Origin of the sequence: Rhodococcus sp. OK302 (assembly GCF_002245895.1) — a bacterium.
GTDB lineage: Bacteria > Actinomycetota > Actinomycetes > Mycobacteriales > Mycobacteriaceae > Rhodococcus_F.
In genome coordinates this window covers 619,814-677,131 of the sequence record NZ_NPJZ01000002.1, presented here as the reverse complement: position 1 = coordinate 677,131, position 57,318 = coordinate 619,814, and the positions used below count along the sequence as shown (strand labels likewise).

The window sequence follows — 57,318 nt, the reverse complement described above, 5'->3', positions numbered from 1 at the left end:
AACCCCCTCAGTCCGCCCGAACTGGTGAATGCCTACTCCGACGATCGCAACCTTCATTTGGTCTCCTCATGACTGCTCGGACCGAACGCATAGGTCAGGACTTCGGAACCATCAGTGTCGCAGTGGTTTATCACCGTGGTCAGTGTCATGGAATCACCGATCTCGAGTTGGTCCGGGTCGTTGACCGTTAGTCGGGCCTCGACGATAACCGAGCCCAGGTCGATGTAACCCACACCGAATGGGACGAACTCCTCCGGGCCCAGGAATGGACGTTTCGGTCGAAACGCCTGCACGGTGTACGACCACAACGTGCCAAAGTTCGGAAGGTCGACGGTTACCGTCGTCCCGCCACTGCATCGTGGACACGAGCCCTGCAAGGGGAAGGTGACGGTCCCGCAATCACTACACCTGCCACCGAGCAAAACAGCACCTCCCCCGTCGATGCGAAAGACGTCCCCGTCGATAGACCTGCTCGATGACGTTGCCTGCGTTGAGAGCACTCTCGAACTCCTGCTTCGTATTTGTTCCGTGCGCTTGCACGTGGACTGTCTGCGTGGACTTTTCAGCCTCGACGCGCCTCTGCTTGTCTTTGACTGGCCACGGCCAGCTAGATCACTAACCGGCCAATCTTGTGCGGCAGATCACTTGCAGTCGCCCAAGCATAATTATCATGAGGAAATTTGGCAACTAGGTGCCTATCTGAAAATGTTCGGCATGCGCAACCGTTGAAACACCGCGCTGGTTCGTTGAGTTCGAGGGACAACGAAGTTGTTGGCGACCACGGGCTTCAGGTGAACCGGCTTGTGCTCTGACAGCGGTCGACTCAGCCGAAGTCGCTCCACTCGGTGATCTTTCCATCGCTAATCGACAGGAACGTGAACGTATCGAGGTATGCCTTCTCCCCGGCCGTTGCAAATCCGGGGGACATCAGTCGCGGCCACAAAGGTACGCAAGATCCCCGTTTCGGCGAAGAGGATAGATACCTACTCAGCCCATTCCCCTACGCGTGGCCCTACCCGTTGTCCGTCGCGATTCTCCAGGTAGGCAGAACTGTGGCGTTGCCATTTCTGTCTGGACCCAAATCTTCGAAATCGACCACAAATTCGGTCGACTCGTCAACAGCCACCCGTCCGGGCAAGTGCCCGACCATCCGGATGTTCTCTTCATCGTCGAGTTCAATCAGCACCACTGTGTACGGCACCGGAAACAGCGGATGAACCTGATGCTCCACCACGGTCCACGACTTCGCTCGCCCACTGCCCACGACAGCGGCCCATTCGAGATTCTTTCCGCCGCATCCGACGCATCGGGGCCGGGGCAGATGAGTCCGAGTGCTGCACTGCGCGCAGGTGAGTACGCCGAGCTCGCCGTTCGCCGCCAACTCGAAGAAACCGCGACTCGCCGGGTCGTCGACCCGCGGCGCCAGCCGGGCACTCATGCCGATACCAGGATCAGCGCAGCGGTGGACGGCGGTGGCGCCGACGTCACGAGGGATACCGACGCCCCCGCCACTTGGTTCGACGAGTGTCCGCGAATCTGGCGGACGCCTTCGACGACGTGGTTCATTCCGTGGATATATCCCTCCGACATATGGCCTCCACTCGTGTTGAACGGCATCGCTCCGTCGACTTCGAGCTGGCCGGATTCGATGAACCCTCCCGCCTCACCCGGCGCGCAGAAGCCGTAATCTTCGATCTGCAGCAGCGCGGTGATGGAAAAGCAGTCGTACAGCTGCGCCGAGTCGATGTCCTGCGGCCCGAGACCTGCACGCGTATAGAGTGTCTCCGCGCAATACCTCGACGGCATCGACAACGGGTTCTCTCGCATCAGAACGGGGTACATCTGCCCCGGCTGGGGTCGGGGTCCGCTCGCCATCGCCACTGCCCGAATAATGGCAGGGGGTTGCCGGAGATCCTTTGCGCGCTCGGTTGTCGTGACGACGACCGCCGACGCGCCATCGGTTTCGAGGCAGTAATCGAACAGACGCAGCGGCGTGGACAACATACGCGAACCCATGTAGTCGTCCAAAGTCATTGCACGGTCATACATTTGCGCGGTTGGATTGTTGTTGGCGTGCTTGCGCGCAACCAGCGCGATGTTCGCAAGTTGCTCGGATGTCAGTCCCGTCTCGTTCATGTACTGCTGCGCGATGAGCGCAAAAAATATTCCGGGAGAGAGCAACCCATACGGACCGAAGAATTCGGTGAACGTCTCTGCTCCACCGATGACGGGATCCAGTTCGGCAGAGAGTCCGAACCGGTTGCCGGAGCGTCCGTTGAGCGACCGAAAGACCACTACGGTTTTCGCCTGTCCACTCATGATTGCGGCGACAGCCTGCGCAACCATCGCGCAGGGACCTGACCCGCCGGGGCCCGCCTCACCGTAGTACGTCAGATTGCCTGCGCCTATCGCATCTCCGAGCGCAGCGCAGGACACGAGGTCCATGTCATTACGGACGACGCCATCCACCTCGGAAGGATCGATCCCGGCATCTGCCAGTGCAGCGAGGGCCGCATCCGCGGCGAGAGCCGTCACACTGACCCCCGAATACTTTGAGAAGGCACTCTGCCCGACTCCTGCAATCGCGCAGACGTCACGTTGCCAACGATCATCCATGAGACAACACCTCCTCGGTGTGCTCACCAAGGAGCGGAGGCCGAGTCGGCGCTCCGTTACCACCGGAGAATCGGTACGGCGTACCGGGAAAAAGCGTGCTTGTTCCGTCGGACATCTCGACGGGCTCGAAGAACTTACGTTCGGCGAGGTGCTCGTCGTCGAACAATTCCTCCGGGGCCCGCAACGGTCCGATTGGTAGACCGCGGCCCTGCCCCTCACGGTAAACCGAACCCGAATCCTGAATAAGGAAGAACACCTCGAGCAGTTCCTGGATATGCGAAAAGTTCTCCTGTCGGTGTGCCAAAGACAGATATTCTTCGTCTACGAGATCCGCTGCAACACCGGCCGATTCCATCCACGAAGTCAATGCCTTCCACGCATTCTGGTCCGCGAGAATCAAGGCGAAATACACCCACACCCCGTCTGCACACTGGAACAAGGCCGGTTGTGTCGGTTCAGGTTGGGCATGCCGACAGGTCTGCCTCTGCACCAACGCCTTCGGGTAGAACCAGTAGGGGTTGGCCAACTCGCCCGTGACCGCGATCGATTCGTGCATCGACACGTCGACGAGCTGTCCCAGTCCGGTATTCTGCCGCTCGATGAGTGCAAGAAGCAGTCCGCACAACGCGAAACTCGCGGCGGTCATGTAGCCCTGATTTCCGCCGGGTCGGATCGGCGGAATCGAATGATCGTCGTAGCCGCAGGTAGTGAGAAGCCCACCTATTGCAAGACCGACTAGATCAGAAGTCCGGTAGTTCGCCCAAGGCCCGGTCAACCCGAATGGTGAGACCGACAGCGCAATCAAGCGAGGATTCTCCGAGCAGAGACTTTCGAGGTCTAAACCCTGCGCTTGGAGGTCCACGGGTCTGCCTGTCGTCAGGAGTATGTCCGCGCGGGAGATCAGCTCAGCGAGCGCTACCTGACCTTCCGCCTCCCCGACCGCCAGAGTGACCGAATGCTTCGACGTGTTGTAAGTCCAAAAATTCAGACTCCTGTCGGGGTCGACTTCACCACCGGCGTAGGGGCCGATATGTCGACTCGCCACACCACCGAGAGGTTCAATCTTGATAACCTGTGCGCCCTGGTCGGCAAGCAGCTTGCCCGTATATTCACCAGCCGGATCGTCAGCAAGCTCCACGACAACCAGGCCACTGTATGCGAGTTCCATCAGATCACGCCCTCTGCGGTAAGCACTGCAATCTCGTCCTCGTCGAGTCCGAGGATGTTGCCGAATACATATTGATTGTCTTCTCCGAGTAGCGGCGCGCTGCGCCAATTGTCCTGCACCGTCCGGGAAAACTGCATAGGTGAGCCTTCGAACTTTGCCACACCGATGACGGGGTGATCGAGCTCGAAGAATGTTTCCCGAAGGTTGATCTGCGGGTCCGACTCGGTGAGGTCCTGCGAGTTGCGGACGGCGCCTGCTGCGACCCCAGCGGCCTGTAATAGTTCCATGGACTCGTGTGCCGGCCGACGTGCGGACCATCGTGAGATGTGTTCATCAAGCTTGTCATGGTTGGCGAAACGGGAGGATTGATCAGCGAAGTCCGGGGACGAAGCCCATTCGGGGTTTCCGAGGGCTGAAGCAAACCGCGACCAGTCCGCGTCGTCGAACACGGCGATTGCGAGCCACTTGTCTTCGCCCGCAGCAGGATAGACACCGTGCGGGGCTGCCTGAGGATTGTCCAAGCGGTTTCCGTTGGGATAGCCGGGTCGACGAGTCTTAGCGTTGTTTACAGAAACGTCGAGCAAGTCCGGGCCTATCAAGTTGATACCGGCCTCTACCGCCGAGACGTCGATCTCCTGCCCCTTGCCGGTTACGTTTCGCTGCATGATCGCCATCAAGAGTGCCATCGAATTGTAATAGGCCGCTTGATTGTCCATATATGACAATCCCCAGCCGGACGGCTCACGATCCGGCAGACCGGAAATGAAGGACAATCCACACACCGCTTGGATCACCGGGCCGTAGCTCTTGAACCGGTGGTGCGGTCCGCTGTGTCCGAACCCGCTCATCCGGGCAAGGATGATCTCGGGATCGATCGCACGCAGATCGTCATACGTCAGTCCCCACTTCTCCATGACTCCGGGCGCGAAGTTCTCTGTCACAACGGAACTCGCACCGATCAACTGCCGCACCAACTGCTGGCCGCGTTCGGTCTTCATATTCACGGTGATGCCGAGCTTGTTACGGCTGTAGTTGTTGAAGAGTCCGCCCTTGTTCGGGTCCGGGTTTGGATCCTCGTCACCGTACGAGCGCAATTCATTTTTATAGATGGGCAAGCGTCTAGGCATGTCCAGGCGATCACGCGCCTCGATCTTGATGACCTCGGCTCCGAAATCTGCCAGCATGCGGGTCGCGACAGCGCCCACACCCATCCAGCAGAAATCTGCGATCCGCACACCCGCAAGCGGTCCCGTGCGCTGCTGGGGCTGGCGCCCACTGCCCGGCTGTGTCTGTATCGGCCGCGCGTGCTCGACTGCAGTCACGACGTGCCTCCAATCTTCGTTGTCTTGGGGGAATTCCGGGCGGGTAGTTCACTCACCGACCATTTGCGTGCCTCAGGTCAATCCCGGTACACCCCGAGCATAATTATCATGAGGAAATATCGCAATAGCTATAGTGCAGGGGAATACCCGCACAAAGCCGCGAACCCCGCGCACCGGGGGCAATTCGCGGGGTTCGAAGGGATCTGGCGCTGAACCTTCGCAGCAACCGATCCAAGTAGGAAAGTCGGGCTCGTGGTGAGAGGGTTAACCCACGGCCATCCGGCCACCGTCGACCGGCAGGATAGTCCCCGTCGTATAGCTCGACGCATCACCGGCAAAGTACAGAACGGCTCCAACGATTTCTTCGGGATTGCCACCACGCGAGATTGGCCAGGCCCCAGCGAGATTGTCGAATTCTTCCATGTCCCAGCCCTTGCTGATGTCGGTGAAGAATGACCCGGCCATCACACAGTTGACCCGCACCCGGGGCCCGTAAGCGGAAGCGAAACCCTTTGTCAGCGAGTTCAGACCCGCCTTAGCCGCACCGTATGGAATGTATTCCGGGGCCGGCCGCTCGGAGGCATTACTACTGATATTGATGATTGATCCACCGCCAGCCGCCGCCATTCGCTTGGCAACCAAAGCACTCAAGCGGAAGGGACCTTTGAGGTTTACGTCGACAATCTTGTCGAACAGTTCCTCGCTTATTTCTTCGATGCTCGGATACAGGGGTGCAATTCCGGCGTTGTTGACCAACACGTCCAACTTGCCGAACGTCGCGTAAACTTCGTCGATCAATGACGGCAAAGACGCCCAATCACCCACGTGCGCAGCCACTCCGAGCGCCTTGACCCCTGTCTTGGCCTCGATCTCCGCCGCGAGTTCACTGCACGGCTCGACCTTGCGGCTCGCAATCACGATGTGGGCGCCCTCCTCGGCGAATGCCCACGCCATCGAAGCTCCCAGGCCACGGCTTCCGCCGGTGATCAGAACTACCTTGCCGGCGAGATTATTTCGATCGATACTCATAATTCCTCGATTCGTTCAGCCGCTCGAACGTGACGTCGACTCGCGCCACGACTTTCCCTTGTCGGCCCGCGCTTCTGTGGGTAGTCCCAATAGTCGCTCGGCAATGATGTTGCGCTGGATCTCGTCAGAACCACCAGCGATGCGGTACCCCGGCGCCCCCAGAACGTGCTCGTTCCATGCGTAGGTTCCCGCCCGCCCGGTATCAGCGAGAAGATTTCGCCCCAATATCGCGGTTGCGGTGTCGGACACCAACTTCAACTTGTCCACCCACTGAACCTTGCGCACCGAGCCGATTGCCCCCGGGGCACCGCCCACCTCCCGTGCCTGCCGGTCGCGCAGCAGGTCGATCTCCGCCAAGGTCTGCCGAAGGAAGACCTTGGCCAGCATCTGCCGAATCTGTGGATCATCGATCCGCCCGACAGAACGCGCAGACGCGACCAACTGACTGAACTGACCGCCGACCGCTGCCGTGTTGGAGCTTCCCCCACGTTCGAACGCCAAAGTCGTCAACGCGACATTCCAACCCGCCCCCACCTCACCCAACCGAAGACGATCCGGTATCCGGACATCGGTAAAGAAGACCTCGTTGAAACTGGTGCCTCCCGACATTTGCCGGATCTGACGCACCTCAACACCAGGAGCGTCCAATGGCAATAGGAACCCTGTCATACCAGCATGTTTCGGAACATCTGGATCAGTGCGCGCGATGAGTTCACCCCAGTCTGCGAACTGTGCCCCCGAGGTCCACACCTTCTGGCCGTTGATCACCCACTCATCACCATCGCGGACGGCGCGGGTGCCGAGCGAGGCGAGGTCCGATCCTGCGCCGGGCTCCGAAAACAACTGGCATGCCAGGAGTTCGCCGCGGAGCATCGTCGGCAGAAAGGTCTCTTTCTGCGTCTGCGTACCGAGGAGCCGAATCGTCGGTGCGATCAAGTGCATCGTGACCGAGAACAGCTCGTGAGGCGCCAACGACAACAGCGTCGATTCTTCTCTCGCAAACACATCGGCGTGCTCAACGCTCAATCCAGCACCGCCGTCTTCGACAGGCCAGTCGAGGGCACCGTATCCGGCGTCAAACTTGATACGCTGCCACCGCTTGTGTTCCTGGAGCAACGCCTGCTCCGCGTCGAATGGCAGTGAATGGAACACCGCCACATCGAATGGATCGCGGTCCGCGCTGCCCGTTACGGCGCTCACGTTCTCGCGTAGCCAACCGCGGGCCTGTTCACGAAACTCTGACAGAGTCATACAATCTCCGAAATCTATACAGCGAGATCTACCCGGTATCCGGGAATCTGCAACTCAGTACAACGACTCTCCGCCGTCTACGATCTGGTTGGTGCCGGTGATGAATTTCGCACCTGGACTACACACGAACACCGCAGCCGCTGCCATGTCTTCAACGCTGCCTGCCCGACCCAACGGTACTGTCGCGGACATCCTTTCAAAGACCTCCGGATTCCGCTCGAGCGCCATCGGGGTGGCGGTAATACCGGGCGAGAGCGCATTGACCCGAACACCGCTCGAAGCAAGCTCGTAGGCTGCTACGCGCACAAACTGATTGAGCCCAGCCTTGGTGGTCGCGTAGTGAATCGTGCCTGGACGCGTCCCCAGCGCACGGACTGACGAGAGCACGAGAATCGCTGCGTTTTCGTTCTTGTCCGAACGTGCTGCCATCCGCGTCGCGGCCTGGTGACAACAGCGGAAGGTACCGGTGAGATTCAAGTCAATTGTATTGGCCCACACCTCCTCCGTCATCTCGAGGAACGGGACCATCGATCCGCTACCGGCGTTGGCGACAAAGATGTTGAGCGTGGAAAACGTGCGGTCTGCGAGTTCGAACATGCCGCTGACCGATTGAGGGTCGCGGATGTCTACTTCAGCAATCTCGACCAGTTGACCGGGAGCGGCCACCTCACGCAATTCCTCAGCAGCCAGTTCCAGCTGGGGTCGCCGACGTGCTGCGATCATGACATTGGCACCAGCCTCCACCATTCCCTTCGCAATGCCGAGCCCGATGCCTTCGCTTGCTCCCGTGACCAGCACGTTCTGACCAGCCAGTGAACCTCGGTTACTGTTCTCTCGACTCACTCGACACACCTTTCCAATTGTTCTTTCCCGCTGCGCGACTGCGGGTTCAGCGCAAGAACGGCACTTGAGCCGTGAGGGCTTCTAGGCGTCGAGACGCAGTGAGCCTGAGCGCGCCCGCGAAACACACAGCATCATGGTCTCGCCGCAGGCGCGCTCTTCCTTGGACAGAACCGAGTCCCGGTGGTCCGGAATCCCCTCCAGCACAGGTGTTTCACAGGTTCCGCAGGTCCCCTCATTGCACGAAGACAGAATGTCCACGCCGTTCGCCTCCGCCACGGAGAGAATCGATTGACCTGCCGAAACGGTGACCGTGATCCCCGACTGCACGAACTCGACCTCGATGTCGTGGTCAGGTCCGTCCAGTTCGACCTCTCTTGCCACAAAACGCTCGGTGCGCAGAACCCGCTTCACGGGGCCAGCCGCGCAAACCTCTTCCAGCTTGGCCAGCAGACCTTCCGGCCCACACGAGTAGATGATGGTCTCAGGGGAAACAGCTCCTACGAGCCCTTCGATATCGGGCATACCAAGTTCGTCATCCGGCCAGATCTGAACCCGGTCCCCGAATCGGGCCAGCTCCTCCAGATACGCCATACTTGCCCGGGACCGCCCGGCATAGAATAGGTTCCAATCCCGGTCTTCACGAGCGAGTTGCGCGATCATCGGTATCAGCGGCGTGATGCCGATACCACCGGCCACAAACTGGAACGCCGGCGCCTCGGTGAGGGCGAAATGATTGCGTGGTGGGCTCACCGCAATGGACGACTGTTCATCAAGTGAATCGTGAACGAACGCTGAACCGCCACGGCTGTTCGGCTCCCGGAGGACCGAGATGACCCAACGGGTTTCGGTGGACCCGAAACCAGTGAGTGAATATTGGCGAACCAATCCCTCACGCATCTGAATATCGATGTGCGAGCCTGGTTCCCAGCTGGGTAGCGCATCACCGCTCGCAGATTCGAGAGACAGTTCGACGACACCGTCGGCGATCATGCGTCGTCCGACGATGCGAAGATCGAGATTCATTGTTCACTTCCCAAAAGTTTGTCCGAAGTACCGAACACCCCTCGAAGCAGGACGAGTCTGCTCCGAGGGGTACCCAGTGGCTTATCCGTAGTCACACCACTCGGTCAAACGGCCGTTCTCGAACGTCATGATTGACAGGACGTTGAGCTGGCAGAACTCGCCAGCCTTGCCGAATCCGGGGACATCCGCTGTTGCGGTTCCCTGCCATGTCGTCTCACGCATGACCGAATTACCGGTCACCGCCCAACGCGTGGTCTCACCGATCGAGCGATCAGGGAACACCTGCTTCATCTGCTCTACCGTCGCGATCATCAGATCACGTCCAGTTGCAGCGACGCCGCGGTTCTGGTGCACCACAACAACATTCTCGTCGACGAGGTCGCGTAGTACGTCGAGTTCAAGGTTGTTCCAGGCGTCGACGACCTTGTGTGCCTGCGCCAACAATTCTTCGGGAGCCGAGTTGGTCATTGAATGTTCAGTCCTTATGTCAGAGATACAGGTTCAGGTAAATTACTTTGTCGGCAATTCGATTTCGAACTCGTGAATTCCGCGGGTGGGCATCGAGTGATATTCGATGGACTGACCCTCGACCAGTGCAAACTCCGGCACCTTTGCGACCATCCGCTCCAGCACAAGAATCATCATCACGCGAGCGAAGTTCGATCCCAAGCATCGGTGCGGACCGATACTGAAGGCAAGGTGGTTCTTGTCATCTCGGTGCAAGTCCCACTTGTGCGGATTCGGGAATTTCGTTTCGTCGCGGTTCGCTGCGTTGTAAGAGGTCCACACCTTGGCCCCCTCGTCGAGGTCGGTCTGTCCGACCGACACCGGGCACGTGGTAGTGCGCTGCAGGGCAGTGACATTCGCGAACATGCGAAGGCCTTCTTCTACGGCGTTGGGCACCAATTCCGGATGCTGAACCAGCTCGGCAAGGTCGTCCGGGTGCGTCGCGAGGTGATGGAGAATTCCGCCGAGAAGCGTTCCGGTTGATTCCAAACCGGCGATCGAGAGCGGTAGAACGACAGCAACACGTTCGGACAGGGTGGGCTCGCGGCCGTCAATCTCCTTGACCTGGCACACCAGGCTCACCAGATCGTCCTCAAGAGGTTCCGCCGTACGCGCCTTCACCAGCGATTCAATTGCTGTATGGAGGCTGACAAATGCATTTTCGGATGCTTCTGCAGTTTCGCCGACGAAGATGTCGTGTGCCCACTGCATCCAATCATCGATCTTGTCGCCCTCGAGCTGAAGCAGATTACTGAAGACCGCGCGCAGCTGCAGTGGCCGCAGGAAGTCCTCCATGACATTGAATCGGCCGCGCTCGATGCCTGCGTCAAGGAAGGTATCGATCTCTGCGGTGATCGACGGTGCGAAGACTCGCATCTTCTCTTCCGTCAGTTCAGGATTGAGAAGTTTGCGCCACTCCGTTTGCGCCGGTGGGTCCAGGTCCTCAGGGAGGAATCGGCCCTCATTCTTCGGAGGTGCCGCACGGTTGTCATGACCGAGAATCGCGACACCTGCTTCCGAGGAGAAGCGCTTCCAGTCCCGCAGAATTTTGAAGTTATCCTCGTATCGGGTGGCGACGAAACAAGGCGTATCGCCCTGCGTGTGGACACTCAGTTCGTCGAGCTTCTGCATGCGGTTGATCTCGGGCCAAAAATTCTCGTTGAACTCCGGTGACCACATATCAACCGGGCACCGACCAGCTGAGGTCGCCTCAGACTGCAGCTCTTCAGTCATTCTCAAATCCTGCCTTCACTAAAGTAATTGCGCCCTCGGGACACACGGCGAGAACCTCATCAACCGAGTTCGAGTCCGGCACCTTGCCGTTGCTCTTGACCTGTGCACGACCCTCGTCGTCAGGATTGAACAGGTCGGGAAAAGTGCGTAGCACCGACCGTGCGCCTGGCAGTAGTCGTGATCTACCGCTATCGTGTTTGTCATTTCGACTCCAATCAAATGTCTGCCGATACTTGAATCAAGCGCGCGCGAGCTGCCCACCATCAACGGGAATCGCTGCACCAGTGACGAATCGGGCTTCATCCGAGGCCAGCCACAACACCGCGTTACTCACATCCTCGGGCTCCACCCACGGGATCGGAAGAAGCGTGAGATTACTGAAGAGGCCGGCGGCATCAGCGGGAGTCGGATTCTCAATATCCGGGAGGAACATCTTCAGCAGGCTCTCGTTGATCGCCATTTCAGTGTTGACGGCGCCAGGATTAACCGAATTGACCCGAATGCTGTGCTGACCCACTTCGTTGGCCAGCGACAACATCAGGCCCTGCATGCCGTGCTTGGAGGCACTGTAATGCGCCTGCCCTGGTGCACCGCGGAGCCCGACAGTGGAGCTGACGAAGATGACCGAACCACCTACGCCGCGCTCGATCATCGAAGGCAGAACTGCCCGGCACGAGTGCCAGGCTCCAACAAGATTGGTGCCGAGGATGTCTTCCCACTGCTGATCCGTGAGTCCGACTACCGATCCTTGGTTCGAGATGCCCGCGTTGGAGACGAGGATGTCGATCCCACCGAACTCGCGAAGCGCCTCTTCGACAACCACATCGAGCGAAGCTTGATCTCGCACATCGGCTGCACGCGCAATGATCCGACGGCCTTCCTTCTCGACCAGTCGGACAGTCTCCTCGAGATCTTCGGGGGTGCCCGACGTGTAGTCGAGGTTTTCCTGCTGCTTACACAGATCCACCGCGACGATGTCGGCACCTTCCTGCGCGAGCCGGACTGCGTGGGTGCGCCCTTGTCCACGAGCAGCCCCGGTAATGAACGCGATCTTGCCATCCAGCCGTGTCATTTTGATTGCCTCCTATAGAGCTGTCCAGGCGGTTACGCCCGATACTTCGATGAATGGCTGTAATCAAGCGGAAGAAATGACTCAGAGGGCCCGACCTTCGCAACCAGCGATCGAGAGCCAGCGTCGGCTAGTCAGTTCTGTTAGCCCTGTCACATCCCGGCCATCGTGTACCCACTATTGCTCATGAGGAACTCGAATGTCAAGGGTATCGAGGCCATCAACATCACGACCGAATCAAACCGAAACCGCAGCGCGTCCAACAAGGCTCGGGAATGGGCGAGCTGTAGCGGAAGGGATCGCGAAAATCCTGCCGTCCCCGCTGCTCGGGGTCGACTGAAGACCACGGAGTCAAGTTCACCAATCGTCACGTCGCGCGCGAGACAGCAGATTCCCTTCGACTCGTTCACGTCCCGGGAACTCCAACCTCCGTGCGCGCACGGAGGGCGAGGGCCTGTGCGGGCGCGCACACGATGGTCAACGCCGTACTGACCACAGTTCTACTCGTACGACTACCTGCACTACGACGCACCGGCGGAACTGTTGCTACTCAACAAGATCTAGGCGCATCAATCGCAGTTCGTGAACTACTTCTTTCCGCAACAGAAGTTGGTGTCGACACGATGACGGGGCGAAGGCCAGTGTCGAGGCAGCGCACATCGTCGCGGCCACCCACAATGCGGTACCAGCCCCACATCCGGCGGTGGCCAGGGGAACTCATCGCCAGGGATCGAAACTTGTTGCCCGACCTAGAAATCCAGATCGTCGAGGCGACTGCCCGGATTGCGGAACTGATCCCGTCGAGTCCATTCTTGGGCGTTGATGTCGGTACCCGGCCGATAACCGGCGACTGTCGGCAATTATGCAGGGGCACTGGGCAATCCGGTCCGATAGGTGGGTCCGACACACGGACACATCAGCCGCGGAAGGGTCCTACCACTGCGCCGTGCGCTGATCGAACTCGGTTTCGGTCTGCGACACAATGAACCGGCATCGAAGCAGTACGCCGCGGAACCCAAGGCCCGCGGCAAGCCGAACAGGGTCGGCGGGTGCTCGCTGGCGCACCGCGCCAACCGCATCGCCTGCGCGTTTGTGCGAGACACCTTCGACCCGGCCCGCTGGCAGGTAGAGGCCGCCTGAGCGCTGACCGGCCACGAGGATCTTCCGCGTGACCGTCCTCGGCCGGACCCCGGTGTTTCGTTTTCGTACAGGTTACTCGGCGGGCAACACTGGTGCCCTGCACCAAGTCACGTGAGGCGTCAGAGCCACTCGACCGCAGTGTCAAGCGATCCGCCCAGTCGTTCTCGGCAGTAGTCGACCACACCTCGCAAGTGCTCCTCCATCAGATCGCGAGACCGTTTGGGATGCCCGGCCACAACCGCCCTGGCGATGCCGTGGTGATCATCGACGAGTACGTCCCGGAGGGTACGCGGATCATCCACCATGGCGACGTGATGCGCTACGATTTGGCCGTAGGATTCCAGGCTCAGTTCGAGGACCCGGTTACAGACCAACGATGCAACCGCCCTGTGAAACCCTGCATGCTCTTCGAGATAGCCCTCAAGAGCATCTCCGGATTCGTGCTGGTGGCCGTCTATAAAGGGCTCCATCGTCGCAGCGCGCAGAACTGCATCAGGATGGCGTGCTGCGCGCTCCGCGAGTTCCCCCTCCGCCCATACCCACGCCTTGAAAAGTTCCTGATAGGTGGCACCTGACATATGGAAGAACAATGCCGAGACACGTCCGAGATGCGCAGCCCCCACAGAACCGACCACAGGACCACCGCCGGGACCGCGCCGAATCGCAATCATTCCCTGAACTTCGAGCAGGCGCAGTCCTTCCCGGAGGGACTCGCGACTCACGCCGTATTGAACGAGCATGGCTGCTTCCGACGGCAACCCGTCCCCCGGGCCAAGGTTCTGGGCTCGGATATCGCCGACAATGTTCCGTGCGACTACCTCAGCCGCTTTAAGCGGTCTCAGCAGAGAGGATCCGCCCGGTCCAATCGGAATTGCGCGGTCACTCCCCTGCGCGGACTTGAGCGCGCCCTCCCTGCGTTCGACCATCACGCCATCCTCACCAGATAATTCACACCGATAAATTCCTGAGCTTCACAGGTCACCATCACCATGGCATTGATCACTTGTGACTTCGCTTGAGATTATCATGATGTATAGACGAGGCACCGCCCTAATCGGTCGACCACCCCCGGCATGGGGAATCATCATGCCGAAACCCATAACCTGTGCCACCGATGGCGACTGGCGGCGTCGTACGTCCGGTCCGCAGCGCAGACGAGGGATACGCCGAAGCGATTTTTCGAATCACTGCATTCCCTGCATCCATGCTCAGCTCAAGGGGCTCGTCGAGTCAGATCAGACCCCGTGCAGAACGCTCTCGCAGTCCCTGCCTGGACTACCATTCGGGTGTTCGGGTCAGCGTCCGCCTCTACGATCGCCCTGCTCAGTGCCTGCAAGATATCGACATCGAGCGCGTTCATCCGCTCCGGACAGCCGATGGTCATCTGGGTCGTCCTGCCATCGCGGTCGACGACGACATTATCCGCTGTCGGCGAGGTGTTCTCGATGATCGCGGCTTCGAGAATGGATTCCGAGCTTGTCGCGATTCTGTCACGGACAACGACATCCATACCTGTGCAGCCGAACTCTTTCGACGCTGCGAGACGGCGGTTAGCGTTGACGCCGATGTAACCTGCTGCACCGACGAGCTTTTCATCGGTCGAGAGATTTTCAGCCACGTTTTTGGTGAGGGCTACGCCTGGTTGGAGTTGCCGTTCGACGTTGGTCGACAGATCGGACAAGTCACCGATCCGCCGACGAGGGTTACGAGGGTTGCCGATCAACTCGCTCAAGAGGACATCAGTCATGAGCTGGCCGTCGATGAATTTGAACCCTTCAGTGTCGGAGATTGCCTACACCCTCTATGCGTCGATGCCACCCAACGCGACGGGCCACGAAGGAGGTGACGGCACCTGGTCCTCCTCGCGTCATCGACCACTACAGAAGACCGTGCGCCTACTTGGTCAGACCCCCGCGCGCAACGCTCGGGTTCGCAGTCGGCAGTAACAGTTCATGGCATCACTGCCACGAAACGCCAGTCCAGCACGTCAAGATCGTTGCCATCGTCTCGCTGTGCGCGCACGACCGACCGCAGGTGCACCACACTGCCATTGGCCTTCTCGTCGACCCACTCCACTGTTACATCACTTGTCAGTGTGTCGCCTTCTCGAACGGGCCCGGTGTGATCGCACGATACCCATCCCAGAATGCCAATCATGTCCGGAAAAGCCCGGTTCGCTTGTCCGAGTGCGAGGCCGATGGTGTGGCCACCGTAGACGAGACGGGCCCCTTGTTCTCGTTGATCATGATGTACTGCAGCGATATTCATGCTCAGTCGGGCAAGCTCAGGCGCGTTGGAGACTACGTCGCCGCTGCTTCGATAGATCATCCGGGCGTGGGTGCCACGAAGGTCCGGGACCCTGTTTCCTTCCGGTATACATCCAGATCCCACTCTTGCGGAATACCCCAGGGCCGGTCGTCGCTCGGGCCGATGGACGACATGTCGTCGCTGTGCCGGACACGTCCCGGGTCCGGGTTGTCGCTCAGGGGAAGCATCGCGCAGCGGTAGAAGTCGAGAATAACCTCACCGTGCCGGTCAGTGGATGTGACGCGCAGTGCTGCCAATCCACTGGGAGCGCGGCCCGCCTTGTGCGAGTTTTCGCGGAGAGCAACGACTTCGGTTCTCGTGTGCAGTGTTTCACCGATGTGCGGGAACCTGTGCAATCGGAGCCCTCGGTAGAATAGGTTGGCGATCACATGGTGCGTTGCCAGAGTGGACTGCCCGATCGCGACATCGCAGACCAGCCCGGGATGTGCGAGCGCAGTCTGCTCTCCGGTCACGGATTTCGAGAGGTGGGTATCGAGTGGTAGCCGCAGCCGATTGCCGAGGATGGAATGGTGGACTGCGGCGAGGCCGTCAGTGAGTGTCACGGAGGGGGCGGAGTCGTAGACGGTTCCGACGGTGAGCTGATCGAAGTACGGTCCCCCGGTGAGCGAGACGGTCATGATGTTCCTCCGATTCGTGTCAGCAATCTGCGGGCCGATACGGCGATGGCTTCGTCGAGCATTCGTCCGTCGAGCTGTGCCGCTCCGGCGCCTCTGGCCTCAGCCTCTGCCATAGCCCGCAATACACTGTGTGCGTGTGCGACGGCATCAGCTGATGGTGTAAATATCGTTTCCGCAGAATCGATCTGGTTCGGGTGGATGACCCATTTTCCATCGAAACCGAGGTCACTGGACCACTGAGCCCACTGCCGAAATGGCGGGTCGTCGGAGATGCCGAGATAGGGGCCGTCGATGGCATGGATCCCGGCAGCCCGAGCCGCAGTCAGGACGATGTCCTGGTGCGACAACCACATCGCAGGTCCGGCGCGCTCGCTGCGGCCGAGGGCGGCACCGAGATCGGCGTATCCGAGAATCAACGACTCTAGCCGCGAGTTCGATCGTGCGATTCGAGTTACGTTCTCGATTCCGGCCGGTGTCTCGATCAAGGCTTGTACGCCGATATCCGTCGCGGCCAGAGACGCGCTGACCTCGTCGAGTTGTTTTGCGGTCTCAGCTTTGGGAACGATAATGCTGCGTAGCTTGCTGCCGAGCGATGCACAAGCATCAAGATCGTCGTGGGCCCAGTTTGTCTCGAGACCGTTGATTCGGACCGACACTGTTCGGTCGGCGGACAACGTGGACAGCATTCGGTGCATCGTCACGCGGGCGTCGTGTTTGGCGGCCGGCGCCACGGCGTCTTCGAGGTCGAGCACCACTTCGTCCGCTGTCGAGGCGAGTGCCTTGGTTGCTTTACGTTCGTCCGATGCAGGTGCGACCAACACCGTGCGCCGACGTATCTGCGGCCGGGTTCTCACGGCGCCTCGTCGGTGACCACGACGGCGCTGCGCACGAGCGCCTCGATTCGTTCGGCATCGAGACCGAGGACGGATCCGAGGACGTCTGCGGTGTGTTGACCGTGTCGTGGTGACGGGGCGGCGTCGGTGTACCGTCCTTGCCATCGCAATGCGGTACGGGAGGTGAGCATCGCACCCGCGCCGGGATGTTCGATCTCCTGCACCGCCGTGTGTTGGTCGGTCTCGCGGAGCTTGGTGGCGACTTCGCCGAGATCACGATAGGGACTCCACAGCACGCGGGTATTCGCGAGGTCGTTCACGATCTGCTCGAGCGTTCGCGCTTCGAACCAAGGCCGCAGGATCGCCGTAATCGCCTGTCGGGCAGTGAATCTGTCCGCCGACAGCGTCAGGTCTAGAGACCGTTGCTTCTCGAGGGCAACGAAGATGTCAGCAGTCCCGGTCACTTCGACCAGGGCATTCCACTGACCGGCGGTGAGACCGACGACCATCACCGAGCGTCCGTCAGCGGTGGGAAAGTCCGAGCCGTAGCTACCGTACAGAGCGTTGCCCTGACGTGGGCGCCGCGCCGTGGATTGCTCGGCTTCGGCGATCCACCCCATGCCGGCGATCCCGGACAATGCGACGTCGGCCAGTGCCAGTTCCAGGTAGGAACCGGCACCTGTGCGCTCGCGGTGCCGCAGCGCAGTGACGATACCGAGCGCGGCGTGCACGCCGGTGATCATGTCCCACGCCGGCAATACATGGTTGACCGGAGCGATGGAATCGACCGGACCGGTCATGAGCGGAAGTCCCAGCGCCGCATTGACCGTGTAGTCCACCGCGGGGGTGCCGTCGGCGTTGCCCTGGATGTGCAGATGAATCAGATCGCTGCGTCGACTGGTCAAGCTGTTGTTGTCCAACCATGGTGCATGGGCGACGTTTTCGAGGAGCACGCCGGCCTCGGCAATGAGGTCAGTGACCAACGCTCGGCCGGTATCACTGCGCAGGTCGACGGCAATCGATTTCTTCGCCTGGTTGAGGCCGGCCCAGTACAGGCTCGCCCCGGTGTCCGTGATGGGCCAGCGGTCGGCATCGATGGCGCCGCGAAGTGGGTCGATGCGGATGACCTCGGCTCCCAGTTCGGCGAGCATACGGCCTGCCGTCGGTCCGGCGACGAAGGTACACATGTCGATCACCCGAACACCCTCGAGTGGACGCGCGGTCATGATGTGCGCTCGAAGATTGCGGTCAGGCCCTGACCTCCTCCGATGCACATGGTTTCGAGGCCGTATCGGGAGCCTCGCCTGTCCATCTCGCGCAGCAGCGTGGTTAGTATGCGGACCCCGGTAGCGCCGACGGGATGGCCGAGCGATATCCCGGATCCGTTGACATTGGTTCGTTCGAAATCTGTTGCGGTGAAATTCCATTCGCGGGTGACGGCGAGTGCCTGAGCGGCGAATGCTTCGTTGAGCTCGATCAGATCGATGTCAGCCAAGGTGAGGCCGGCGCGTTGGAGAGCCCTGGCGGTGGACGGCACCGGGCCGATACCCATCTCCGACGGCTCGACGCCGGCCACTGCCCAGGTAACCAGTCGGGCGTACGGACGCAGTCCCAGACTCTCTGCGGTGGCGCGGGACGTCACCAGACATGCTGCGGCGCCGTCGTTCTGCCCGCTCGCGTTTCCGGCGGTGACAGTGGCTGCGGGATCCGAACCGGACATGACGGGTCGCAATCTGGCCAAGGACTGCATTGTCGTGTCGGCTCGCGGATGTTCGTCGCGATCGACGATCAGTGGCTCGCTTTGCGGACCGGTACCTCGATGGGGACGATTTCCTCGGCGAAGACGCCGGAGTCGATGGCTGCCACCGCGCGGCGATGAGATTCGACGGCAAGCGCGTCCTGTTCGTCGCGGCCGATGCTGTACTTGCGGCGCAGGTTCTCGGCGGTTTCGAGCATCCCTCCGGGTACGGGGTAGTTGCGGCCGCCTGCTGTGACGCGGCCGCGTCCCAGCCGGTCGTGCAGTGTCGCGGGTGAGCCTTTCGCGCCCCAGCGCATGGCGGTCGTGTAGTACTCGGCTTGACTCATCGACTCGGCTCCGCCGGCGATCACGATCTCGGCGACGCCGGTCTGGATGCGCATGGCGGCGTCGAGGACTGCTTGCAGGCCCGAGCCACAGCGTCGATCAAGTTGCTGGCCAGGGACGGTGACGGGAAGTCCGGCGTCCAGAGCGACGACACGGCCGATGGCCGGAGCCTCCCCGTTCGGATAGCACTGGCCGAAAATAACGTCGTCGACAGCGGCGGGGTCCACCCCCGTGCGGGTGAGCAACTCAGAGACCACACGGGCGCCGAGGTCGGTTGCGGAGACGTCCTTGAACTGACCTCCGTACCGCCCGACGGGAGTACGAAGCGGTTCGCAGACGACAACGTCGTGCGCCTGTGCAGGTGTGGTGTCAGGCATGTCGGAAGTCCCTCTCGTAGTCGGTCCATTGCTGTGCCCATTCGCGCAGTTCGACGGCGCGTACCTTGGTCCCGTTGCCGCCTACGGTGGTAGGCATGTCTTCGATGATGTGCACTGCGGAGGGCACTTTGAAGGCCGCCAGGCTTGACGCACACCATGACTTGAGTTCTGCGGAATCGAGCGGCGCGGTGTCTGAGGGCACGACGAACGCGATTGCTTGTGTGTATCCACCGGCTGCAGTGATCCCGACGACCTTCGCCAGGCGTACCCCGGCGTGTTCGGCGAGTCGTTGTTCGATCTCGGCGGGGTCGACGAGGAATCCACGCAGTCGGAGAACGTCGCCCATCCGGCAGATGTACGCGTACCCTCCGTCGCCGGTTGCGGTGCCCAGATCGCCGCTGCGGAACCATCCGTCCGCGGTGAATGCGGCGGCCGCTGCTCCGGGATTGCCGAGGTAGGCATCGACTACGTTGGGGCCGCGAACTTGCAGTTCACCTTGCTCGCCGTCCGGCAGCACCGAGTCGTCGAAGGGATCGGCGATGCGGATTACGATGTTCGGGGAGACGGGTCGCCCGCCGCCTGTCCATCGCAGGGTCTCTGCATCGTCGAGATCCCACAGCAGCATCAGCGAGAAGACCTCCGAGGAACCGAACACCCCCGTGGTGAGGGATCCGAACTGATCGCGTGCCCACCGCGCGATCTGGTGTGAGCGGCCGAGAAAATCGGCGATCCCGAGGACCTTCAGCGACGACAGGTCACCTCCGGTGATCTGCCATTGATCGTGGAGTTGGCCGCAAAGATCGTCACCGCCGACGATATGCGTCACGCGCAACGATTCCATCCGCGAAAGCGTCGCGGCCGCGTCGAAGACAGGTTCCATCAGTAGCGCTGCGCCGCCGGCCAATCCCGCCAGCGCGGTGTTGAATCCGAATACACCTGAGACGGGAAGAACGCACAGGGCGACATCGCCGGGTTGGATCCGCAGGGCTACAGCGTCGGCGTGGGCGTGCCCGACGACGGCGCTCTCCCGGTGTGCTGCGAGTTTCGGTGTGCCGGTGGAACCGGATGTTGTGAAGGCAACGGCGAGCGGGTCGTCGGCGAATGGGCCAGCCACGAGGCCTGCTGCGGTGGGAGCTGCCCTGTTCGGTGTGGCCGCGACCTGAACGGATCCGGTGTCGGCGCTACCGGCGTTCCAGGAACCGCCACCGAGATCGAACGGCCCCGGATCAGGGGCGACCGATGCGGCAGCGCCGCTGACGACTGCGATCGCCGGCACGGTGGCCGGCTCGACCGAGTTCAGTGCGTCGGAGAGCGTGGCGAACAGATCGAGACCGTGGAATCGATCAGCTACGGCAACCACGCAGGGTCGTGCTGATTCGAGGATGTGCGCGATCTCGCGGGTGTTGTAGCGAGTGTTCACACCGATCACGTGCGCCCCGAGTTCAGCGGCCGCGAACTGCCAGACGATGGTGTCGGACCAATTGGGTAGCAGCACTGCGATGCATTGGCCACTATTGACCCCAACTGCTTGCAGCTCGGTGCGCAGTGCGCGAACTCGGTCAGCCAGCTCGCGGCGGGTTGTCGGCAGGACGAGGTCTCCGGCCACATCGAAGGTCGCAACTGCCTGAGGATCCGATTCGACCAGGTCGGTTAGAAATTGCGCGAGTGTCGTCACGAGACTGCCTCCACGGTCGAGCCTGCACTCAACTCGCTCAACCAGCGGTGGGCGACGGAGGCGAAGTCGCCGACTTCCTCCATCGGGTAGTGCCCGATACCTTCGAGCAGGGTGTAGCGGGCAAGACCTGGGTTCGACTCGTTGATAGCGTCAACAGCGGACTGGACACTCCGAGCGTCGATCCAAGGGTCCTCGTCGCCGGCGATCAGGTGTATCGGGCACGTGATGTCGCCGAGGCGGTCTCGGACATCGTGTGTGCCCCAACCGATAAGGTCGGTCGAGGAGATCTCCGGATCCTCGCGTTTGTGCATCGTGGCGATGACGTGCGCTCGACTTTCCGGTACTGCGCGGCCGATCGATGCCAGTGTGCCCAGGTAGGTCCGGTCCGCGCGACTGGGGCTGGCCACATCTTCGAGTTCGCGTCGAAGTCCGTCGACGTTCACGCGACCTGGCGCGGCCTCGGCTTCCATGGCGATGGCTCCGGCGAGCGGCTGTGAGGGCCTCGTTGCCAGTTCCAAAGTGAGTTTGCCGCCGATGGAGCAGCCGATGACGAACGGTGCGTGTACGTCGAGAAGGTCAAGGATCTTCCAGAGCCAGTCAGCATAGACACTCAGGCTTCTGATCGGTGCGTGTGCGGCGGGCTCGGAGCGTCCATGTCCGGGAAGATCCGGGACGATCACCCGGTAACCGAATTCGGACAGCGCCCTGGCGACGTGGCGCCATTGAACGCCGCTTTGACCCGCGGTGTGCAGACACAGAACCGTGGGTAATGTTGCGGCAGTACCATTTTCCGGTGTCACGATCTCGACGAATCCGAGCGCTCCGTCCACCTGAAGATACTTCGCTTCGATCATGCGTGGGACTCCTTCGCGATGATTCTGGCGTGCTCGATGATTGTTCCGAGAGGCTTGGTCAGTCGTAGATACTCGTAACCGTCTCCGCTGGAGGAGAATTCACCAGCGATTGCACGGCGCATGAAATCGCTGCGTTCAGCGCTGGCGAGCTCTACCCAGCGTTCGGCGGTGGTGATGAAGGTGAAGGTGGCGCCGTTGGGTGTACGCCTGGTGACGTCGACGATCCGGCCGCGATAGATACGCAGATGGACCTCGCGTGCATGACTGGGTCCGTCGATACATCGCAACCCGATCGTTCCGTCCCAGTTCGCCAGCGAATCGGCGAATGTCCCATCTTTACTGAGGGATTCACGCAAGGCTTCGCCCCAGCGCACGGTGCAGAAGTCGGCGCCTGGACCGTCTCCCGCTGCTGCGGTCCGCGGCGCGATCCACGTTTCGACCCCTTCTTCGCGGGTGTTGCCGGCCTCGTCGAGAAGTCGAACGTGGCGATCGACCTCGATCTCGGAGTCCCGGTTCGCGACTCGGGTGATCACCGTCTCGGCGCCGACGGCGTCGAGGTCGGTAACCGCGACGATACGACTCCACTGCAGTTCCGTGCGTACGGCGCCCAGGGCCACCGGCGTGGTCAATAGACCAGCGGCAACAATGCCGGTTGCGCCTACCTGTTCCAGTACCGAACGGTGAGCAGCAAACACACCCAGTAGATCCCCGATCGGGTGAAACGGTGAGGCGAACGTGTCACCGACTGCAATGCCGGTAGTCATCGACGTCATGACTGCGACCGTCCCAGCAGTTCGTCAGAGATGATTCGCATCTGAATTTCGCTCGTGCCTTCGAAGATTTTCGTCAGTCGTGCGTCGCGCCAGTGCCGTTCGACTTGGAAGTCCGTGGTGTAGCCGGCACCGCCGTGGATCTGTACGGCTTCGCTGGTGACGCGTTCTGCCATTTCGGTGGCAACCAACTTGCACATCGAGGCTTCGAGCGAGCAGCGGCGTCCGGTGTCGATGTCGGTGGCCACGGCGTACATCAGCTGGCGGGCAGCTTCGATATCGGCGGCCATCTTGGCGATCTTGAAGCGAAGGTGCTGAAAATCTGCGATGGGATGGCCGAATTGGCGGCGGGTGTGCATGTAGGCGATGGAGTCCTCGAGGGCCGCTCTGGCCAAGCCGATTGCTCGGGCGGCGGTGTGCGCACGACCGACTTCGAGACCGCTGACCGCGAGGTAGAAGCCTTTACCCTCCTCGCCGAGCATATTCACGGCGGGGACGCGGAAGTTATCGAACGCGAGTTCCCAAGTGCTCCAGCCGAAATAGCCGATCTTGCGTATTTTGGTGCCGCTGATGCCCTCGGGGAGGACTCCTCGTTCTTTGTCGATGAGGAATGCACTGATGCCGCGGTGCGGTTTGGCCGGATCCTTCTGTGGATCCGTTCGCGCGAACAGGACGAGATAGTCGGCCTCGTCGGCGTAGGTGCACCACATCTTGGTGCCGTTGATAATCCAGTCGTCGCCGCTGCGGGTTGCGCGGCACGAAATATTGGCAACGTCGGACCCTGCCTCGGCTTCCGAGAGTGCATACGCTCCGAGGTAGTCGCCGCTGGCTACTTTCGGGAGCAGCGCAGCCTCTTGTTCGGGGGTGAAACCGCCTCCCATCCCGTTTCCTCGCGCCAGCAGTCCCGAGACACTCATCCACGCGCGAGAGAGTTCCTCGGCGACGAGACAGTATTCGAAGACTCCGAGTCCGAGGCCGCCATGTTCTTCGGGAATCATGATTCCGAAGAAACCGACCTCTGACATTGCCTTCTTCAGCGAATCCGGAATGGCGCCTTGCAGGGGATCAAGTTCGTTCGCGACCGGGAGTACCTGCGTCATCGCGAAGTCCCGGGCCAGATCGCGGATAGCCAATCGGTCATCGGTGAGGTACCTCGGGGAATCGGTGCGCGGCTGAGACGGTCGATGAGTCATGACATGCTCCTGGTGACTGTCGTGCGTCCACAAATTACGACGCATCACATTAACGCTTGTTCACCAAGTAGAGCATGCGGGCCGCGAGTGCGTCAACGACACCCCAGCTGCACCCACCAATTGACGCGACATCAGGCCTGCCGGTATCCGACCAGATTCAGCCCATATTGGCCGTACGACCTGGCAACCTCCCGCGCAGACAGTGGACCGTCGTCTCGATACCAGAGCGCAATGCCCGAACACATCGTCAACACCGCAGTCACTGCTTGATGAACAAGCGGGATCACGAACTCTCCGCAGTTCACACCCGCTTCCGCGATCGCAATGAACTGATGTTCCTGGGCATCGCGCGAGCCCACCACTCGCTTTCGATCCACCTCGTCCAGATACCTCAACTCGGTGTTCGCCACGAGACACGCCTGGGCATTCGATGCCGTATACAACGCGTGCGCTTCAACTGCCGCCGCCCATTGCGCAGACGGAGACGCCCCCGCCTTACGAATGGCATTGCGGGTTGCAGTGAACTGCTCATCACTGGCTGCCCTCAGTATTTCAACCAGTATTTCGTCCTTGTTCTCGAAATGGTTGTAGACGTTTGCAGCGCTACAACCTGCACTTTTAGCGATATTGCGCAGGGTCGCCGCATGAAAACCGAAGTCGAAGAATTCCTGCAACGCAGTATCAAGGATCCGCTGACGCACGCTCCGGGTGTCTACGTTTGTTGATCGACTGTTCATACGCAAAGACTATGGCGCAACTCAAAGACCGTGCAAGCGGCAGTTTCCTGGGTGTTGACGGCGCCCCTCCAGATGGATTATGGTCCAAATCACATGAACGGGCGTTAATGTCTCGTCCCGTCAACTTCACTCACCAACACTTGGAGGTAAGGGCGTTGAGCACTCTCGAAGAAAGAATCGCGCGATTGGAGGATCTCGAAGCGATCCGCTACCTCGACGCGCAATACTGCCGACATCTCGACGACGGCAACTGGGACGACCTGATGACTCTGTTCACCGAAGACGGTGCTTTCGACGGACTCTCACACCCGGTAGGCAAAGCGGAGATGAAGGCGTTCTTCGCCGGACTTGCCGACGGTGGGCTCAGCGATTTCTGGCACTTCATCACCAACATGGAGATCGACCTCCACGGCGACACCGCCACCGTTCGATCATTCCTGTGGCAACCGTGCGTCTCGGACGGCGTTGCCTCCATTGCTGCCGGCCGCTACACGGACACGCTCGTCAAAATCGACGGGCACTGGCTTTACCGAGTCAAACAAGTTCGATTCCACTTCTTCGGACCACTCGAAGAAGGCTGGGCCGAGAACCAGTTCGCACTGGACACCGCCAAGCGCGCAGCGGTACACCCATGAGCACGCGTGCATGGCTACCCATCCTCATGCTGCCGGAATTCATCGAACTTCGGCGACGCCGTCGCACGGTGACCACTGCCCTCGGCCTGGTGGCGGTCACAATGTTCGGCGGCTTCCTCGTCGGCTTCGCATACTTCCCTACGCTGCTCGGTGAAAACGAACTCTTGGGCATACCTCTGTCGCTATGGGTGGTGTTCTCACAGTTCGCCGGAACCTGGGCCCTGGTGTACGCATACTTCCGGCTTTCCCGCACTTACATCGAACCGGCTACCGCCGCAGCGATACATGCCATCGAGCATCACGCCAAGGAGAAAGTCGTATGATCACCGAACCGAATTTCCTGGCGATAGGTGTCTGCATCGCCGTCATATCTCTCACCCTGTGGGTCACGTTCGCCGCCTCCCGCCGTAGCCGCAGCGCCGACGGGTTCTTCGCCGCTGGACGATCGATCACCGGATGGCAGAACGGATTCGCCATCGCCGGTGAATTCATCTCCGCCGGAAGCTTCCTGGGCACCACGGGCCTCATCTTCTACAAGGGCGTCGACGGCGCGGTCATTCTCTGCACCTCCGTCGTCTCGTTCCTCCCGGTACTGTTCCTCCTTGCGGAGAAAATGCGCAACGTCGGAAAGTTCACTCTTGCAGACGTTCTCGTCTTCAGAACCGGTGCACGGCGCGTTCGAATCGTCGTCGCCTTCAGTACGATCGTCACTGGCACATTCGTCCTGCTCGCACAGCTCGTCGCAGCAGGAGTGCTCCTGCAATCGGTGTCCGGCATCCCCTTCGGCCTGTCCGTCGTGGTCGCCGGAACACTCATGGGCATCTACGTCTTCGTCGGCGGCATGCTCGCCACAACATGGGTGCAGGTGATCAAGTCGACGATCTTGGCTACACTCGCCGTCGTCGTCGCCCTGGGCATCCTCACCAAATTCGGCTTCAGCCTGCCCCGCATGCTCTCCGGTGCCACCGACAACGCCGCAGCGGGCGACGCGATCCTCTCCCCCGGACTGATCTTCGGCCAGACCGGAGCACTCAACCTGGTCTCCTACTCACTGGCATTCGCACTCGGCACCGCCGGCATGGCACACATCCTGATCCGCTTCTTCACCGTCCCAGACGCTGGTACAGCCAGAAAATCGATCGGCTGGACAGTCGGACTGTGCAGCATGTTCTACCTGATCGTCATCGTGATGGGATTCGGTGCCGCAGCAATACTCGGGCCCGACGGTGCAGCGCGAGTCGGCGCAGGCGGCAACCTCGCAGCGCCGACCCTGGTCACCGAACTCGGTGGTGGAGTCGGCACGATCGGCGGTTCCATCGCACTGGCATTGGTCGCGGCTGTCGCCTTCGCCAGCATCGTCGCCGTCGTCGCAGGCGTCGTGATCTCTGCCGCAGGAACATTCGCACGCGACGTCTGGCCCAGCCTGACCCGAAACAACGACGACGAGAACGATGTCCGCGACGCAAAAGTCGCCCGCTACGCCGCAGTGGGATTCAGTATCTTCGCCGTCATCTTGACCATGCTCATCGGTGACTCCACTAACATCACCTACTTCATGGGGATGGCGTTCATGGTCGCTGGCAGCGCCCACCTGCCGAGTCTGCTGCTCAGCCTCAACTGGCGACGGTTCAACAGCACCGGCGCAGTCTGGGGAATCTCCGTCGGACTGGTATCAACCGTTGTCAGCCTGATGTTCACCGAAGCACTGTGGCTCGGCAGCGGACCGGCACCTCTGACAATCCAGCTACCCATCATCATCACGTTGCCGCTGGGCGCGGCCGCAGCGATCATCGGTTCCCTGCTCGGCGAGAAACGACACGGCCCCTCACCAGAGCGAGCCGAAAAGTTTGCCGAAATGCTCGTGCGTGCAGAAACCGGCATCGGCGCAGAACTGGCCGAGGTTCGGCCGTAGTAGCGCCTGATCCACGGTAGATGAAGGGCGTGGGTCCGCATAAAACGAGCGGACCCACTCCGCCGTGTCACAGCCAGGCCAGTGCAGCGACGACCAGCGCCTCGGTTTTGGTATCGAGCGTAGGTTGGATCACCGGCGCGAAAACAGCCGAGTGATTGACCGGAACATCCTCCGACACCCGACCCGCCAGCTCGGCCCGCCGGTAGACGTCAGGGTCGATTCCACCGAAACCCCAATACGTGTACGGCACACCCAGAGCCGTCGGAATGTCACTGAAATCCTCACTCGCCGTCTGCATCGGCAACACCACACTGCGCTCGCCGAAATACCCAACGAAGGCTGCGGCGACCCGAGCAGTCGCATCAGAGTCGTTGGCGGTCAACGGAAAACGGTCGAACAACTCGAACTCCGGGTCCTTCGGCGACCGCGAAGCCTGACATTCCGCGACGACGATCCGGCGGATCGCATCGAGGATCGCCGTACGAGTCGCCTCGCTGTACGTCCTGACATTGAGCTCGAGGACCGCATGATCGGCGATCACATTGCTCTTCGTTCCGGCAGCGATACGCCCGACCGTGAGGACCGCGGGTTCCCCCGGAACCGTTTCCCTCGAGATCACGGTCTGCAACCGGACGACGATCATCGCCGCCAACACCACCGGATCGACCGTCGCCTGCGGCATGGATCCGTGGCCACCGCGCCCGTGGACGATGATCCGCATGCTGTCGGCCGCGGACAGGACCGGCCCGCTGCGGGTGCCCACCACCCCCGCCGGAGCAGGCAACACATGCTGTCCGAGGGCGACATCGACCGTCGGGAACAGCTCTCCCAGCCGATCGTCGACCATTGCTCGGGCACCGTCGCCGACCTCCTCAGCTGGTTGGAACAGAGCGATCAGGGTGCCGTTCCAGTGTTCTACTGCGTCGGCGAGCAGCTGCGCTGCGCCGAGCAGGCAGGCGACGTGGACATCGTGACCGCATGCGTGCATGACCGGCACCTCGTCCCCGGCCGCATCCGACGCAGTACCCGTGCTGGCGTACGGCAGACCCGTCGCCTCCCGGATGGGAAGGGCATCCATGTCGGCCCGCAACAGCACAGTCGGACCGTCACCGCCCCGCAACACCCCGACCACCCCGGTACCACCGATTCCCGCGTGCACCGAAAACCCTGTCGCACGTAACCTTTTCGCGACGATGCCCGCCGTGCGATGTTCCTGATGCGAGAGTTCCGGATGCTCGTGCAGGTCCCGGTAGAGATCTTCCTGCCAACCTCGGACACCAGCCAGCCCGGCCAACACCGTCGCGCTACGCGAGTTCATGGACATCACTTCTCCTTCCGTCGGCGAAGCCAGACGTGAACGCCGCGCGCCCTGCCTAGGTTGTTCCTGGATACGGCGGACGAATGCCGTTGCTGCCCAGCGTTCTTCACGCTACGCCGTGCGGCGGTGCGTCGCCCTGCAAAAAAGAGGCCAACAACCTCAGTGGATCGTCATGGAGTCGCCACCGCCACGACAGTCGAGCATCGTGGTCCTGACCACCCTCCCGTGGGTCGGGCAACTATCAGCCGGCTAGATCGTCCGATCCGCCAGATCGACCGCGTCCCGGCGGACGGGGTGCATGCAGATCGAAGCGCACACCGAGCATCCTGACGACGAAACACACCGCCGCCGCACCCAACGCAGCACCCACGCCGCCATGACCGACACCGTGCGCAACAGCGAAACCAGCCGCCCCGATCAGAGCGGGAATGGCATAAAGCTCACTCCGCAGCACCGTCGGGATACGTCCGATCACAACATCGCGGATCGTCCCGCCGCCGACACCGGTGATCGCGCCCACGATGACCGACTGCACCACCCCGAAACCCAACTCCAGCGCCTTGTGCGCCCCGAGGACCGCGAACACGCTCAAACCGATGGCATCGAGCACCGTGATAGGCATCGCCAACCGCTCCAACCGGAAACTGAGGCCGAAAGCGATCAACGCTCCGATCGCGGCCACCGCCAGATATCGCAAATCGATGAACGTCGCCGGAGGAAGGGCGTCGAGCAACACATCGCGCACCGTGCCACCACCGAGAGCGGTGATCATGCCCAGCGTCACGACACCGACGATGTCCAGTCGGACGGCACGCGCCGCGGTCAATGCACCGTTCAACGCGAATGCGAAAGTTCCCGCCAGATCCAGCACAAACAACAGCAGCGGTTCGGATGCCATGGCTGAATGTCTACCCCCTCCGGGACATACGCACACGCCACGCAACTCCCAGATAACATCGAACCGGACCTTGTCAGCGCCGTTCGTCCCGCCGACCCCGACGCCAATGTCGACCGTGCGAACGCACGGACTGCGACGTTCATACACGCAGACAAACAGGCATCGCGGGCAGTGCGACTGCGCGCGGGTGATCTGATCGCCCGCACGGAGTCGCCCGCGTAGGACCGGGCCGGATTCCTCAACTTCCCGGTACCCGAATCAGTCCGCGAGCGGTGGTGTGCTCGACGGCGAGGGCGAACACTTTTCGCCAGCGCGGAGATCGGGTCGGTGTCCGTGTCGGCAATCCGAGCTTGAATTCGTTCTGGGACGAGGACTCTCAGGAGATCGTTACCAAGCGCTATGTCAACCGCGGGCTTGGCAGAAGGGCTGAGCCAATCACAGTTGTCCTCTTCGGTTTTCGGCGCTCTCCTCGTCAACGGAATCCTGACGATCGCCGTGTCCTGGCTGTACCAGCAACCACGTGCGTTCTTCTGCACGATGGCGCCGTCAAGTTGTTTGGAGTGCAGCTGTTTTCGGGTGCAGCGGGCCATCAGCGGAGCGGTGGTCAGGCTGCCGGGGCCAGCTCGGCAATCTGATCCCACACCTGGAATTCGGGGCATTGTTTCTCCGAGGATACGCTCGATTTCTCGTATCGATTCCCCACGGCGATGAAGATCCCAGATCAGATTCTCCAGTTCCACAATGAATCCGAGTGCCTCGCCCATCCATACCTCCACGATCACGCATCATCTCAGTAGTGATGCGTTGACTTGTTGAGACCAAGGCCCTTTCTGACGCACCGAGCTGTGAGACACCGCATGCGGCTCGGGGATCGCTGACCGACGCAACCTCCTGCATCATCGGAGGGTGACTTCACGGGGCGTTGTCCGATTCTGGAAGAGAGAAGACGGGTGGGGCGCCATCGACTGTGCGCAGACCCCGGTGGCTGCTGGGCGCATTTCAGTGAGGTCGAAATCGATGGATTCCGAGCGCTCGACCCTGGCCAAGAGGTCGACTTCGAGTGGCAGAAGCCAACCTGCCCAGTAGAGGGCTTCGCATTCGTGGCCACTCAGGTACGACCCGCCCAGGCCGATTGACGATGGGTCAGAGACACAGATGCCACACACGACGGTGGCTGGACGGTCAGCCCACGCGGATGCCCACGCCGGCGAGGAACTCGCGGGCACGACCCAGCCGGCGATCAGCGGAGAAGACGTACCACCGTTCGGCGAGGCCCTCCTGATGAACGAGGTCGCGGAACCGGTGGAACCCACCCTTACCCTCGATCGCCCGCTCCCGCAGCGCCGCATCATGCTGCCGCTCGGCGAAGGCCGCCATGTCGTGCCAACCGTCCCGCGAGCGGGTGCGGTCGAACCGGAGCCAACGGACGGGCTCCTCCCCCACGTCGACGGCGGCGTCCTCCCCGACCGTCATCGGGTCAGTGCTGCTCTCGTCGCAGACATCCCCGGTGCGCAGGTCGACGTAGCCACCGGTCCGACATACTCAAATCCCCCTCCAGTTCGGTACCGAGCATCTCGAGGTCGACCGGCACTACCTGCCCTGCGAGCGGATGGCCGCGCAGACACGCGAGCAGGTCCTCGGCCAGCACCTCGTCACCCGCGCCGGCGTGCCGAGTCAGCCGGTTGACGACCGACAGCGTCACCGGCTCGGCCTGCTCTCGTCGCGTTTCCAGTGCCATCGGTAGGCCGGCCCCCACCTGTTGCAGCGCGTCGTCGACGTCATGTCCCCTCACCGCGGCGAGGAAGCGGGCGCCATCTCCTGCCGCGATAGCTTCGCGCAGCTCGGACAGGTCGAGCGGGGGCACCTGTTCGCGTCCGGGCCACGCGTGCAGCAACATCGGATGCGGCTGGGTTGGTCTGCTCGGAACCCGGCTCTGCCCGTCGTCCTCAGCCCACCGGCGCCCGTACTGGTCCGGGATGTTGCCCCATCCCCAGTAAGGCAGCGGATGCCCTGGCGTGATTCCCAGCACTTCCACGGGGTCGACCTTGTCGCCGCCGACCACACAGCGGTGGGTCCAGTCATCGCCCAGGTCGAAAGTGAACCCGAACTCCGCTCCGGGCCCCAGGAGCCGAGCAACCTTGGCCGACTCGATATCCACCGACTCGGTGATGGGCCCAGCGATCGACCCAGCCATCTCGGCCCCCGTCGCCGCGTCGGTGACCACTCGTCCATCGGCAAGGGTGAACATCGACAGATGGGACCTGTCCCACCGTCCGAAGGCGTCGTTGACGGCATTCGCGAGTTCCATGAAGGTGTGCGACGGTCCGACCGCGAAGACGCGGCCGGGCCATGGCCACAGTTCCTCGCCGCGCCCGCCGAGCAGCTCCACCGTCACCGACAACCACGTTCGTGCCATCCCCCGAGGATGGCATGCGGGCCGCCGTCTGGCCACACCGCACACGGTGCACAAGCGCCCCATTCACCGATAGCCGATCCCCTTGCGATACGACCACGAGCAGCCCCACCCGATTGTGAGGGGAGTCGACATCGTCGGTCGAGTGGGGTCCGCTTCACAGCGAAAGCGATGCCGTACCAAAGTTGCCTCGGACCAGATTGGGCACCCCTTGCTCGACTCCGAAATAGCGCCTGCTGACACACTGCTGAAGGTCGGAAGTATCGGGCACTGGCTCTCAGGAGCGACCCGACGCCCAGAGTTCGGTCGATCTCGCGATCTCCGCGGCCCGCGCGGCCACCATTTCGGCGAGTTACTCACAGGTTGACCGCGGCACAGAACCTGTTGTTACGCAGCCAGATACAAGATTGTGGCCGACACGCCGTCACAATACTTGACCAGTTACATCGACACCCGAGGTTGGTCGATCTGCAACCCGATCCAGGGCGGCCCACACGACCTCGCAACGCTTCACGGTGACCTCATCGACATCGACGAGCAACGCGTCGAGCAGCGATTTGGGCTCACTCCGCCAACCCTGGGCGATCGCGCACACCTCCGAATACGAGAAGAGCCCTGACCCCTCAACATGAGAAATCCAGTCATCCACCGCGCCGCGATGGATCCGTTCGATCAGACCGACATCGACATCGCCGTCGACGAACTCGTAAGAAAACACAGCGGAAACAGCACTGTCCAGACCTGCCTTCGATGCGTGCATGTGCGGACCCTTCCTCGATTGAGGTGTCACTCCAGATGCGAGAGACTGCGCGAACATGACGAGGTGATCGCCGGAGACGTTTCTGTGAGCAGTGCGCCGGCTCACTGCTCGCATTGACGCGCACGGGAATCGCCAGGGCTCCGACATCTTCCGCTCGTCGACATCTCTGCTCGTCCGGCGTGGCAGTTCGGTGCGGAACCGCCCGTTCGTGAGCCGCCGGACATGCCTTGTTTCGGTGTCCGACGAAAGTCAATCCCATTTCGACGTCCAACGAGGGTCGACGAACGCGACGTGGACTGCACCCGACACCGAAACAAGTGCTGCGCGATGACGGCCGTCCACCCACATTCCACCGTTCCCGACATCGAGCGGTCGGGAAAAGAGCTCACCCCACGCGACGAGGTCGGGACCGCAAACCCGCCCTCAACACCACGCCGCGTCCAGGAATCGAATTCCCACCCGGATGCTGATCATGGACGACGATGACACTCAGGTTCACGACGGTCAGCCAATCGACGCCGGGATACCCCTCACGAAGTCGCGAATTGTTCGCTTCCACAACGCCGCGCTTACCTTAGACAGGGTCGAGACGGGCCGTACAACGAAATCCATACAAGTGATTCTCTCCCGAGCGATACCGATATCGATATCAGCGTGAAACGGATGCTCGCAGGTGCTGATTACCCGGCACACTGCCAGATTCGACGATCGGCGCAGTAACGGTCGCGTCTGTTGCTTTCGCTCATCGTCCGCGTCACCGACCACAGGATGGTTTTTCGTGTATCCGACTCCGATCCAGTCCGGCCATGTCCGCGCTGTCGGCTACCCCCTGGGGCAAACGCACATTGGTCGTTGCCTTTCATCATGGCCGCACCTACGAACACTGCGACCTCGCACAGGTTCTCTTCGACGAGCTGACTCATGTGTAGCGAATCCGTGGACGAGAATCGGCGATGCGAAACGGCACGGCTGCAACGAAATCCGGCCGATCTCGCACAGGAAGCGGCGATGCTCGCAACGTGTTCGCGCAGTAGGATTCTCGCTGCGCGCCGGGTTTGCGCCCGGACTTGGTGCGCACCGATTTCGGTGCCACATTAGTCCGCGATCCTGGCCTTCAATTCGACGTTCCCCTGGTCAAACGTTTCGACCAGTTCGATGAGTTGGTCACTACGTTGTCCGGGACACATGATCTGTTGTCTCGCAGCCTGATACGAGGCCATGACCGACACGCGGTCAAAGCACCTGACCAGATACCGGCTGTCACACGGCAACATTGGTGACGAATGCTCTGTGACCGATTCTCAGCGGTCGTTGCAACTCCCACGGTTTGGGGTGTTGCAACGACCGCCAGAACCTGAAGGCCTCACACGAATTGTACGGGTCCTTCGCCGTCCATCCGGGACTATTCCGGGCCGTGACCGCCACTGCTTCCGGCGCTACCACTACCCGTACCGGTGCCGGCGCCGCTTCCGCCGGAGGAACCAAATTTGAAGCAGAATTCGATGAATGCCGAGATTGCGCCAAAGAAATCGGGCATGGTTGAGCCTTCCTGGTTGGGGGAATGCCGAACACGGTAAATGTTTAACGAGAGAGCACCGAAAATGTGCAGTCGACATTTACCGAAATAGATCGATCTTGCGTCCTCGCCGATCATATTGCTTTATCGATCAGAGAGACGGTGATACGTCCGCGTGAGCGTTAATTGATATCACCATAAGCAATGTAGATTCCAGACGAAAGAGATACCAGTTCATTCACGGTTACACTTACTTTGGATCTGAACTCGCGGGTTTGCGGATCGTAACTGGTCGGCTTCTTTGTGGTATCCAAGGATTTCCGGTTGCGAGACAAGTGGGCGCATCGAGACCATCGGCACCATGCTTCGCACACGATCGCGCACCGATATAACCCCAAGCTCGCACCCACCGCCCTCTGCACCGAGGATCGGGCGCATCGTCAGCGCGGCGGAGCGAGATGCCCATGGACCACGCGCTCCCACCACGAATCGAGCGGACTCGGTTCGGGCCACACGATCACCTCCCCCGAGAACTGCAACACCCTCCGAACCGGGTGAGGCTGCACCGACACGCAGGTCGCCCTCGGTCCCGCACACCCCTCCCGATCGCATTCCGCTTCCACCATTCCGCGAGTGGCGTTGCCGGAAGAGGGCGGCGGGCAGTGTTCGCGTTCGTCGAATCCGTCGACCGCGAGGTCGACCGCGAGGTCCACCGCGAGGTCCACCGCGAGTAGGTATCGATCCGGCGAGGCTTCGGGTGCGGACACTGTCGGATTCCGGGCAGCGGTGGCACCGCTCACTCCGCCACCACGGGCGGTGTCAAGGATTTCGTCACCGCCCGAACACATGTCAGCAAGCCTGCGCGACGACCCGGCCGCGGAGGCAGAGGGCGTGGCGTGGTCCTGAGTCATTCCGCACTACTCCTTCTCTCAAACTACGGACGTGAACCGCGTTTGCGGCACCAACCGAAGCTGAAAATGTGAGTCATATCACGACGTTTAATTGAATAGTTCCAACTCACAGGTTCCCACCTGCCAACTATCCAAACATCCAAACGTCCAGTACAGGACGAATATTCGGCCAGACTCCAGGACCGCGGGCCGTGCTGTAGAACTGAAAAACAACACACCATGTGTGATCAATACCACATGCATCAACGGCTGGCACCTACGTCGAATATCAGCTCCTGAAGTCGGAGCCCGCACACACCGACCACGACCTCAGAAACAGTGAAGGACACGCATGCTGCTCCCGATGTCACCGACCGATTCGATGTTCCTGCTCGGCGAATCCCGCGACCACCCGATGCACGTCGGAGGCCTGGCCCTGTTCGAACCGCCGGACGGCGCCGACGCCCAGACTATGCGGGCGATGCTCGACGCCGCGCTCGCCCGCGGCACCGTGGCCCCGCTCCTGCGCAAGCGGGCCCGCCGATCGGTGACCACACTGGGCCAGTGGGGCTGGGAGGAAGGCACTCCCGTCGATCTCGGCCACCACATCCGCCACGACGCACTACCGGCGCCCGGCGGGATCACCGAACTGATGACCTTGGTCGCCCGCCTGCACTCCGGATTGCTCGACCGCAGCCGGCCGCTGTGGGAGATGCACCTGATCGAGGGCCTCACCGGCGGCCGTTTCGCGGCGTACATGAAGATCCACCACGCCCTCGCCGACGGCGTGTCCGCGATGAAACTGCTGCGCAGCGCACTCAGCGAAGACCCCGACGTCTCCGGCATGCCCGCCCCGTGGGAGCCGCTTGTCCGCGAGCGACCCGCCCTCCGTCTGGTCCCGAACCCGCCCGCCGGCGGCCCCGGCCCCTTCGACCTGCCCGCAGCCGCCTTGCGCGCCGCCCGCAGTGCCGCCGGAGAGGTCGCCGGAGAGGTCGCCGGGATGGTGCCCGCGATCGCGGGCACCATCGACCGGGCCCGCCGCCAACGCGGCGGACCCCTCACCCTCTCCGCACCCAAATCCATGCTGAACGTGCCGATCGGCGGCGCCCGACGGTTCGCGGCCCGGTCCTGGCCCATCGAACGCCTCCGCCTGGTCGCCAAGTTCGCCGACGCCACCGTCAACGATGTGGTGCTCGCGATGTGCTCCGGCGCCCTGCGCACCTACATGAACGACCTCGATGCACTGCCCGCCGACCCGCTGATCGCGATGGTTCCCGTCTCACTGCGCGACCAAGGTCAGGAAACCAAGGCGGGCAACGAAATCGGAGTGCTGATGTGCAACCTCGCCACCCACCTCGCCAACCCCGCAGCGCGGTTCGACGCGGTGCGTGTCTCCATGCGCGAAGGCAAGAACGCGATGCGCACCCGCAGTTCGGCGCAGATCCTGGCGATGAGCGCCCTCGGCACCGCACCACTCGCGCTAAGCATGCTCGGACTCGGCGGCCCGATCCGCCCACCGAACGTGATGATCTCCAACGTGCCCGGACCCAGCACGCCGCTGTACTGGAACGGCGCCCGACTGACCGCGCTGTACCCGCTGTCCATCCCGGTCGACGGACAGGCCCTGAACATCACCTGCACCAGCACCGACGACGAGATCGCGTTCGGGCTCACCGCCTGCCGGCGCGCCCTGCCACCACTGGCACCGCTGCTCGACCATCTCGACGACGAACTCGGCGCCCTCGAACACGCCCTCGGCCTGTAAACCACGACACCGAGATGATTCACCACCCGCATGATCCGACGTCCACAACAGCAACTGCTCCGGCATGGCCGAATTCGCAACCTCGACAAAGGAAGTAAACGAATGAACGCATCGAAGACACCCGCAATCCCCCGCCGCGCCGCACCCGGAGGGTCGATGAGTACCGAGGACATCAAGGCCCGGATCGAGGCCATGTTCGCCGACAGCCCCGCGCCCGCTCCCAGGGCACCCCGCAAGAGGAGGTTCGCATGAACGCGAACGTGACACAACTGCTGCTGGTGCTGACTGTCGGGATCGGCGGCACCGCCGCACTTCAGGCAGCACTTCGGCGCCGCGGCAGCCAGGCGTCCCGCTTGGGTGTACACCTGATGCGGCCGGACGAGTAGCCGGCCAGCGGCGCTGCTGCGGCTGGGTCGTCATGCCTCCTAGTTCCCGGATCGACGGTTCCCGGCTCGACGCAACATCGCATCGCGTACATCGTGGACCAGGACAGACCGCTGATCTCCACCAGCTACGCCCCGCTATAGCCACCCCTCCGATAGTCGCCGAGGAAGCTTCTTACGTTGCAGCGGAATCAGTTTCGGATACTTCCCCTTCACACGTCCGGCCGCCTTCGCCTATGCCGCCGAATCCATCAACAGGACCGCAAACCTCGAAATGCATGATTCATATCCCTAACCCGTTGCGGCGGAACGCCTCGAACACATCCGTCACTGCGCACACGTCGACAGAGAACGATCGCGTCAGCACCAGCCGTGCAGCGACCACGCCCGCCACTCGTTGCATGTTTTGCACCTTCGCCGCACGAGAAGATCCACCGGCCGGCGGGATCTTTCCGCTTCCACGTCCCCGAGGCCCGGGCACCAGGCGCCGTGCGCGCCCGCCCCGGACGACAGTGCCGCCGGATTGTCTTCTCAATCGTAGGAAGAGACGAGGACTGATGAGATCACCGAAAATGGCCACCAACTCGAGGTTCGTCCTGTTCATCGGACACCCCTCCGACTTGCGCGAGGTGGCGCACTGGGCCGCGATGCGTCAATGGGCGCCAGAACATGCGCTCGAGCTGACCCGAACATTCGCCGCGGGACCGCTCGTGTGCGCCATCGCAACCGAGGACGTTCTGGGCGGGATCTGCTCGCCGTCGGAGGCGACGACGATGCAGAAAGTCGTCAGCAATGGCGTTCCCTGCGTGAACGTGTGGGAGGCACCCGACCGGATCCTGCACTGTCTCGATCGACTCTCCGATACACCGATCCGCTGACCACGCTGAAGCGTGAATCCAATTTCATGCCAAACGGATTCAAGTCTCGAACGTCGAAAGATTCCCAGCTCTCATCGTGAGATCAGGGACTAATCTGAACTAGACGGATATCCATCTCCTGCTCTGTACTTCTGTCGCCGATCTGCCTACTGTGAGCATGCGGAGCCGGTTGTGAGGGGTCAGCTCACGCGGATAGTGGGTCTTGCGTGTTGTGTGCTCAATGCGGATGACGTTGGACAGCCCCCGGCCTCTCATCGCCTCGGCCGGGGGCTTCAACTCTCACGGAGCAGTTATCCCGTTGCGCGGGACAATAAAACGTCGATGCCATCGAGTGTCGCGGCTGCAGCCGCGACGAAAGCCGCGACCGAGCGCCGATCCGACGGGCGTGGACAGCTGTCCCGACATTTACCCGTCCGGCGCGCAGATGATCAAGCCGCGCGGCTCGTGGCCGAGCGGTTCGAACGGATCAGATCCGTCGATCGGAGCTCCTGATACGACACCAACTTCCACGCGCCAATCAGTGCATCACGCAAACTTCGCTCATCACTACCTCCAAAGGTCGATGTGGCGACCCTTTCCGGATCTCATGCACCGCTCACCGTGATCACGAACCGGCCATCACCATCGGGTGCACCACAGACAAGGTGCGCACCCAATGATCTTCAGCGACGGCTGACGCGAAGTCGGACAAAGACGACTGCGCAGGTTCCTGCCGCCGGCACCCCGAAGCGCATGCGATGACTGATCTCATCGTCTGCGTGATCTCGTCGATGCGGCGGACGATAGAGCCGACTGTGCAGGCATGCGCAGCTCGCTTCTAACCACCGCCTCACTGGCGGTGGCGGGCTACGATCAGATGGTTCGACGCAGACACTATGCGGCGGTTGCCTTTCGGATGTCCGAATTGGTGCAGCACACGTCCGGTTTGCCGGGGCGGTGCTCAGAAAGCAGCCGGAACAACGATGGGAGAGGCGAATCGGCGCCAATGCCGAAGCACCGTCGAAACCGAACCGCCTCGACGTGAGACACGCGGAGCTGCGAGCGGCGGAAACTGCAAAAGCAGAAAGGCCGAACCACCATGAGCACCTACAAGGTCGGCTACTTCGTCGGCAGCCTCTCCTCCACCTCCATCAACCGGATCCTGTCGAAGGCACCGCACTCAAGGACGCGATTTCCGGAGTGGATGCGGTGCTCTTCGTCTCGCCCGAGTACAACCGCTCGATCCCCGGAGCTTTGAAGAACGCGATCGACTGGGCGTCGCGTCCGTGGGGCCAGAACTCGTTCGATCACATCCCCGCTGCCGTGATCGGCGCATCCATCGGCGCGATCGGCACCGCCGTCGGTCAGCAGAGCCTGCGGGCGGTACTCAGTTTCTGCAACGCCCGACAGATGACCGCGCCGGAGGCCTACATCCACTACACACCCGAGGTGTTCGGCGACGACGGCACAGTACACAACGCCTCCACCGAGAAATTCCTGCGCAACTACATGACCGAGTTCCGCAATCACATCCACCGGGTCCTCACCGTGCTACCGCGCTAGCGCGCTAGCACGCAGTCACAGCGATCGGTTCCTGCGCGCGAACGGGCAGCATCACCACCACTACCCGGCGCGACGACGGTGTCAGAGCCACGCCAGCGCAGCCACGACCAGCGCCTCCGTCCCGGTATCGAGCGTAGGTTGAATCACCGGCGCGAAGACAGCCGAGTGATTGACCGGAACATCCTCCGACACCCGACCCGCCAGCTCAGCCCGCCGGTAGACATCAGGATCGATACCGCCGAAACCCCAATACGTGTACGGCACACCCAGAGCTGTCGGAATGTCACTGAAATCCTCACTCGCGGTCTGCATCGGCAGCGGCCGACTACGCTCGCCGAAATGCGCAGCGAACGCAGCCGCAACCCGCGAGGTCGCATCAGAGTCGTTGTCGGTCAACGGAAAACGGTCGAACAACTCGAACTCGGGATCCTTCGGCGACCGCGAAGCCTGACATTCAGCCGTCACGATCCGGCGGATCGCATCGAGGATCGCCGTACGAGTCGCCTCGCTGTACGTCCTGACATTGAGCTCGAGTACCGCATGATCGGCGATCACATTGCTCTTCGTTCCGGCAGCGATACGCCCGACCGTCAGAACTGCGGGTTCCCCGGGCACGGCTTCCCTCGAGATCACGGTCTGCAACCGGACCACGATCATCGCCGCCAACACCACCGGATCGACCGTCGCCTGCGGCATCGACCCGTGGCCACCTCGCCCGTGGACGGTGATCCGCATACTGTCCGCCGCGGACAGGACCGGCCCGCTACGGGTGCCCACCACCCCCGCCGGAGCAGGCAGCACATGCTGGGCGAGGGCGACGTCGACCTTCGGGAACAACTCTCCCAGACGATCGTCGACCATCGCCCGGGCACCGTCGCCGGCTTCCTCCGCCGGTTGGAACAGAGCGATCACGGTGCCGTTCCAGTGTTCTCTGCCGTCGGCGAGCAGCTGCGCTGCGCCGAGCAGGCACGCAACATGCACATCGTGACCGCACGCATGCATGACCGGCACCTCGTCCCCGGCCGCATCCGACGAGACAGCCGTGCTGGCGTACGGCAGACCCGTCGCCTCCCTGATCGGAAGGGCGTCCATGTCGGCCCGCAACAGCACAGTCGGACCGTCACCGCCCCGCAACACCCCGACCACCCCGGTGCCACCGACGCCCTCGTGCACCGAAAACCCTGTCGCACGTAATCTTTTCGCGACGATCCCTGCGGTGCGGTGTTCCTGATGCGAGAGTTCCGGATGCTCGTGCAGGTCCCGGTAGAGCTCTTCCTGCCACCCTCGGATACCAGCCAAACCGGCCAACACCGTCGCGTTCCGCGAGTTCGTGGACATCACTTCTCCTTCCGTCTGCGACGCCGGAAACGCTCCGAATACCGCCACGCGATACGTTCCGGCAGAATCCAACCCCGCCAACGCGCAAGCAAGCACAACACCGCACCTACCGCCGTTGCGGCAACCAGACCGGCCTGCGGGTACCCGCAATACTGAACCAGCACCAGCGTGCCACTGGCAACCAGTGCGCACGTGGCATACAGGGTATTCCCACCGAATATCGCCGGGATCCTGCCCACCGCAATGTCACGGACCACGCCACCACCGACCGCGGTCACCGTGCCCAACAACACCGCCGGCATCCACCCCAACCCGACCGTGAGCGTTTTCTGCGCACCGGCCGCGGCCCAACAACCCAATGCCAGAGCATCTATGAACGGAAACAACCGATCCCAGCCGCGCCCCTCGAACCGCACCGCGAACGCGACCACCGCGCCGATCAACGCCGTCGTCACATACGCGTAGTCCGTCAACGCCACCGGCGTACCGTGCTGCAACAACGTGTCACGAATGATGCCCCCACCGAGCCCCGACACGATCGCGAGCACCGCGAACCCGACCAGATCGAGGCGGTGACTGCGCGCGACTGCACCACCGAGCAACGCATTGGCGAACACCCCAGTCAGATCGAGCGCCCGAAAAAGATCCGGCACCGACGCAGTGACAGACGCCATCACACCTGCCCCTCTCCGGCCACAACGCGAACCAGCGGCACCCTTCGCACGATAATCGCCCTACGCTCACATTCGAATGCCCTTGAGCAACACGGCGACGTTTCGCCAGATGATTCGATAGTGACCACGGAATGTAATCCCTTGCAGTGAAACGATTTCCAAAACCCCTTTCTCGGTCTGCGTTGCAGAAGCGGAAACATCCCCGACTCTGCGTGCCATTCCGCGGTGCGCCGATAGCGGCTCTCACCGCACTCTCCGCGACACTCCCGGCGGAAGATCGCGCCCGCCGTGACCGACGCCCCCTGCCAAACAGGTGACCCAGGTCACTCTCTAGAGATTGCGACCCTTCAGGGCCATCGCACCCACCGAAAGACAAGGGTGGCCACCTACCCGAGCACGTAGGTGCGGCCGCGAACTCAGACCGGCTCGTTCCGGGACTGCTCGACCACCCAGGCAGCGATCTGCGCGCGCGAGGTGAACCCGAGTTTGGTGAGGACGTGCTCCACATGGCCCTGCGCGGTGCGCGGCGAGATCACCAATGTGGCGGCGATCTGTTTGTTGGTCAGGCCCTGAGCGACGAGGTCGGCAACCTCACGCTCACGCTTGGTCAACTCCACCGACGGCCCGCCAGTGTGCGCCGTATCCGGGGGTTGCCGGCCGAGCGCATACGCGAGCGCCCCAGCCATACCCATGCGCCGACCCTCCCGCCGGGCCGCCCCGAACGCCTGCTCGCCGAGCGCGCGCCGCGTCGTCTTCTCGCATTCCTCCTGGTAGGGCAGCAGCGTGGGGAACACGATCGTGACGCTGCCGACGGAGTGCGCCAACTCCTCGGCGGCTCCCAGCAGCACGGCGGCGCGCCGCGCATTCCGTTCCCCGGCGGCAATCCAGGCCAGCACCTCCAGGCACACCGCGCAGGTGAGCGGATCGTTCACCTGTTCGGCGAGCGCCAGCGCCAGCTCGAGCAGCCCCACCGCTCGACCTAGGTCACCCTGTCTCCAGACCGCGACACCCATGGCCCACAGCGTGTACGAGCGATACACCGATTCCCCGTGAGATTCGGTGATCGCGAGCGCCTTTTCGTAACAGCCGATCGACCGCTGCGATTCGCCGAGCAGGTCGTACGCCAAACCGAGTATGTGCAGTACACCGACTTGCAGTGTGAGGTCGCCGCGGGCGTCGAACACCTCCAGCGCCTTCTCCAGATGTGAGGCGGCGCGGGGAAGATCACCACGGAACAGTGCCAGTTCCCCGTAGGCGTGGTCGAGGAGGGCGTGGATCAGGGGGTCGGTGAACTGCGCGGCAAGCGCGCGACCCTCCTCCACCAGCGCAGTCGCCGCCAGCAGGTCGCCCTGCACAGCGGCCAACAGACTGTCCGCGCAGATCGCCCGGATGCGTCCCGCTGTCGGCTGTCCGGTCTGGCGGGTGAGGAAGCGGTCGAGCCACTGTCGACCCTCGCTGTACAGACCGCGGGAGAGCGCGAACGGAAACATCGCGGTAGCCATACGTAGTCCGGCCTCGGCTCCCGCGTCATCGTCGGAGAGGCAATACTCCAGCGCTTCCCGTATGTTCGGCTGCTCCCGATCGAGGCGGCCGATCAGCTTGAGTTGCCGAGGGCTGATCCATCCGGCTTCGGCGTCGATCACCAACTTCCGATACCAGTCCCGGTGCCGGCGGCGCAGCGGCGCATATTCGCCGGCCTGCACGATCTTCTCCCGGCCGTAGTCATGGAGTGTCTCGAGCAATCGGAAATGGACGGCGGTGTCCGATTCCTCTCGGATCAGGATCGACTTGTCCACCAGTGAGCTCAGTGAGTCGAGCAGGCCCTCTGGCGTCTCGTCGTCGCCGCAGACACCTTCCGCCGCGTCGAGTTCGAAGCTTCCCGCGAACACCGACACTCTGCCCCACAGCTGCTGTTCTTCGGGAGTGCACAGGTGGTAGCTCCAGTCGATACTCCATCGCAAGGTCTGCTGCCGCGTCGGCGCGTCCCGGCTACCGCGGGTCAGCAGCGTGTAGCGATCGTCGAGCCGCTCCAGGATCTGCTGTGGCGACATCGCCCGAAGCCGGGCCGCCGCCAGCTCGATCGCCAGTGGCAGCCCGTCCAGGCGTTGGCAGATCCGGGCCACCGTGGTTTTGTTCTCCTCGGTGAGTTCGAAGCCCGGCACCGCGGCGGCTGCTCGTTCGGCGAACAACGTCACCGCGTCGTATCGGGGCAGCACACGTAGCGTCGGCTCCCGGTCAGGGTCGGGGACCGACAACGGAGACACCCGCAGCACTGATTCCCCGCCGATGCCCAGGGGCTCGCGCGTGGTCGTCAGGATTTTCAACTGCGGGCATGCGCGCAGTAGCGCTTCGGCCAACCCCGCGACTGCGTTGATCACCTGCTCACAGTTGTCGAGGACCAGCAACAAGGTCCGGGAGGCCAGAAACTCCACCACAATGTCCTGCAACGGCCGCGCCGACTGGTCGCGCACTCCGAGGGTGGCAGCCACCGCGGCAACCACCAGCGACTCGTCGTGCAGCTCGCCCAGCTCGACCAGCCACACCCCGTCGGCGAAATCGCGCTGTGCGTTCGCCGCGACCCGCAACGCGAGACGTGTCTTGCCGACGCCACCGACCCCGGTCAACGTGACCAGCCGGGACGCCGACAGCAGGTTCTTCACCTCGGTCAGTTCGGTGCGGCGACCGACGAAGCTCGTCAGCTCCAGCGGCAGGTTTCTGTCGCCTCTCCGACCGGCGGGCGATGCGGGCGGGCGCCATCCACGCGGCGGCGGCGGATCCCGCCGCTCGGCCCCCGGTTCGGCGCGCAGCGCCATCTCATCGACCGGGAACCCGTGGCGGACCTGCAGCTGCCGCAGGTCCTCGCCGAGCGCCGATGCGGAGGGCCGGTCCCCCGGGTCTCGGGACATTGCCTTCTCGATGACCGCGCACACGTCGTCGGGGAAGCCGTTCTCCCGCAGGTCGGGTACTGGTTGTGCGGTGATCCGCAGGAACTGGGTCACCACCTGCTCGCCGCTGCGGCGCTCGAAGGCGGCGTGCCCGGTGAGCGCGCTGAACAGGGTGGCTCCGAGCCCGTAGACGTCCGAGGCCGGGCTCGGCGGTTCACCGCCGAGTACCTCCGGGGCGGTGAACGCCGCCGAACCCGTGACGGTTCCGGTCGCGGTCGTGAAACCGTCGGTGATGTGCGCGATCCCGAAGTCCGTCAGGGCCGGTTCACCGTAGTCGGTGAGCAGAATGTTCGCCGGTTTCACGTCGCGATGCACAATTCCGAGCCGGTGCGCGGTCTCGAGTGCGCCCGCCATCTTGACCCCGAGACGCAACGTGTCCTCCAGCGCGAGCGGCCCGAGCCGGCGGATCCGGGCATCGACGGAGCCTTGCCGGTGGTACGGCATCACCAGGTAGGGGCGCCCGGTGTCGGTGACGCCGACCTGCAGGACGCCCACAATGTTGGGGTGCCCGGTCAGGCGCCCCATTGCCCGCTGTTCCCGGAAGAAGCGTGCCCGGTTCTCCTCGCCGAGGTCGGCGGTGAGGACCTTCACCGCCACCGTGCGGTCCAGCGCGGTCTGGGTGCAGCGGTAGACCACACCGAATCCGCCGCGCCCGATCTCCCGGGCGTCGTCGAAGCCCGCCGCTCCCAGCTCTTCCGCGACGAACGGAAGCAGGTCACGACGGGTGTGGAGTGGATCGTCCTCGACCATCGGTTACTTCGATTCTGCGGCATCGTCGATGATGCACCGTCGTGTTACCTCTCGATGATGTTCCCTTCGGGCATCACCGTCAACGCAGCGCGTGGCCGAGGTCTGTGGCTGGGACGGTATTCGCCACCCGCGGTCGTCCGCAGTCACCGACGGAGGCAAGAGCACAAGACGCCGTACAGTTCGTAGCTGCCCAGGACCGTCGCGCCGGGCCCGAAGCGGCTCTGCTGTACGTATACAGAAGCGATCAGATACCGAGAGCCTTCGACAGCGCCGGCCACGCCTTGGGGAAACGGTGACGCCAATATCCCCACGAGTGGGTGCCGTTGGGCTCGTAATCCACGGTGGCCGCGATATCGAGTGAACGCAGTCGTTCGTCGAAAGCGTGAGTACACATGTTGGATACCGCCTCGATAGTCCCGCCGACGATCAGACGATCGGCCAGGCTCGGGGTCTGCAATGTCTCGTTCTCACCAGGCGTACCCGGCGCCGCGGAAAGGTAGATTTCCGTTCCCCGAAGTTGCTCGGCATGCAGAAGTGAGTCGTGGGCTTCCCACTCCGGTCCGCCAAGTTCGCCCCACATGTTGCCCGGGTCCCCACCACGCGAGGTCACGGTCGACAAAATACTGGCACGACCCCAGAAATCCGTCGTCGAATAGCAACCGCTGAAACCCGCTACTCCCTTGTACATTCCGGGGTGTCGCCCCGCAAGCATCATCACGCCCTGCGCACCCATCGACGTGCCCGCAATCGCCTTGACTCCGTTGGTCGCAAACCGTGCATCGACGAGCGGCGGCAATTCCTTCGTGAGGAAGGTTTCCCACCTGTGCAATCCGAGTTTCGGATCCACATTCTGCCAATCCGTATACATGCCGGCCTTGACGCCGTCGGGCAATCATGAACTCACCGGGGCGCGGTCACCTTGTCGGCAGACTATTTGCCGGCAGGCTTCGCCAACTCTTGGAACAACTTGTCCGTCATCTGCACAGCCCGATCCCCACCGTCCGCGTCAGCGACGAGCACTGCAAATGCCAGATCACCGCGTGATCCGAAGAACCAGCGATCGTCACCGCTCGCAGCCCCCGCCGCCATGAGATCGGGGTACCCCACCAGCCCACCGGCGCCGCGCATGGAGTCGCGCAGACGGTTGTTCACATCGGCCGGCAATGCGGAGGCGGCGACGTCAGTGGTGACCGGCTGACCGAACACCATCATCGGCGTCGGAGCACTCCCGCGGGCGATAGATGCTGCGAGCATTGCCATTCCGAACGGAGTGACCTGCGGATCGCCGGTGTTCACTGTCTTGTTCGACGCCAGAATGTTGCTCACGGACTGATTGCTACCCGGGCGGTCGGACGCAAATACGGCCGTCTGTTGGTCCAAGCCGGGGATGTTGAATCCGTTACCCAGGCCGAGTTGCTGCGCGGTACTCGCCAATTGTTCGGGAGACACCGCACGGGGGTCGACGCCGTTCTGAATTGAGGCGGCGAACCGGACGAGGTCGAGGGCACCCCCGGCCGGACGTAGTCCGGTAAATGCGATCGGCCCCTGTTCGATTGCCTGATTGTTTTGTGCTGCAGCAAGAATCGCACCGTCAGAGGGTCGGATCGCGACGATGGCTGCGGGAGTTCCGGCACTGACGACAGCCTCGATGGCCGCGAGTTGTGTGTGAGAGTCCAAGGTTGCGGCTACATCAGGACCGGGAGGCCCTTGGACGCCGGCTTGCTTGGTCGGCACACCGCCCGAATCAACGAGGTTGACGGCCCATCCTGCGGTGGCGTCGCGGTTTGCCTGCCACACAGTGCGCAGCGGATCCAGGAGCGGCGAGCCGATCCGCCTGTCCGACGCGATCAACTTGGGTGTCTTGACAACTACAACGCCGGGGATGGCGAAATCGCTTTCGAGATAGGCGTAGTCGGGGTCACGGAGGAGTACCGCGGTGACCGGCTTGCCGGGGTTCGCCGCGAGGTCGGCGAGCATCGATTCCGACGTCACGAGCGGAGCGACGGGTTCGATGACTTTCGCGAGTCGCGTGGTGGTGTCGACGGGATCGGGCATTGTTGCCGGGTCGAGGGTGATGGCGTTGATGGTCTGCTCGTTCATAAGCAGAGTGCCGCCGGCGTCGACGACCTTGGGCGGCGCCGCATCGGTCCGGGTGTAGGAGACTGTGCGTCCATTGCCGAGGCCGGGAACGATGACGGCCGGATCCCAGGACAAGCGCCAACCGACGGAGAGGTCGCGGACTTCGCCTTGCGACTGGTAGGTCCAGTCTTTGCCTTCGCCGAAGTTCCAGGCGGCATCGAGTGTGAAGAATGCGGAGTCGTTACCGAGGTCCATAACCTGCGCGACGTCGAAATCTGTCGACTTCGCGTCGAGGCCGTCAAACATCTGCGCGATCGATGCGCGGGCGGCGTTGGGGTACGAGGTGAGGTCGGCGGCGGCGTCGATGTCACGATTGTTGAGGGCATTGACAAAGTCTTCGACCACCGAAGCGGCATCGGTCTTCTTGTCTCCCCCGACGACGCACGATGCGAGTGCCACTGTCATAACGACAGCAGCTATCGAGGCAATAACGTATTTCCCGCGACGGCTTATCTGTGATCCGGTCCCCATTGCAGCAACTCTTCACTCCAGTCACACCGGTAACAAGCACGGGATGCCTACGAACGTGTCACGGTCGAGCCAGGAGGCGTCATCTGAGCCATCGAGGCGGCATCGAACTGCAACCGCAATCAGGTTTCAGCGCAGAAAAGTACCCGCTACCTGGACAGCGAGTGCAGAATTTCGGCCCCCGCACGGATCGCCCGCCTCCACCCGAAACTGACCTTGCACCTCCCGACGAGAAGGACCGCGAATGACAGTGTTCCAGAGCATGTTCCGTAGAAACCTGCCGTTCACCGTCTAGCGGCCGAACCTTGCCCGCCCACAACACGAAAAACCCAAGGGACAACCCGACACACGAAGTCGGCCCCACAACCACACCCACCCACCACCCAATGCCGCGCAACAGAATTCACAACGACTGAATCTACGAAGGTCGACCGCTTTCTGGAAAAGCTTGCCACGTACTGCGCCACGGTGGACGGCTCGGCAATCGAGCGGGAAGAACGCATTCCTGACGACTACGTCAACAGAGCGGCCAGGGCAAGCAGCCGTTCGAATGTCGGGTAGCGGTCGCTGGCCTCCTTAACTGGACTAGGATGTGTCTCCGATTTCGTGATGGAGCTCAGCCAGATACAGCCCGTCGGAACGAGCCACATCATGCTCGCGCTGTGACCAGCGCGCTGAGGGCGTCCGCGGCCGGGCTCAGCGGCCCCTGCGCTCGCCACACCAGAGCGAGGCGGGCCCACACCCGCGGCGGGATCGCGACCGCGCGGACCAGCCCTCGGTCATCGTCCCCCGAGACCTCGGATGCGGGCAGAATCGCCGTTCCGAGCCCTCGCTGTGCGAGTCGAGCCGCGACCCGCGGATCGCTCGCCTCGAAGGCGATGTGAGCGTGCAGGCCGGCCTCGGCGAAGCTCGCGTGGAGAGCCGAACGGATCCCCGCACCGCGCGGCAGCGTGAACTGAACTGGTCGTTTGAGGTGTGCGAGCTGGCAGAGTGGGAGAGCACGGGGCAGGCGATATGACGCTCCGCAGGCAAGCCCTACCCCGCCGCGATGATCTTATTCGACTTGGTCCGGTTACACCGCCAGCACAAGGTTTGGAGATTCTCCGGCGCTGTCAGACCGCCCTTGGACACAGGCATGATGTGATCCACCTCTAGCAACAGGTGCGGTTCCGCCGACAGAGAAATCGAGCAGTACCGGCAAGTGTGGTTGTCACGGGTCTTGATCATGTCGCGCAGCTTCGTGGTCATGAGCGCGCGCTGGCCAGCCGCGCTCTTCCGCCACTTGATCTTCTGCGACATAGTTTCGATCAGCACGTCGATCGTCTGCCGGTTGAGAGTGACAGATGATCGCTGACTGCTGTTTCCACCGGCACTGACGTACTCGAAGGCATAGACCGGGTACGGCACGCTGATCGGCGACAACTCGACTCCGACGTGCTTCATGAACTCGTCGGAGTAGTGCTTGAGGATGAACTTCGGCGGGTTGACCATTTGTGTGATGCCGGCCTCCCGCTGCTGAAGATTCGCGACCGCATCCTCCAGACGGGTGATGCCGTCCCCGAGGCTCTCCACCTCGGCGAGGTCTTCCTCGTTGGCCCTGATGTCGAAGTACTTCATTAGGTACTTGATCGGGTCGACGCTGGCGTTGCGAACGACCTGCAGCGAGCAGTTGTGAACGTTTGGAGCCTGATAAGTGGCCAGGTTGCGGTCACGCCGGTACTTGTGACGGCTGGTGTTGTCGAACGTCGCCAGGTGCGCCTGCGCACCGGTCGATGACCCGCCGAGTACGAAGGTTCCTCCGCTGCGGATCTCGGCGACGTAGCTAAGGACCTCATTGTGCTCGGCGATCACCGAAGCGATCTCGGCCTTATGCGCCAGGAACTCCTCGCTGGCGAAGTAACGCTCCTTCAGGATGTGCCGGATAAGCCGATACAGGAGATAGCCAATTCCCGCGACGAGGGCGACCGGCCAAAGAGCCTGGATTGCTGCGACCACAATGCCGACGAGGAGCAGAATCCCGATCACTGAGGTTCACCCCGAAAAGTGGACAGTGGTCACGCGACCATCAAGGTCGCGGTCAGTGACTTTTCGTAGTTCGTGGGGCTGAGCATCCCGATCGTGGAGTGCCTACGGCGAGTGTTGTAGATGTGCATCCAGTTGTCAACTGCAGCAACTAATTCCGATGCATAGGCGAAAGCGTGTCGGTAGTAGTACTCGTGCTTGAACGTGGACCACAGACTCTCCGCGCCGGCGTTGTCCCAGCATATTCCGGTAGCTCCCATCGAACGGCGCAGCCCGTACCGTTCGCACGCCTGCTTCATGATGTCGGCCGTATATTGACTTCCTCTGTCCGAGTGCATGATTGTGCCGGCGACATCCCCGCCGCGAGCTGCTACCGCCATGTCCAAGGCTTCGATGACCAGTTCGGTCCGCATGTGATCGGCCACCGACCATCCCAGAACCTTCTTCGAGTGCTCGTCCTTGATTGCGCACAGGTACATGTCACCTTCACCGCAGGTCAGGTACGTGATGTCGGAAGTCCACACGGCGTCGACGCGGCCCTGATCGAACCGTCGTTGCACCAGGTCGTCCGGAAAGGAAGCAAACGGGTCGGCGACGGTGGTACGGATTTTGAACGTGCGCGGGCTGATTCCGACGATGCCGAGTGACCGCATGATCTTCGCGACGGTCTTCTCGGTAATAATCTCCCCGCCGTCGTGAAGTTCGGCGGTGATCCGCGGGGACCCGTACACACCTTTCGATTCTCTGTGGATGTCGAGGATCTTCACTTCCAGGTCCGCGCGCCGCTGTTGCCGTTCACCCAATCGTGTTCGGACACTGCGTTCTTGGTGTTTGTAGAAACCGGAGGTCGAGACATTGAGGAGTCGCGCCATCCGGTGGATCGCGAAGTTCGCGCACTCCGCAGCGATCAACGTGTAGAGCTCTACTTTTGTTGATGCGCCGCGAAGTACGCGGACGCTTTTTTCAGGAACGCTATGTCTTTCTCCTGCTCGGAGACCTGCTTGCGCAGTCGTGCCAGTTCGGTACGTTCCGCGGCGGTCAACGGTTGATCTCCGGACGTTGCAGCAGCATCGATGCGTCGTCGTTCGTCGGCGACCCACCGCCCGAGCAGATTCTCGCTTAACCCGAGGTCGCGGGCGACCTCGGCGATGGTGCGGCCGGTATCGATCACCCGGCGGGCGGCTTCGACCTTGTACTCGGTCGTGAACGACCTGCGCTTGCGGGACATGAGGACATCCTCCCAGCGGAACCTTTAGTCCCGCTATCTCGGTGTCCACCATCCGGGGTGAACCTCACACTTGCCACATGTTCTTACCTCCGGTTTAACGGGAAGCACGAACACGCCCCCATGCTGACGGCATTATGCCCGGGACGACCGACCTGGTCAAAACGAAAACTGGCGCTCTCGGGTTGATTGATAATGGCGCGAAAAAGCGACCGACTAATGACTCGGATAAGTATCTGCGGCTGACAGAGAAGGGTGATCGACATCTGACAACCATTGCCTGGGTCGCGGAACTGACCGGAGATTGTCGGGCTGGCCGCACCGTTGAATGACGGCCCCGCCCCGCCGACCTAACAGCGCAGTTCCCGTGTTCCGCACCGGTGGTGCGGTCGGAAAGAAAGTGCTGATCCGCACCGATGGCGCCGGCGGCACCCACGCTTTTCTTGAGTACCTGACCGCTCGGCGATTGCGCGCCGGTCCCACACGCCGTCTAGCGGTTCAGGTCGACGCGGACCCAACCACGCAATGCGCCGCCTCATCCTCTGAGCCACGCCCGAGTTCATCACCGTGGAGCGCGTTCCCTTCCGCCGCACGCGCAACCGCCCGACGAATCGCACGACGAGCAGCCAGATCGAAGCCCTGCGGCACATCAACGGTCACCCGCAATGCTGCTGCCTTTGCGGGCGAAAAAAGTGGTTCACAGCAGGCGCGATCAACACCCCTAGAGAATCCGATCACCACGTCTTTTCCACGTGCAGATCCCGCCCGAGTAGGGCTTCACGCTTTCAGCGTCTCCGTCTTCACATGTCGAGTGGACTGCCCCACTGTTCGGCGTGAGCGCCCACACCGCAGATGTCTGGGCCGAGCGGGGCGAGTACACGTGCCAGGGCATCGACGTCGAGTACCGCACCGTTAGCCCGTTTTCCGAGTGCACGCACGGTTTGTTCAAGCCCTGCGGGGTCACTGACCAACGCCGTAGCACCGTTGCTGCGAGCATGCTGGACGACTGCGTCAGTGTGGGAGTAGAACACGCATGTGCTGATCCACGGGGGTTGCACCTGCCGGGACTTGAGAAGCTCACTCAGCCGGACCGCTTGTCGACGTACCTGCTCCGCCGGTGACGGGTGAAGCATCACTCGCATTTCTGTCCGGTCTACGTCAGAGCTACGAATACGCATCGCGCGTTTCCCGGTCGAGACACGTTCGATGCTTTCGGTAGCGAGCAGCGAAGCCAGTGCCGAATGGTGAGTGCGGATGTCGACGCCGTCGAAGATGACGCCTTTCCAGTATTTGCTCTCGACAATCAACATCCCCGTTCGGGTGATGAGCAGGTGATCGATCTGCGCGTGGAAGGGATCGGTGTCCTGGGCCTCGACCGGACGGAACACGAGGTTCGTCACCACGATCGCATCGAGCCCAATCCTGTTGCACACGTACAGAAGCCGATCACGCGAGGTCAACTCGCCCTGTCCGATCGCGAGAACGTAGCTGTCTTTGATCGTCGAATATCGAGCCAGGTGGTTATCACGCTCCGCGCTCAGTTCATCGATTTTCCGTTGGTGTTCGCCCCTGAGCCTCGACACGTCCGCACTCTGCTGGGCCTGCATCGTCGACACCGCGTTCTGATAACGAGAGGCAGCCGCAGCCTCGTTCAACCCAAAAGCCTGTGCTGTGTGGGCGGAATTCGCATTCCACGCTTTACGGGACCGCTGATGCCACCAGATCGCCGCGGCTAGAGCGCCGACGAGAACAACTGCCAATCCAACAAGAAGTGCATTCACAACTGTCATTACAACCCACCCCTCTGACATGTCCCTATCGATACCAACGATTGACGGATGCTGAGAAGGTCAGTGCTCGTGCCGAATCGGCTTTCATGCACCCGTCGCACACCCCACATCACCCCGGATCGACGAGCAGCAGCTCCCCCGTGCAGGCACTGTCACGTTAGTTAAAAAGCTAGCAGCGACGCCTGTTTGGGACAGGCTTTTACGGGACATCGCCGGGCCGTTCACTTTCAGGCGGTGGCGTCAGTCGCGGTGACCGCCTGCCAGACCGCAAAACGGTCGGCCATCTCGGTACGCCACTCAGACGCCGAGAGCCCGTGCCGGTTGGGCCGGAAATGCGGTGAAATACCCGAGAAAGCGGAGAGGAAGCGTTGCGCGTGCCTGGTTGAGGTGAAGTGTTTCATCGCCCGCTCCCGCTGTCGGGTCGGCTGATGGGAATTCTCGGCCCGGTTGCTGAAAGTACTTGGATCGGCGATGCTCGACCGAGCCCAGCATCTCGCGGTGCGCCACCTGGTAGCTGCCCAGCTTGTCGGTGACGATCACCCGCGGCACATATCGCAAGCCCTTGAGCAGCTTGCGGAAGAATCGCTTGGCGGCGTTGCCGTTTCGGCGTGACTGGACCAGTACGTCGAGCACGTTGCCGTGCTGATCGACCGTACGCCACAGGTAAAGCAGTTTGCCGTCGATTCGGATGAACACCTCGTCGAGGTGCCCCCTGTCGCCGGGCCGCGCCCGTCGTCGGCGCAGCTGGTTGGCGTAGGCCTGCCCGAACTGGCACACCACCGCCGGATGGAGTGGACCCATCGGCTGGAGTGGCTCATTCATGAGAGATCTCGCTTTCGTGTGTGGATTCTTTGTCGTACCCCCGCTGACCACGCTCACTGACGCCGATTCGGATCTGAGTCGAGTATCGACCAGGCAACCGCGCAGTCATGGCTGTCGGTAGAACTGTGGCATTGGGGGTTGCGGTGCGCTGTCATAGCTGCCGAATGTGGCGGGGAGGAACTGTGCCGATCCTGGTGCGCGACTACCGAATAGCTCCGTTTCTTTGCGGGCGCGAATGAACTGCTGGATCAAGGTCGTCAGATCATCGGCGTAGGCCGGGGCCTCAGGGCCAGCCAAGTCGATGAGCAGGGGATGGATTTCCTCGTCGACAAGAGTGATGACGACGTGGAATCCGTCGATCGGGTGGCGGTCGTGCGGGTAGAAGTCGGGGAGAGATGCACGGTTTTCCGGATCAAGCGGGTATTTCTCCTTCAGAGAAGTGAGTCCGGCTACGTAATCCTCGTAGTATTCATCGGTCATGTTCCAGCTCTTCCTTAATTTCGTTCGGTTCGCCGCAGTAGTCACTCGAATCAGGAAAACCGTTGGGGTAGGACACAATCCCGCGTTTGGGTAGCAGCGACATTGCGCGGCAACGCGGTGGGTTCCCTCACTGTTTGTACCGTCGCCGATGAGGGATGCCTGCAGCGTTCCGTCTGTGACTGCGACGGTCAATCGTCTTCGAAGGTCAGACATGCTCACTCCGCCTGGTCGAGGTGTCGTTGGCGACGGTGATGGTGTCGTTGTTTCCGTACGCCTGGGCGCGGGCGATCCCCACGTCGTACTCATCGATGTACGCCCCTGCGCCGGGGGTGTATGTGCCGCCAACCTTTTCGGGGTCGTAGGCCATGAACACCACGTCGGGCCGTCCGCCGTTGAAGCGGCCGAACTGTTGGTAGTCCCAGCCGTCGGGTGCGTAGTCGTCGTTCCAGGCCAGTCGCGCGACGGGAACGAATCCGGCATCCGCGTACAGGTTCGGCAGGACGGTGTCGAAGCAGTCCAGACGATGACCTCCGAGCATCGCGCTTTGTCGGAGCATCGACTGCGCGACATCGGAATGCGCGCTGTCCTTGTGCGCGAACACCGAAACGACTTCGTCGCCCTTGAGCGCGACGCCGGCCTTTCCGTCGTCGGTGACCAGGAGCCGCATCTGCCGGTACTCGTCCTCGTCGTAGACGTGAACCGATGCGGCATAGGTATTTCTGCGGGTCAGCTCCAGCATCTGCGCGCGGTAGATGCCCGCGTCGGCAGGTGCCAGTTCGTAGAGCGTGGGTGCGGACAGACCCCGCTCGGCGAAGTCTGCGCGTTCGTCGGCGGAGAGTGTGTGATCGGCGACCGGGTGGATCTGTTGGCCGTTGATCAGAAGCCGAAGGCTTCCGCTTCCTCGATTCCCGAGTCCGTGTAGCGCTCCTCGATCGCCTTCCGCTGGTCCTCCGGCAGTTCCGGGCTCCAGCCGTACTTCTTCCAGAACCTCTCGCGGCGTTCCTGTGTCATCGGTTCGTCCATCGTGTTCTCCTCGCTCGTTGTCATTGTCCGCGCCGTTTCGGGCGCGGCGGAGGGCTTCGGTTTGTTCGGCGCGCAGCTGCTGCCCAGCGGCCAGCCTGCGGTCCAGATCTGCGCGGCGCTCCGGGTCAGGTTCAGTGGCGAACGCGGCGCGCAGGTCGTCCTGACCGCCGGGTGTGGAGTCGTAGAGCTCGAGGGTTTCCTCGAAATCGGCGTCGGCTGCTGCGAGTCGGCGTTGCAACCGTGCGTGGCTGGGGTGCTCGTCGAGCTTGGCGCGGGCTTGATCGACGCGCGCCGTGACCTTGTCGAGGCGCTCGCGCATGTGGGGGGTGCAGCGCGGTCCTGGCTTGGGTTTACACATCAGCGGATCGGTCGGTGGCTGCGTCGATCAGGGCAGCGAGGTCGCGGCCGAGCTGCGCGATGCGTTCGGGGTGCGGTGCGGCTGGATCGGTCAGGTACGTGTCGCGGCGTAGCTCGATCATCACCGAGGACACCCGGTCGTCCCATCCGTAGTGCCGCAGCGGCACGTACGTGCCGCCGTAGGGAGTGTTCTCGGAGATCTCGCCGAGGGACGCGAAAGCGCCACGGGCGGCGTCGATCAGCCACTCCGGTGTGTGCCAGGAGTCGGTCCCGATACACAGCGGTGGCCGGGATGCGGCGGCGTCCTCGAACGCGGACGGCCTCGCCGGATACGAGTGCAGGTCGATGACGATCGCACGCCCGTATGCGTTGAGCCGGTCGGTGACGGCGTCGGTGACCGCAGCGGCGTAGGGCCGGAAATACCCGTCGATCAGTTCCTCCCGAGCTGGGTACGGCTCGGCGCGCAGCGGCGCTCCGGAGCAGGTCCGGGTGTAGACCGCGCCGCGACCGAACGCCTCCGCCGGATCGCCGTCGGGGAACCGTTCCGGGTCGACGACCAGGCGGGAGAGCCCGTTGATCACGACTGCCGGCAGCAGGCGGACGTGTGCGAGGGCAGCGATCGCGATCTCGTCGGTGGCGGTGTCGGTGGCCTCGTCCAGCTCGTCGGCTAGCTCCTGGTCGGTGAGCATCAGGTCGGCCCGGATGCCCTGCGGGATCACGCGCGCGGAATGCGGAACATGAACGATGACCGGCGATCCCTCGTCGCCCGGCATCACCGTAAAAGCGTTGAACATTGAATTCCCCCTGTTGTTCTCGAATGCTCATCCTGCCAGGCAACGACACTTTCCGGGACTTCCGGGACGTGAATTGACCACGCGGAATAGAGATTCGGCGGGTTTGTCGGTCAGCGGCGGTGGTCGGCGAGGATCGATTCCCACGATGTCTGTGGCAGGCGTGCGGGTCGGTACTGCGGCAGGGTGAGCGCGGCGTGATGGACCTCGGCGTGGACGGCTCCGAGGTTGTGCGTCTGCGCCGATGCGCCGGCGGTGTGGGCTGCTGCTGCGATGGCGTCGAGTCGGTCGGGGTACATGTTCGTTCCTTGGGTGTCGTTGGCTGATCGGGTGGTCACCAGATCTCGCCGATGAGCATCACCGCGGGCGAGGGCTTCTGCTTCGTATTGGTGGGTGGGCCGTGCTCCGGCAAGGGATCTGAGCATGTCGGGTGTTTGTGGGATTTCGGCGGAGACGACGGTGGTGGTGTGCGAGATGTTGAAGGGCTGCGCGTCCGCGCCGAGCGATTCGTGCATCGCGGCCACGGCCTCGCGGGTGGCGACCTCGAGCGCTTCGGACACCGTCGGTGCGGCGTGGCAGCTCCAAAAGGTTTCGCGTTTCATGAGTTGTTTCCTTCGTCTGGTCGCTGGTGCGTCAGAGACCAGTCTCGATCAGCGGGTGGAGAAGTCGTGAACCCGCATGACGTTGGGCGGATTACGTCGCTGCGCGGCCATGGCGGCAATCAGCGATTCGGGCAGGTGCGCCGTTCGTGCGCCTGCTGCGAGCGACTTGCGGACCAGCGAATAGATTCCGGTGTCTGCGTCGTAGTCGGCGGGCGTGAGGTACCAGGTAACCCCGCGCGGGCAGCCGAGCATTCCCGCGACGTATTAGCTTGTGCTGGTCTGGGCACGGGCATCGATAGTCATGACCTCCGTGG

Annotated in this window: 55 protein-coding genes and 4 pseudogenes (2 of these 59 only partly in view); 11 read left to right on the top strand and 48 right to left on the bottom strand. The window is 62.3% G+C overall.

Annotated elements, in window-relative coordinates:
* From BDB13_RS31150 to BDB13_RS31090, 13 genes are all read right to left on the bottom strand, one after another.
* A protein-coding gene (locus BDB13_RS31150; RefSeq protein WP_094275815.1) for a thiolase family protein crosses the window boundary here: on the bottom strand, nt 1-57 show its 5' portion. 1,086 nt of this gene lie to the left of the window's left edge; the window shows 57 of its 1,143 coding nt (coding positions 1-57); the start codon lies at nt 55-57; the stop codon falls past the left edge of the window.
* The gene (locus BDB13_RS31145; RefSeq protein WP_094275814.1) at nt 54-500 is read right to left on the bottom strand and encodes a Zn-ribbon domain-containing OB-fold protein; all 447 of its coding nucleotides are present in this window, start codon (nt 498-500) and stop codon (nt 54-56) included. Before BDB13_RS31145 ends, BDB13_RS31150 begins: the two co-directional genes overlap by 4 nt.
* A 512-nt stretch (nt 501-1,012) precedes the next feature.
* Nucleotides 1,013-1,438: a Zn-ribbon domain-containing OB-fold protein gene (locus tag BDB13_RS31140; RefSeq protein WP_094275813.1), complete on the bottom strand. Its 426-nt coding sequence runs from the start codon at nt 1,436-1,438 to the stop codon at nt 1,013-1,015.
* Nucleotides 1,435-2,616: a thiolase C-terminal domain-containing protein gene (locus tag BDB13_RS31135; RefSeq protein ID WP_094275812.1), complete on the bottom strand. Its 1,182-nt coding sequence runs from the start codon at nt 2,614-2,616 to the stop codon at nt 1,435-1,437. Before BDB13_RS31135 ends, BDB13_RS31140 begins: the two co-directional genes overlap by 4 nt.
* Entirely contained in the window at nt 2,609-3,784 is a 1,176-nt protein-coding gene (locus tag BDB13_RS31130; RefSeq protein ID WP_094275811.1) for a CaiB/BaiF CoA transferase family protein, read from the bottom strand. Before BDB13_RS31130 ends, BDB13_RS31135 begins: the two co-directional genes overlap by 8 nt.
* Nucleotides 3,784-5,106: a CaiB/BaiF CoA transferase family protein gene (locus BDB13_RS31125; protein ID WP_254923157.1), complete on the bottom strand. Its 1,323-nt coding sequence runs from the start codon at nt 5,104-5,106 to the stop codon at nt 3,784-3,786. The genes BDB13_RS31130 and BDB13_RS31125 overlap by 1 nt, the downstream gene beginning before the upstream one ends.
* 264 nt (nt 5,107-5,370) lie before the next feature.
* Nucleotides 5,371-6,135, bottom strand: coding sequence for an SDR family NAD(P)-dependent oxidoreductase (locus tag BDB13_RS31120; RefSeq protein WP_094275809.1), 765 nt, complete (start codon nt 6,133-6,135; stop codon nt 5,371-5,373).
* A 15-nt stretch (nt 6,136-6,150) separates the two neighbouring features.
* Complete coding sequence (locus BDB13_RS31115) at nt 6,151-7,386, bottom strand: acyl-CoA dehydrogenase family protein (protein WP_094275808.1); 1,236 nt, start codon at nt 7,384-7,386, stop codon at nt 6,151-6,153.
* Between the two features lie 54 nt (nt 7,387-7,440).
* Entirely contained in the window at nt 7,441-8,229 is a 789-nt protein-coding gene (locus BDB13_RS31110; RefSeq protein ID WP_094275807.1) for an SDR family NAD(P)-dependent oxidoreductase, read from the bottom strand.
* Nucleotides 8,230-8,310: 81 nt separating this feature from the next.
* Complete coding sequence (locus tag BDB13_RS31105; protein ID WP_094275806.1) at nt 8,311-9,252, bottom strand: PDR/VanB family oxidoreductase; 942 nt, start codon at nt 9,250-9,252, stop codon at nt 8,311-8,313.
* A gap of 81 nt (nt 9,253-9,333) precedes the next feature.
* A complete protein-coding gene (locus BDB13_RS31100; protein ID WP_094275805.1) occupies nt 9,334-9,720 on the bottom strand; it encodes an ester cyclase in 387 nt (128 codons plus the stop codon).
* Nucleotides 9,721-9,762: 42 nt separating this feature from the next.
* On the bottom strand, nt 9,763-10,992 hold the full coding sequence (locus BDB13_RS31095; RefSeq protein WP_094275804.1) for a cytochrome P450: 1,230 nt from the start codon (nt 10,990-10,992) through the stop codon (nt 9,763-9,765).
* 238 nt (nt 10,993-11,230) lie between these two features.
* Nucleotides 11,231-12,064, bottom strand: coding sequence for a mycofactocin-coupled SDR family oxidoreductase (locus BDB13_RS31090; protein ID WP_094275803.1), 834 nt, complete (start codon nt 12,062-12,064; stop codon nt 11,231-11,233).
* A gap of 891 nt (nt 12,065-12,955) precedes the next feature.
* On the opposite strand from BDB13_RS31090, the gene BDB13_RS32550 reads away from it, so the two are divergent.
* Nucleotides 12,956-13,201: a hypothetical protein gene (locus BDB13_RS32550; RefSeq protein WP_176459825.1), complete on the top strand. Its 246-nt coding sequence runs from the start codon at nt 12,956-12,958 to the stop codon at nt 13,199-13,201.
* Nucleotides 13,202-13,320: 119 nt separating this feature from the next.
* Here the strand turns inward: BDB13_RS32550 and BDB13_RS31075 are convergent, their stop codons facing one another.
* The 11 genes and pseudogenes from BDB13_RS31075 to BDB13_RS31025 all read right to left on the bottom strand — a co-directional run bounded on the left by BDB13_RS31075 (nt 13,321) and on the right by BDB13_RS31025 (nt 24,668).
* On the bottom strand, nt 13,321-14,127 hold the full coding sequence (locus BDB13_RS31075; protein ID WP_094275801.1) for a FadR/GntR family transcriptional regulator: 807 nt from the start codon (nt 14,125-14,127) through the stop codon (nt 13,321-13,323).
* Nucleotides 14,128-14,414: 287 nt separating this feature from the next.
* Nucleotides 14,415-14,948: an enoyl-CoA hydratase-related protein gene (locus tag BDB13_RS31070; protein WP_094275800.1), complete on the bottom strand. Its 534-nt coding sequence runs from the start codon at nt 14,946-14,948 to the stop codon at nt 14,415-14,417.
* A 203-nt stretch (nt 14,949-15,151) separates the two neighbouring features.
* Nucleotides 15,152-16,146 (bottom strand): annotated as a pseudogene (locus tag BDB13_RS31065) (MaoC family dehydratase).
* Entirely contained in the window at nt 16,143-17,000 is an 858-nt protein-coding gene (locus tag BDB13_RS31060) for an HpcH/HpaI aldolase/citrate lyase family protein (protein WP_176459756.1), read from the bottom strand. Before BDB13_RS31060 ends, BDB13_RS31065 begins: the two are co-directional and overlap by 4 nt.
* Nucleotides 16,997-18,205: a CoA transferase gene (locus BDB13_RS31055; RefSeq protein WP_094275798.1), complete on the bottom strand. Its 1,209-nt coding sequence runs from the start codon at nt 18,203-18,205 to the stop codon at nt 16,997-16,999. The genes BDB13_RS31060 and BDB13_RS31055 overlap by 4 nt, the downstream gene beginning before the upstream one ends.
* Nucleotides 18,202-19,439: pseudogene (locus BDB13_RS31050) on the bottom strand (acetyl-CoA C-acetyltransferase). Before BDB13_RS31050 ends, BDB13_RS31055 begins: the two are co-directional and overlap by 4 nt.
* Entirely contained in the window at nt 19,432-21,114 is a 1,683-nt protein-coding gene (locus tag BDB13_RS31045) for an AMP-binding protein (RefSeq protein WP_094275797.1), read from the bottom strand. The pseudogene BDB13_RS31050 and the gene BDB13_RS31045 overlap by 8 nt, the downstream one beginning before the upstream one ends.
* Nucleotides 21,111-21,968, bottom strand: a complete 858-nt coding sequence (locus tag BDB13_RS31040) for an alpha/beta fold hydrolase (RefSeq protein WP_094275796.1) — start codon at nt 21,966-21,968, stop codon at nt 21,111-21,113. The genes BDB13_RS31045 and BDB13_RS31040 overlap by 4 nt, the downstream gene beginning before the upstream one ends.
* Complete coding sequence (locus tag BDB13_RS31035; protein WP_094275795.1) at nt 21,965-22,741, bottom strand: hypothetical protein; 777 nt, start codon at nt 22,739-22,741, stop codon at nt 21,965-21,967. The genes BDB13_RS31040 and BDB13_RS31035 overlap by 4 nt, the downstream gene beginning before the upstream one ends.
* Nucleotides 22,738-23,931 carry an acyl-CoA dehydrogenase family protein gene (locus BDB13_RS31030; RefSeq protein ID WP_094275955.1) on the bottom strand — a complete coding sequence of 398 codons (1,194 nt, stop codon included), beginning with the start codon at nt 23,929-23,931 and terminating at the stop codon, nt 22,738-22,740. Before BDB13_RS31030 ends, BDB13_RS31035 begins: the two co-directional genes overlap by 4 nt.
* A 131-nt stretch (nt 23,932-24,062) precedes the next feature.
* Nucleotides 24,063-24,668, bottom strand: coding sequence for a TetR/AcrR family transcriptional regulator (locus BDB13_RS31025; protein ID WP_094275794.1), 606 nt, complete (start codon nt 24,666-24,668; stop codon nt 24,063-24,065).
* 155 nt (nt 24,669-24,823) lie between these two features.
* Between BDB13_RS31025 and BDB13_RS31020 the strand changes: the two genes are divergently transcribed.
* The 3 genes from BDB13_RS31020 to BDB13_RS31010 are packed head-to-tail and all read left to right on the top strand — an operon-like array spanning nt 24,824 to nt 27,215.
* Complete coding sequence (locus BDB13_RS31020) at nt 24,824-25,303, top strand: nuclear transport factor 2 family protein (RefSeq protein ID WP_254923156.1); 480 nt, start codon at nt 24,824-24,826, stop codon at nt 25,301-25,303.
* Nucleotides 25,300-25,626, top strand: a complete 327-nt coding sequence (locus BDB13_RS31015; RefSeq protein ID WP_094275792.1) for a DUF485 domain-containing protein — start codon at nt 25,300-25,302, stop codon at nt 25,624-25,626. The genes BDB13_RS31020 and BDB13_RS31015 overlap by 4 nt, the downstream gene beginning before the upstream one ends.
* Nucleotides 25,623-27,215 (top strand): solute symporter family protein, encoded by a 1,593-nt coding sequence (locus tag BDB13_RS31010; RefSeq protein ID WP_094275791.1) that lies wholly within the window; start codon nt 25,623-25,625, stop codon nt 27,213-27,215. The genes BDB13_RS31015 and BDB13_RS31010 overlap by 4 nt, the downstream gene beginning before the upstream one ends.
* 67 nt (nt 27,216-27,282) lie before the next feature.
* Here BDB13_RS31010 and BDB13_RS31005 read toward each other — a convergent pair whose 3' ends face one another.
* Nucleotides 27,283-28,533 (bottom strand): amidohydrolase, encoded by a 1,251-nt coding sequence (locus BDB13_RS31005; RefSeq protein WP_094275954.1) that lies wholly within the window; start codon nt 28,531-28,533, stop codon nt 27,283-27,285.
* A 241-nt stretch (nt 28,534-28,774) separates the two neighbouring features.
* On the bottom strand, nt 28,775-29,431 hold the full coding sequence (locus BDB13_RS31000) for a trimeric intracellular cation channel family protein (protein WP_094275790.1): 657 nt from the start codon (nt 29,429-29,431) through the stop codon (nt 28,775-28,777).
* A gap of 6 nt (nt 29,432-29,437) precedes the next feature.
* On the opposite strand from BDB13_RS31000, the gene BDB13_RS30995 reads away from it, so the two are divergent.
* Nucleotides 29,438-29,653: a hypothetical protein gene (locus tag BDB13_RS30995; protein ID WP_094275789.1), complete on the top strand. Its 216-nt coding sequence runs from the start codon at nt 29,438-29,440 to the stop codon at nt 29,651-29,653.
* Nucleotides 29,654-30,613: 960 nt separating this feature from the next.
* Here the strand turns inward: BDB13_RS30995 and BDB13_RS33445 are convergent.
* The 3 genes from BDB13_RS33445 to BDB13_RS30975 all read right to left on the bottom strand — a co-directional run bounded on the left by BDB13_RS33445 (nt 30,614) and on the right by BDB13_RS30975 (nt 32,604).
* Entirely contained in the window at nt 30,614-30,904 is a 291-nt protein-coding gene (locus tag BDB13_RS33445) for a hypothetical protein (RefSeq protein ID WP_254923154.1), read from the bottom strand.
* Nucleotides 30,905-30,908: 4 nt separating this feature from the next.
* Nucleotides 30,909-31,847, bottom strand: coding sequence for a plasmid pRiA4b ORF-3 family protein (locus BDB13_RS30980; RefSeq protein WP_254923153.1), 939 nt, complete (start codon nt 31,845-31,847; stop codon nt 30,909-30,911).
* Nucleotides 31,848-32,268: 421 nt separating this feature from the next.
* A complete protein-coding gene (locus BDB13_RS30975; RefSeq protein ID WP_094275787.1) occupies nt 32,269-32,604 on the bottom strand; it encodes a hypothetical protein in 336 nt (111 codons plus the stop codon).
* An 806-nt stretch (nt 32,605-33,410) separates the two neighbouring features.
* Between BDB13_RS30975 and BDB13_RS33440 the strand changes: the two genes are divergently transcribed.
* On the top strand, nt 33,411-33,533 hold the full coding sequence (locus tag BDB13_RS33440; protein ID WP_254923152.1) for a hypothetical protein: 123 nt from the start codon (nt 33,411-33,413) through the stop codon (nt 33,531-33,533).
* 473 nt (nt 33,534-34,006) lie between these two features.
* On the opposite strand, the gene BDB13_RS33435 is transcribed toward BDB13_RS33440, so the two are convergent.
* Together BDB13_RS33435 and BDB13_RS30955 are read right to left on the bottom strand one after the other, a co-directional pair.
* Nucleotides 34,007-34,141 carry a hypothetical protein gene (locus BDB13_RS33435; RefSeq protein ID WP_254923151.1) on the bottom strand — a complete coding sequence of 45 codons (135 nt, stop codon included), beginning with the start codon at nt 34,139-34,141 and terminating at the stop codon, nt 34,007-34,009.
* Between the two features lie 419 nt (nt 34,142-34,560).
* A complete protein-coding gene (locus tag BDB13_RS30955; RefSeq protein ID WP_094275783.1) occupies nt 34,561-35,031 on the bottom strand; it encodes a hypothetical protein in 471 nt (156 codons plus the stop codon).
* Nucleotides 35,032-35,362: 331 nt separating this feature from the next.
* On the opposite strand from BDB13_RS30955, the gene BDB13_RS30950 reads away from it, so the two are divergent.
* The 5 genes from BDB13_RS30950 (at nt 35,363) to BDB13_RS30940 (ending at nt 39,578) form a co-directional block, all read left to right on the top strand.
* Complete coding sequence (locus BDB13_RS30950; protein ID WP_094275782.1) at nt 35,363-36,775, top strand: WS/DGAT/MGAT family O-acyltransferase; 1,413 nt, start codon at nt 35,363-35,365, stop codon at nt 36,773-36,775.
* A 102-nt stretch (nt 36,776-36,877) separates the two neighbouring features.
* On the top strand, nt 36,878-37,027 hold the full coding sequence (locus tag BDB13_RS32545; protein ID WP_176459824.1) for a hypothetical protein: 150 nt from the start codon (nt 36,878-36,880) through the stop codon (nt 37,025-37,027).
* Nucleotides 37,024-37,161 (top strand): hypothetical protein, encoded by a 138-nt coding sequence (locus tag BDB13_RS32540; protein ID WP_176459823.1) that lies wholly within the window; start codon nt 37,024-37,026, stop codon nt 37,159-37,161. Before BDB13_RS32545 ends, BDB13_RS32540 begins: the two co-directional genes overlap by 4 nt.
* 554 nt (nt 37,162-37,715) lie before the next feature.
* Nucleotides 37,716-38,036: a hypothetical protein gene (locus BDB13_RS30945; RefSeq protein WP_094275781.1), complete on the top strand. Its 321-nt coding sequence runs from the start codon at nt 37,716-37,718 to the stop codon at nt 38,034-38,036.
* Between the two features lie 1,020 nt (nt 38,037-39,056).
* Nucleotides 39,057-39,578: an NADPH-dependent FMN reductase gene (locus tag BDB13_RS30940; RefSeq protein ID WP_254923150.1), complete on the top strand. Its 522-nt coding sequence runs from the start codon at nt 39,057-39,059 to the stop codon at nt 39,576-39,578.
* Between the two features lie 81 nt (nt 39,579-39,659).
* Here the strand turns inward: BDB13_RS30940 and BDB13_RS30935 are convergent, their stop codons facing one another.
* The 17 genes and pseudogenes from BDB13_RS30935 to BDB13_RS30855 all read right to left on the bottom strand — a co-directional run.
* Nucleotides 39,660-40,916 (bottom strand): amidohydrolase, encoded by a 1,257-nt coding sequence (locus tag BDB13_RS30935; protein WP_217902186.1) that lies wholly within the window; start codon nt 40,914-40,916, stop codon nt 39,660-39,662.
* The gene (locus tag BDB13_RS30930; protein WP_094275779.1) at nt 40,916-41,590 is read right to left on the bottom strand and encodes a trimeric intracellular cation channel family protein; all 675 of its coding nucleotides are present in this window, start codon (nt 41,588-41,590) and stop codon (nt 40,916-40,918) included. Before BDB13_RS30930 ends, BDB13_RS30935 begins: the two co-directional genes overlap by 1 nt.
* A gap of 416 nt (nt 41,591-42,006) precedes the next feature.
* Nucleotides 42,007-45,285, bottom strand: coding sequence for a protein kinase domain-containing protein (locus BDB13_RS30925; protein ID WP_094275778.1), 3,279 nt, complete (start codon nt 45,283-45,285; stop codon nt 42,007-42,009).
* 244 nt (nt 45,286-45,529) lie between these two features.
* Nucleotides 45,530-46,177, bottom strand: a complete 648-nt coding sequence (locus BDB13_RS30920) for an alpha/beta hydrolase (protein WP_254923149.1) — start codon at nt 46,175-46,177, stop codon at nt 45,530-45,532.
* Nucleotides 46,178-46,215: 38 nt separating this feature from the next.
* The gene (locus BDB13_RS30915) at nt 46,216-47,895 is read right to left on the bottom strand and encodes an NTF2-like N-terminal transpeptidase domain-containing protein (RefSeq protein ID WP_094275777.1); all 1,680 of its coding nucleotides are present in this window, start codon (nt 47,893-47,895) and stop codon (nt 46,216-46,218) included.
* A 646-nt stretch (nt 47,896-48,541) separates the two neighbouring features.
* Nucleotides 48,542-48,913, bottom strand: a pseudogene (locus BDB13_RS33725) (LysR substrate-binding domain-containing protein); the annotation flags it as partial.
* Between the two features lie 14 nt (nt 48,914-48,927).
* On the bottom strand, nt 48,928-49,887 hold the full coding sequence (locus BDB13_RS30905; RefSeq protein WP_254923148.1) for an HNH endonuclease: 960 nt from the start codon (nt 49,885-49,887) through the stop codon (nt 48,928-48,930).
* Between the two features lie 59 nt (nt 49,888-49,946).
* Nucleotides 49,947-50,825, bottom strand: coding sequence for an IS3 family transposase (locus BDB13_RS30900; protein ID WP_176459483.1), 879 nt, complete (start codon nt 50,823-50,825; stop codon nt 49,947-49,949).
* 11 nt (nt 50,826-50,836) lie between these two features.
* Nucleotides 50,837-51,142 (bottom strand): transposase, encoded by a 306-nt coding sequence (locus tag BDB13_RS33430; RefSeq protein ID WP_094271004.1) that lies wholly within the window; start codon nt 51,140-51,142, stop codon nt 50,837-50,839.
* Nucleotides 51,143-51,939: 797 nt separating this feature from the next.
* Entirely contained in the window at nt 51,940-52,929 is a 990-nt protein-coding gene (locus BDB13_RS30890; RefSeq protein ID WP_176459822.1) for a nuclease-related domain-containing protein, read from the bottom strand.
* Between the two features lie 227 nt (nt 52,930-53,156).
* Nucleotides 53,157-53,720 (bottom strand): annotated as a pseudogene (locus tag BDB13_RS30885) (IS6 family transposase); the annotation flags it as partial.
* A 136-nt stretch (nt 53,721-53,856) separates the two neighbouring features.
* A complete protein-coding gene (locus BDB13_RS30880) occupies nt 53,857-54,231 on the bottom strand; it encodes a hypothetical protein (RefSeq protein ID WP_094275774.1) in 375 nt (124 codons plus the stop codon).
* Between the two features lie 205 nt (nt 54,232-54,436).
* Nucleotides 54,437-55,573 (bottom strand): hypothetical protein, encoded by a 1,137-nt coding sequence (locus BDB13_RS30875; RefSeq protein ID WP_254923147.1) that lies wholly within the window; start codon nt 55,571-55,573, stop codon nt 54,437-54,439.
* Between the two features lie 31 nt (nt 55,574-55,604).
* Nucleotides 55,605-56,405 carry an N-formylglutamate amidohydrolase gene (locus BDB13_RS30870; protein ID WP_094275772.1) on the bottom strand — a complete coding sequence of 267 codons (801 nt, stop codon included), beginning with the start codon at nt 56,403-56,405 and terminating at the stop codon, nt 55,605-55,607.
* A gap of 110 nt (nt 56,406-56,515) precedes the next feature.
* A complete protein-coding gene (locus tag BDB13_RS30865; protein ID WP_094275771.1) occupies nt 56,516-57,004 on the bottom strand; it encodes a hypothetical protein in 489 nt (162 codons plus the stop codon).
* Nucleotides 57,005-57,052: 48 nt separating this feature from the next.
* Complete coding sequence (locus tag BDB13_RS30860; RefSeq protein ID WP_094275770.1) at nt 57,053-57,256, bottom strand: hypothetical protein; 204 nt, start codon at nt 57,254-57,256, stop codon at nt 57,053-57,055.
* A gap of 12 nt (nt 57,257-57,268) precedes the next feature.
* Nucleotides 57,269-57,318 carry the final stretch of a hypothetical protein gene (locus BDB13_RS30855; RefSeq protein WP_094275769.1) on the bottom strand. 181 nt of this gene lie beyond the right edge of the window, so the window shows 50 of its 231 coding nt (coding positions 182-231); the start codon falls outside the window, past its right edge; the stop codon is at nt 57,269-57,271.

Bases quoted from the DNA above. Each gene is read 5' to 3' on its own strand.
- BDB13_RS31140 (WP_094275813.1), bottom strand. From the start codon at position 1,438: ATGAGTGCCCGGCTGGCGCCGCGGGTCGACGACCCGGCGAGTCGCGGT.
- BDB13_RS31135 (WP_094275812.1), bottom strand. From the start codon at position 2,616: ATGGATGATCGTTGGCAACGTGACGTCTGCGCGATTGCAGGAGTCGGG.
- BDB13_RS31130 (WP_094275811.1), bottom strand. From the start codon at position 3,784: ATGGAACTCGCATACAGTGGCCTGGTTGTCGTGGAGCTTGCTGACGAT.
- BDB13_RS31120 (WP_094275809.1), bottom strand. From the start codon at position 6,135: ATGAGTATCGATCGAAATAATCTCGCCGGCAAGGTAGTTCTGATCACC.
- BDB13_RS31115 (WP_094275808.1), bottom strand. From the start codon at position 7,386: ATGACTCTGTCAGAGTTTCGTGAACAGGCCCGCGGTTGGCTACGCGAG.
- BDB13_RS31105 (WP_094275806.1), bottom strand. From the start codon at position 9,252: ATGAATCTCGATCTTCGCATCGTCGGACGACGCATGATCGCCGACGGT.
- BDB13_RS31100 (WP_094275805.1), bottom strand. From the start codon at position 9,720: ATGACCAACTCGGCTCCCGAAGAATTGTTGGCGCAGGCACACAAGGTC.
- BDB13_RS31095 (WP_094275804.1), bottom strand. From the start codon at position 10,992: ATGACTGAAGAGCTGCAGTCTGAGGCGACCTCAGCTGGTCGGTGCCCG.
- BDB13_RS31090 (WP_094275803.1), bottom strand. From the start codon at position 12,064: ATGACACGGCTGGATGGCAAGATCGCGTTCATTACCGGGGCTGCTCGT.
- BDB13_RS31075 (WP_094275801.1), bottom strand. From the start codon at position 14,127: ATGGTCGAACGCAGGGAGGGCGCGCTCAAGTCCGCGCAGGGGAGTGAC.
- BDB13_RS31070 (WP_094275800.1), bottom strand. From the start codon at position 14,948: ATGACTGATGTCCTCTTGAGCGAGTTGATCGGCAACCCTCGTAACCCT.
- BDB13_RS31055 (WP_094275798.1), bottom strand. From the start codon at position 18,205: ATGACCGCGCGTCCACTCGAGGGTGTTCGGGTGATCGACATGTGTACC.
- BDB13_RS31040 (WP_094275796.1), bottom strand. From the start codon at position 21,968: ATGATCGAAGCGAAGTATCTTCAGGTGGACGGAGCGCTCGGATTCGTC.
- BDB13_RS31035 (WP_094275795.1), bottom strand. From the start codon at position 22,741: ATGACGTCGATGACTACCGGCATTGCAGTCGGTGACACGTTCGCCTCA.
- BDB13_RS31030 (WP_094275955.1), bottom strand. From the start codon at position 23,931: ATGACTCATCGACCGTCTCAGCCGCGCACCGATTCCCCGAGGTACCTC.
- BDB13_RS31025 (WP_094275794.1), bottom strand. From the start codon at position 24,668: ATGAACAGTCGATCAACAAACGTAGACACCCGGAGCGTGCGTCAGCGG.
- BDB13_RS31015 (WP_094275792.1), top strand. From the start codon at position 25,300: ATGAGCACGCGTGCATGGCTACCCATCCTCATGCTGCCGGAATTCATC.
- BDB13_RS31010 (WP_094275791.1), top strand. From the start codon at position 25,623: ATGATCACCGAACCGAATTTCCTGGCGATAGGTGTCTGCATCGCCGTC.
- BDB13_RS31005 (WP_094275954.1), bottom strand. From the start codon at position 28,533: ATGAACTCGCGTAGCGCGACGGTGTTGGCCGGGCTGGCTGGTGTCCGA.
- BDB13_RS31000 (WP_094275790.1), bottom strand. From the start codon at position 29,431: ATGGCATCCGAACCGCTGCTGTTGTTTGTGCTGGATCTGGCGGGAACT.
- BDB13_RS30995 (WP_094275789.1), top strand. From the start codon at position 29,438: ATGTCTACCCCCTCCGGGACATACGCACACGCCACGCAACTCCCAGAT.
- BDB13_RS33445 (WP_254923154.1), bottom strand. From the start codon at position 30,904: ATGACGGTCGGGGAGGACGCCGCCGTCGACGTGGGGGAGGAGCCCGTC.
- BDB13_RS30980 (WP_254923153.1), bottom strand. From the start codon at position 31,847: ATGGCACGAACGTGGTTGTCGGTGACGGTGGAGCTGCTCGGCGGGCGC.
- BDB13_RS30975 (WP_094275787.1), bottom strand. From the start codon at position 32,604: ATGCACGCATCGAAGGCAGGTCTGGACAGTGCTGTTTCCGCTGTGTTT.
- BDB13_RS33440 (WP_254923152.1), top strand. From the start codon at position 33,411: ATGTCCGCGCTGTCGGCTACCCCCTGGGGCAAACGCACATTGGTCGTT.
- BDB13_RS33435 (WP_254923151.1), bottom strand. From the start codon at position 34,141: ATGCCCGATTTCTTTGGCGCAATCTCGGCATTCATCGAATTCTGCTTC.
- BDB13_RS30955 (WP_094275783.1), bottom strand. From the start codon at position 35,031: ATGACTCAGGACCACGCCACGCCCTCTGCCTCCGCGGCCGGGTCGTCG.
- BDB13_RS30950 (WP_094275782.1), top strand. From the start codon at position 35,363: ATGCTGCTCCCGATGTCACCGACCGATTCGATGTTCCTGCTCGGCGAA.
- BDB13_RS32545 (WP_176459824.1), top strand. From the start codon at position 36,878: ATGAACGCATCGAAGACACCCGCAATCCCCCGCCGCGCCGCACCCGGA.
- BDB13_RS32540 (WP_176459823.1), top strand. From the start codon at position 37,024: ATGAACGCGAACGTGACACAACTGCTGCTGGTGCTGACTGTCGGGATC.
- BDB13_RS30945 (WP_094275781.1), top strand. From the start codon at position 37,716: ATGAGATCACCGAAAATGGCCACCAACTCGAGGTTCGTCCTGTTCATC.
- BDB13_RS30935 (WP_217902186.1), bottom strand. From the start codon at position 40,916: ATGTCCACGAACTCGCGGAACGCGACGGTGTTGGCCGGTTTGGCTGGT.
- BDB13_RS30930 (WP_094275779.1), bottom strand. From the start codon at position 41,590: ATGGCGTCTGTCACTGCGTCGGTGCCGGATCTTTTTCGGGCGCTCGAT.
- BDB13_RS30925 (WP_094275778.1), bottom strand. From the start codon at position 45,285: ATGGTCGAGGACGATCCACTCCACACCCGTCGTGACCTGCTTCCGTTC.
- BDB13_RS30915 (WP_094275777.1), bottom strand. From the start codon at position 47,895: ATGGGGACCGGATCACAGATAAGCCGTCGCGGGAAATACGTTATTGCC.
- BDB13_RS33430 (WP_094271004.1), bottom strand. From the start codon at position 51,142: ATGTCCCGCAAGCGCAGGTCGTTCACGACCGAGTACAAGGTCGAAGCC.
- BDB13_RS30890 (WP_176459822.1), bottom strand. From the start codon at position 52,929: ATGACAGTTGTGAATGCACTTCTTGTTGGATTGGCAGTTGTTCTCGTC.
- BDB13_RS30880 (WP_094275774.1), bottom strand. From the start codon at position 54,231: ATGACCGATGAATACTACGAGGATTACGTAGCCGGACTCACTTCTCTG.
- BDB13_RS30875 (WP_254923147.1), bottom strand. From the start codon at position 55,573: ATGCGCGAGCGCCTCGACAAGGTCACGGCGCGCGTCGATCAAGCCCGC.
- BDB13_RS30870 (WP_094275772.1), bottom strand. From the start codon at position 56,405: ATGTTCAACGCTTTTACGGTGATGCCGGGCGACGAGGGATCGCCGGTC.
- BDB13_RS30865 (WP_094275771.1), bottom strand. From the start codon at position 57,004: ATGAAACGCGAAACCTTTTGGAGCTGCCACGCCGCACCGACGGTGTCC.
- BDB13_RS30860 (WP_094275770.1), bottom strand. From the start codon at position 57,256: ATGCTCGGCTGCCCGCGCGGGGTTACCTGGTACCTCACGCCCGCCGAC.